General features: G+C 57.1%; 55 protein-coding genes (1 of these 55 only partly in view). 21 read left to right on the plus strand and 34 right to left on the minus strand.

What is annotated here, in order from left to right; all coding sequences use genetic code 11:
- The 19 genes from KYE_RS15430 to urtA all read right to left on the minus strand — a co-directional run.
- The coding region (locus KYE_RS15430) for a transposase (RefSeq protein WP_008175187.1) at positions 1-207 on the minus strand (207 nt) is incomplete at its 3' end.
- Positions 208-391: 184 nt separating this feature from the next.
- Positions 392-1,360: a hypothetical protein gene (locus KYE_RS15435; protein WP_139043677.1), complete on the minus strand. Its 969-nt coding sequence runs from the start codon at positions 1,358-1,360 to the stop codon at positions 392-394.
- A gap of 242 nt (positions 1,361-1,602) precedes the next feature.
- On the minus strand, positions 1,603-2,424 hold the full coding sequence (locus KYE_RS15440) for an ATP-binding protein (protein ID WP_039882086.1): 822 nt from the start codon (positions 2,422-2,424) through the stop codon (positions 1,603-1,605).
- On the minus strand, positions 2,411-2,863 hold the full coding sequence (locus KYE_RS15445; RefSeq protein ID WP_008175189.1) for a hypothetical protein: 453 nt from the start codon (positions 2,861-2,863) through the stop codon (positions 2,411-2,413). The genes KYE_RS15440 and KYE_RS15445 overlap by 14 nt, the downstream gene beginning before the upstream one ends.
- Positions 2,853-3,983, minus strand: coding sequence for a hypothetical protein (locus KYE_RS15450; protein WP_008175191.1), 1,131 nt, complete (start codon positions 3,981-3,983; stop codon positions 2,853-2,855). The genes KYE_RS15445 and KYE_RS15450 overlap by 11 nt, the downstream gene beginning before the upstream one ends.
- The gene (locus KYE_RS15455; protein WP_008175193.1) at positions 3,980-4,987 is read right to left on the minus strand and encodes a ComEC/Rec2 family competence protein; all 1,008 of its coding nucleotides are present in this window, start codon (positions 4,985-4,987) and stop codon (positions 3,980-3,982) included. Before KYE_RS15455 ends, KYE_RS15450 begins: the two co-directional genes overlap by 4 nt.
- Positions 4,988-5,548: 561 nt before the next feature.
- On the minus strand, positions 5,549-5,734 hold the full coding sequence (locus KYE_RS15465) for a hypothetical protein (RefSeq protein WP_008175197.1): 186 nt from the start codon (positions 5,732-5,734) through the stop codon (positions 5,549-5,551).
- 44 nt (positions 5,735-5,778) lie between these two features.
- The gene (ureG, locus tag KYE_RS15470) at positions 5,779-6,417 is read right to left on the minus strand and encodes an urease accessory protein UreG (RefSeq protein ID WP_008175199.1); all 639 of its coding nucleotides are present in this window, start codon (positions 6,415-6,417) and stop codon (positions 5,779-5,781) included.
- Between the two features lie 23 nt (positions 6,418-6,440).
- Positions 6,441-7,154, minus strand: a complete 714-nt coding sequence (locus tag KYE_RS15475) for an urease accessory protein UreF (protein WP_008175201.1) — start codon at positions 7,152-7,154, stop codon at positions 6,441-6,443.
- Positions 7,126-7,686: an urease accessory protein UreE gene (gene ureE / locus KYE_RS15480; RefSeq protein WP_008175202.1), complete on the minus strand. Its 561-nt coding sequence runs from the start codon at positions 7,684-7,686 to the stop codon at positions 7,126-7,128. Before ureE ends, KYE_RS15475 begins: the two co-directional genes overlap by 29 nt.
- 47 nt (positions 7,687-7,733) lie before the next feature.
- Positions 7,734-9,437, minus strand: a complete 1,704-nt coding sequence (gene ureC / locus KYE_RS15485; RefSeq protein ID WP_008175204.1) for an urease subunit alpha — start codon at positions 9,435-9,437, stop codon at positions 7,734-7,736.
- A complete protein-coding gene (locus KYE_RS15490) occupies positions 9,434-9,751 on the minus strand; it encodes an urease subunit beta (protein ID WP_008175206.1) in 318 nt (105 codons plus the stop codon). The genes ureC and KYE_RS15490 overlap by 4 nt, the downstream gene beginning before the upstream one ends.
- A 10-nt stretch (positions 9,752-9,761) precedes the next feature.
- Positions 9,762-10,064 (minus strand): urease subunit gamma, encoded by a 303-nt coding sequence (ureA, locus tag KYE_RS15495; protein WP_008175208.1) that lies wholly within the window; start codon positions 10,062-10,064, stop codon positions 9,762-9,764.
- 41 nt (positions 10,065-10,105) lie between these two features.
- Entirely contained in the window at positions 10,106-11,002 is an 897-nt protein-coding gene (locus KYE_RS15500) for an urease accessory protein UreD (RefSeq protein ID WP_008175210.1), read from the minus strand.
- Positions 10,999-11,697: an urea ABC transporter ATP-binding subunit UrtE gene (urtE, locus tag KYE_RS15505; RefSeq protein ID WP_008175218.1), complete on the minus strand. Its 699-nt coding sequence runs from the start codon at positions 11,695-11,697 to the stop codon at positions 10,999-11,001. The genes KYE_RS15500 and urtE overlap by 4 nt, the downstream gene beginning before the upstream one ends.
- Positions 11,697-12,521, minus strand: a complete 825-nt coding sequence (gene urtD / locus KYE_RS15510; RefSeq protein WP_008175220.1) for an urea ABC transporter ATP-binding protein UrtD — start codon at positions 12,519-12,521, stop codon at positions 11,697-11,699. The genes urtE and urtD overlap by 1 nt, the downstream gene beginning before the upstream one ends.
- Positions 12,518-13,642, minus strand: coding sequence for an urea ABC transporter permease subunit UrtC (gene urtC / locus KYE_RS15515; RefSeq protein ID WP_008175221.1), 1,125 nt, complete (start codon positions 13,640-13,642; stop codon positions 12,518-12,520). The genes urtD and urtC overlap by 4 nt, the downstream gene beginning before the upstream one ends.
- A gap of 3 nt (positions 13,643-13,645) precedes the next feature.
- Positions 13,646-15,244 carry an urea ABC transporter permease subunit UrtB gene (gene urtB / locus KYE_RS15520; protein ID WP_008175223.1) on the minus strand — a complete coding sequence of 533 codons (1,599 nt, stop codon included), beginning with the start codon at positions 15,242-15,244 and terminating at the stop codon, positions 13,646-13,648.
- Between the two features lie 91 nt (positions 15,245-15,335).
- A complete protein-coding gene (gene urtA / locus KYE_RS15525; protein ID WP_008175225.1) occupies positions 15,336-16,643 on the minus strand; it encodes an urea ABC transporter substrate-binding protein in 1,308 nt (435 codons plus the stop codon).
- A gap of 352 nt (positions 16,644-16,995) precedes the next feature.
- Between urtA and atzF the strand changes: the two genes are divergently transcribed.
- From atzF to KYE_RS15560, 7 genes are all read left to right on the plus strand, one after another.
- Positions 16,996-18,810 (plus strand): allophanate hydrolase, encoded by a 1,815-nt coding sequence (gene atzF / locus KYE_RS15530; protein WP_008175228.1) that lies wholly within the window; start codon positions 16,996-16,998, stop codon positions 18,808-18,810.
- Between the two features lie 44 nt (positions 18,811-18,854).
- Entirely contained in the window at positions 18,855-19,547 is a 693-nt protein-coding gene (locus KYE_RS15535) for a GntR family transcriptional regulator (RefSeq protein ID WP_008175230.1), read from the plus strand.
- 461 nt (positions 19,548-20,008) lie between these two features.
- A complete protein-coding gene (locus tag KYE_RS15540) occupies positions 20,009-20,278 on the plus strand; it encodes a ComEA family DNA-binding protein (RefSeq protein ID WP_008175232.1) in 270 nt (89 codons plus the stop codon).
- A gap of 151 nt (positions 20,279-20,429) precedes the next feature.
- Positions 20,430-21,212 (plus strand): (Fe-S)-binding protein, encoded by a 783-nt coding sequence (locus KYE_RS15545; protein ID WP_008175233.1) that lies wholly within the window; start codon positions 20,430-20,432, stop codon positions 21,210-21,212.
- Positions 21,205-22,644 carry a LutB/LldF family L-lactate oxidation iron-sulfur protein gene (locus tag KYE_RS15550; RefSeq protein ID WP_008175234.1) on the plus strand — a complete coding sequence of 480 codons (1,440 nt, stop codon included), beginning with the start codon at positions 21,205-21,207 and terminating at the stop codon, positions 22,642-22,644. Before KYE_RS15545 ends, KYE_RS15550 begins: the two co-directional genes overlap by 8 nt.
- Positions 22,641-23,294, plus strand: coding sequence for a LutC/YkgG family protein (locus tag KYE_RS15555; protein ID WP_008175252.1), 654 nt, complete (start codon positions 22,641-22,643; stop codon positions 23,292-23,294). Before KYE_RS15550 ends, KYE_RS15555 begins: the two co-directional genes overlap by 4 nt.
- Positions 23,291-24,244 (plus strand): DMT family transporter, encoded by a 954-nt coding sequence (locus KYE_RS15560; RefSeq protein ID WP_008175254.1) that lies wholly within the window; start codon positions 23,291-23,293, stop codon positions 24,242-24,244. The genes KYE_RS15555 and KYE_RS15560 overlap by 4 nt, the downstream gene beginning before the upstream one ends.
- Before the next feature lie 6 nt (positions 24,245-24,250).
- Here KYE_RS15560 and gloA read toward each other — a convergent pair whose 3' ends face one another.
- Both gloA and KYE_RS15570 read right to left on the minus strand, forming a co-directional pair.
- Positions 24,251-24,799, minus strand: a complete 549-nt coding sequence (gene gloA, locus KYE_RS15565; protein ID WP_008175256.1) for a lactoylglutathione lyase — start codon at positions 24,797-24,799, stop codon at positions 24,251-24,253.
- A gap of 291 nt (positions 24,800-25,090) precedes the next feature.
- Positions 25,091-26,227, minus strand: a complete 1,137-nt coding sequence (locus KYE_RS15570) for an alkane 1-monooxygenase (protein WP_008175258.1) — start codon at positions 26,225-26,227, stop codon at positions 25,091-25,093.
- Positions 26,228-26,478: 251 nt separating this feature from the next.
- On the opposite strand from KYE_RS15570, the gene KYE_RS15575 reads away from it, so the two are divergent.
- From KYE_RS15575 to KYE_RS15590, 4 genes are all read left to right on the plus strand, one after another.
- Complete coding sequence (locus KYE_RS15575; protein WP_008175260.1) at positions 26,479-27,138, plus strand: GntR family transcriptional regulator; 660 nt, start codon at positions 26,479-26,481, stop codon at positions 27,136-27,138.
- A gap of 97 nt (positions 27,139-27,235) precedes the next feature.
- Entirely contained in the window at positions 27,236-28,294 is a 1,059-nt protein-coding gene (locus tag KYE_RS15580) for a lysylphosphatidylglycerol synthase transmembrane domain-containing protein (protein WP_008175262.1), read from the plus strand.
- Entirely contained in the window at positions 28,291-30,534 is a 2,244-nt protein-coding gene (locus KYE_RS15585) for a glycosyltransferase (RefSeq protein ID WP_008175264.1), read from the plus strand. Before KYE_RS15580 ends, KYE_RS15585 begins: the two co-directional genes overlap by 4 nt.
- A gap of 103 nt (positions 30,535-30,637) precedes the next feature.
- Positions 30,638-31,585 (plus strand): YbgA family protein, encoded by a 948-nt coding sequence (locus tag KYE_RS15590; protein ID WP_008175265.1) that lies wholly within the window; start codon positions 30,638-30,640, stop codon positions 31,583-31,585.
- A gap of 51 nt (positions 31,586-31,636) precedes the next feature.
- Here the strand turns inward: KYE_RS15590 and KYE_RS15595 are convergent, their stop codons facing one another.
- From KYE_RS15595 to KYE_RS15605, 3 genes are all read right to left on the minus strand, one after another.
- Positions 31,637-32,368, minus strand: a complete 732-nt coding sequence (locus KYE_RS15595) for a YdiY family protein (protein WP_008175266.1) — start codon at positions 32,366-32,368, stop codon at positions 31,637-31,639.
- 21 nt (positions 32,369-32,389) lie between these two features.
- On the minus strand, positions 32,390-33,409 hold the full coding sequence (locus KYE_RS15600) for a rhodanese-related sulfurtransferase (protein WP_008175267.1): 1,020 nt from the start codon (positions 33,407-33,409) through the stop codon (positions 32,390-32,392).
- A 135-nt stretch (positions 33,410-33,544) separates the two neighbouring features.
- Positions 33,545-34,276, minus strand: a complete 732-nt coding sequence (locus tag KYE_RS15605) for a DsbA family protein (RefSeq protein ID WP_008175268.1) — start codon at positions 34,274-34,276, stop codon at positions 33,545-33,547.
- Positions 34,277-34,402: 126 nt separating this feature from the next.
- Between KYE_RS15605 and KYE_RS15610 the strand changes: the two genes are divergently transcribed.
- Entirely contained in the window at positions 34,403-35,377 is a 975-nt protein-coding gene (locus KYE_RS15610; protein WP_008175269.1) for an NAD(P)H-dependent flavin oxidoreductase, read from the plus strand.
- Here the strand turns inward: KYE_RS15610 and KYE_RS15615 are convergent.
- From KYE_RS15615 to KYE_RS15630, 4 genes are all read right to left on the minus strand, one after another.
- Positions 35,374-37,314: a methyl-accepting chemotaxis protein gene (locus KYE_RS15615; RefSeq protein WP_008175270.1), complete on the minus strand. Its 1,941-nt coding sequence runs from the start codon at positions 37,312-37,314 to the stop codon at positions 35,374-35,376. The two genes, KYE_RS15610 and KYE_RS15615, sit on opposite strands and share 4 nt — an antisense overlap.
- Before the next feature lie 127 nt (positions 37,315-37,441).
- The gene (locus KYE_RS15620) at positions 37,442-38,956 is read right to left on the minus strand and encodes a DUF5666 domain-containing protein (RefSeq protein WP_008175271.1); all 1,515 of its coding nucleotides are present in this window, start codon (positions 38,954-38,956) and stop codon (positions 37,442-37,444) included.
- Positions 38,957-39,032: 76 nt separating this feature from the next.
- Positions 39,033-39,884 (minus strand): DUF6502 family protein, encoded by an 852-nt coding sequence (locus tag KYE_RS15625; RefSeq protein ID WP_008175272.1) that lies wholly within the window; start codon positions 39,882-39,884, stop codon positions 39,033-39,035.
- Positions 39,885-39,966: 82 nt separating this feature from the next.
- On the minus strand, positions 39,967-41,427 hold the full coding sequence (locus KYE_RS15630; RefSeq protein ID WP_008175273.1) for a DUF5666 domain-containing protein: 1,461 nt from the start codon (positions 41,425-41,427) through the stop codon (positions 39,967-39,969).
- Positions 41,428-41,632: 205 nt separating this feature from the next.
- Between KYE_RS15630 and KYE_RS21460 the strand changes: the two genes are divergently transcribed.
- On the plus strand, positions 41,633-41,806 hold the full coding sequence (locus KYE_RS21460) for a DUF6435 family protein (protein WP_008175274.1): 174 nt from the start codon (positions 41,633-41,635) through the stop codon (positions 41,804-41,806).
- Positions 41,807-41,819: 13 nt separating this feature from the next.
- Here the strand turns inward: KYE_RS21460 and KYE_RS15635 are convergent, their stop codons facing one another.
- The 6 genes from KYE_RS15635 to tkt form a co-directional block, all read right to left on the minus strand.
- Entirely contained in the window at positions 41,820-42,164 is a 345-nt protein-coding gene (locus KYE_RS15635; protein WP_008175275.1) for a chaperone modulator CbpM, read from the minus strand.
- A gap of 13 nt (positions 42,165-42,177) precedes the next feature.
- Positions 42,178-43,149 carry a DnaJ C-terminal domain-containing protein gene (locus tag KYE_RS15640; RefSeq protein WP_008175276.1) on the minus strand — a complete coding sequence of 324 codons (972 nt, stop codon included), beginning with the start codon at positions 43,147-43,149 and terminating at the stop codon, positions 42,178-42,180.
- 154 nt (positions 43,150-43,303) lie between these two features.
- Positions 43,304-44,368, minus strand: a complete 1,065-nt coding sequence (gene fba / locus KYE_RS15645; RefSeq protein WP_008175283.1) for a class II fructose-bisphosphate aldolase — start codon at positions 44,366-44,368, stop codon at positions 43,304-43,306.
- Positions 44,369-44,422: 54 nt separating this feature from the next.
- Positions 44,423-45,583, minus strand: coding sequence for a phosphoglycerate kinase (locus KYE_RS15650; protein ID WP_008175289.1), 1,161 nt, complete (start codon positions 45,581-45,583; stop codon positions 44,423-44,425).
- 29 nt (positions 45,584-45,612) lie between these two features.
- Entirely contained in the window at positions 45,613-46,644 is a 1,032-nt protein-coding gene (gene gap, locus KYE_RS15655; RefSeq protein WP_008175297.1) for a type I glyceraldehyde-3-phosphate dehydrogenase, read from the minus strand.
- Positions 46,644-48,644, minus strand: coding sequence for a transketolase (gene tkt, locus KYE_RS15660; RefSeq protein ID WP_008175300.1), 2,001 nt, complete (start codon positions 48,642-48,644; stop codon positions 46,644-46,646). Before tkt ends, gap begins: the two co-directional genes overlap by 1 nt.
- A gap of 235 nt (positions 48,645-48,879) precedes the next feature.
- Here tkt and KYE_RS15665 point away from each other — a divergent pair, with 235 nt between their 5' ends.
- The 8 genes from KYE_RS15665 to KYE_RS15700 form a co-directional block, all read left to right on the plus strand.
- Entirely contained in the window at positions 48,880-49,881 is a 1,002-nt protein-coding gene (locus KYE_RS15665; protein ID WP_039882088.1) for an ArsR/SmtB family transcription factor, read from the plus strand.
- Between the two features lie 149 nt (positions 49,882-50,030).
- Complete coding sequence (gene metK / locus KYE_RS15670) at positions 50,031-51,221, plus strand: methionine adenosyltransferase (RefSeq protein WP_008175302.1); 1,191 nt, start codon at positions 50,031-50,033, stop codon at positions 51,219-51,221.
- 68 nt (positions 51,222-51,289) lie between these two features.
- Positions 51,290-52,684, plus strand: a complete 1,395-nt coding sequence (ahcY, locus tag KYE_RS15675; protein WP_008175303.1) for an adenosylhomocysteinase — start codon at positions 51,290-51,292, stop codon at positions 52,682-52,684.
- Positions 52,685-52,696: 12 nt separating this feature from the next.
- On the plus strand, positions 52,697-53,566 hold the full coding sequence (gene metF, locus KYE_RS15680; protein WP_008175304.1) for a methylenetetrahydrofolate reductase [NAD(P)H]: 870 nt from the start codon (positions 52,697-52,699) through the stop codon (positions 53,564-53,566).
- Between the two features lie 250 nt (positions 53,567-53,816).
- The gene (locus KYE_RS15685) at positions 53,817-54,575 is read left to right on the plus strand and encodes a transporter substrate-binding domain-containing protein (RefSeq protein WP_008175305.1); all 759 of its coding nucleotides are present in this window, start codon (positions 53,817-53,819) and stop codon (positions 54,573-54,575) included.
- A 91-nt stretch (positions 54,576-54,666) separates the two neighbouring features.
- Positions 54,667-55,338, plus strand: coding sequence for an amino acid ABC transporter permease (locus KYE_RS15690; protein ID WP_008175306.1), 672 nt, complete (start codon positions 54,667-54,669; stop codon positions 55,336-55,338).
- A 13-nt stretch (positions 55,339-55,351) separates the two neighbouring features.
- The gene (locus KYE_RS15695) at positions 55,352-56,098 is read left to right on the plus strand and encodes an amino acid ABC transporter ATP-binding protein (protein ID WP_008175309.1); all 747 of its coding nucleotides are present in this window, start codon (positions 55,352-55,354) and stop codon (positions 56,096-56,098) included.
- 166 nt (positions 56,099-56,264) lie between these two features.
- Positions 56,265-57,099, plus strand: partial view of an OprO/OprP family phosphate-selective porin gene (locus KYE_RS15700; RefSeq protein ID WP_008175311.1) — the 5' portion only. The gene runs 248 nt beyond the window's last position; the window shows 835 of its 1,083 coding nt (coding positions 1-835); it begins with the start codon at positions 56,265-56,267; its stop codon lies beyond the right edge, outside the window.

The raw sequence follows: 57,099 nt of genomic DNA on the forward strand, positions 1-57,099 counted from the left end.
GTCGTTCGCCTGAATGACCAAATGCACATGGTTTGTCATCAAGCAGTAACTGAACACCTCCAGCTCATAGACCTGCTTCCATTCCTGAAGATTCGCCAGGTAGTACTCAAAATCACGACGTTCGACAAACACGGGTTGTCGGTTATGACCGCGCTGGACAATATGGTGGGGAATACCGGGCACAATCACCTTGGCCCGTCTTGGCATCAGCTCCTCCTTGCTGTTTGAAACACAGAATCCTTTCTGCCCTGAACGCCGATATTAACCGAAGCACGTTGGAGGTTGGTAGTGACTTACTTTAGCGCTGGGCAATCAAAGAAGACGAAAAAAAAGATCTGTCCCGGTTTTCAGCATCCGATCCATCCAAAAGGAAATTGGACTTGGCTTTCTGTTAATTGTCGAGTCTGGCTATACAACCAGACCCATCATCGATATGCATCAGCTTAAAGGTTCCTTCCTCAAGCTCCGAAACCAAGTCATGGATATTTACATTTTCTTGGTCATATTTTCTATCTTGGGAAATAGCTATGATCGTCTGGCAACTTAGCGATGAACAAGTTTTCAACAGCGACTTCATGCTATCGACTCTCATTTGATGCTGGCCAGGCTCATCCATTACTAAAAACCCAGGGTGCCTCACGCCATTTAATAGCAAAGCTATATAGTAAGCCCATATAGACCTTACAAAATCACTAGCAGAAGAAACGTACCTGATATATTGAGGCTCTTGTCCCGAAATGTATACAGACGGAAAAAGCCTATGAGCATCTTTACCCTTTATATCCACATTATCTAAGCCATTACTTCGATAACCAAAGCTTTCCAACAATATCTTAAAGTCCGACTTAAAAACTCGGATCTTATCTTCATCCGACGAAACCAAATTTTTCAGGCGCTTCTCTTCTTCTACAAGCTCATAGAATTCATGACTTAAACTAATCAAATCTTCCTTAACACGTCGGAGATATAAATCAAACGTCTCCAGTTCGATCTTGCGTTGTTTACGCTCCGCCAACATTTGAAACTCACTACGATATGACATTGCTTTAGCGGACTCAAGATCCTTATGCAAGCTATCAATTTGGCCGCGTTTCAGAGCAATCGATTTATCATAGTAATCAAGCGTCGCTTGATATCTATTAAGCACCTTTTTAGAACCCTTAATATATTTTTGATACGTTGCTTTTTGTGAATTTAAAAAAGCCAAGCTCTTCTTTATAGAACTATCAGTCAATCTGGAGTCTTCAAGATTCGAAACCTCACTATCACATACCGGACAGTGGGCACTAGATATTCGATTCCATCCACGCCCAATAGAAACTTTATTGATATCCTTGAAATCCTGAAGATCGTTGATCACATGATTTAGTGCGTCTTGATAACGGGACAGTTTATGGCTCTCGTCCCAAAAAAGCTCTTCAATCTCCTTGCGCTCCGAAATATACCTATTAAGAGAGATCTTAAGGGAGTCGTTTTCAGAAATAAGGGCCGCCGACCTAAGCTGACTTGTCTCAAATTTCGATATAGAACTAGAAATCGAATCGATTTTTTCGTCGAGCCTAATAATTAGCGAGTCATAACCTAACTCTTTATCACCTTCCATTATTTGAAAAAATAAATTTTTTCAATCTGCCTTTTGGTTTTGGGTTTAAGTTTATCAATCGGGGACAAATACAAATTAAGGTTTTGCGCCCTAAGATCTAGCTCTTTAATTTGTTCTCGCCATTTTTCAACTATGCTATCCTTTCCTACCTTGATCGCATCAAGTTGCATATTCACGGCGAGTGAATTAAGCCCCAAACAATACTCAACAACTTTCTGTTTCGGATCCTTTATACCAAATGGAGGCATCATTGAAAAAAAATCTGACCAACCTTTGGTTTGCTCGATAAAACAAAGAGTAAAGACATTTTGCATATAGAGCGGCTTCGCTGACAAGCCCGATGTCGACTCCACATCAAAAATATCAAGTTCATTGACTTCAGCAAACCATTTAAAAAAACCGTTACGTGAGTGATCTCTTGGCGAATGAATAAACTTCGACATTTTTTCGCCATTGGCCTCTATTATTATTTCATTAGATCCAACAGTCTCACCATCCTTTACCACCCTGTTTAGGCTCCATTTCTTACCCGCCTTATCAGTGAACTCCAAAAAGCACTCAGACTCATATATATTACAGCTGTAGCCATCTGACATGAGAGCTTGATGCAGCGCAGGACTCAATGCATTAACGCCTTTACTACCAATTAACTGCTCTAATCCTAAACAGTAATATATGCATGAAAGGACTGTCGACTTACCTGAAGAATTGTCGCCAGTCAATACATTTAGGCCCTCCTGAAACTCAAATAAAAACCCGAAGTCCTTATTACCATCGGGTGTATGAGCTCTTACCGCGACCTTAACGCTATTTATGTACATCTGGAGACAACCTAATCGTTAGAAAATCAAATCGATTCTCAGGAATATTAGCGAGCTTAAGAAATCTGATATATTTTGAAAAAGCATCAGCTTTCTCTATCTCTGAGATGAATTCAAAGCCCAATCCTTTTAAATTGATACTCATCTCACCACTTGACTTCGAATTAATTTCGATAAACCCGTTCGCCTCAGCCATTATAAGCGAAGTCCTGTAGATGGAACTAATATTCCATGGAAGCAACGTAACTTTGGAACTAAAAGCGCCTTCGTCCAACAAGATCGTTTTATCGAAAATATAGGCAAGCTTAATAAAAGAAAGCCCCTTTGACCGCCCCAAGCAATATTTCAGAGCACCGCAAACGATAGTCAGATGAAGAAAACTGCTCTCCGCAGGAGTCTCTCCTAGAAAGCGTTCTGTAATTTCTCCGTTAATCGCCATGATCAGACCAGAAGTCCAAACTACAATTCGCTAACATCTTTGCGAGCTCCCCGGAAACTATAATTCTAGAATTCATTTTTAAAGGACTACCATCAAGCAATTCATTGAGATGCCCCATAAACTCTTCTTGAATCTTATGGAATTTAATATTTCCTTGATGCGGAGTCCCCACACTAAACTTTTTGTTACCTGAGGCAATATAAACCTTTGCATCTTCAACCAGGCTCCTATACTGCTCGTTAGTCCTAATGTATTTTCTATCCAGCCTTTCCCATAGCAAAATATCAACAATAAATTGGTCCAAATCCTCTGTAGTCCAACCGGGCAAAAAAGCCTCCATTTTTCTAACTAAATTCTCTACATCCCCATAACCTTTATTTTTCCGCTCTTCAATTAACTGTTCGGTTATACTAGCCCGAAGCTCCGAAACGCTTACCCTTGTATTCTTATTTCCTCCGTGATAATCATCCAACTCCATGCAGTCAAAAAAATAGCCCTCCAAAGCCGATACCGACCTGCAAACAAGACCATTAAAATTATTATTTTCAACTGATAAAACTATTCCTGCGAGCCAGAACTCCTCTGAATCCTTAAAAAAAACACCACTACCTGAATACCCTTGAAGGACTTCCGCGCCAGACTCACCTTGAGCAGTAGAGTAATCATCTGACGGTATTCTTAGATGAAACTTCTTTTCATTCTCAATAATAGTATCGATTTCGCATCTTGGTATAGAATGTGGCGAAAGAGTTTCTGATTTTGCAGTGCCTCTGACTATAAACTGGACATCAGGAAAGCTCACATCACTGCAGAACCTTGTGTTAGGAAAATCCGATATTTTTTCAGAGCCAACTTCAATGGCGACGATATCGTATTTTTCTTGAGCATCCGGCGAGCCAACAAGACCTACAAATTTCAGGTCTCCGTATACTTCTGACTCATAGATCAGTTCTAGTAACTTTGCCCCCGTTACTGAGCAGCCATCCTGATCCGCAACTACGTGCAAGGCCGTAATCACGTAAAATCTGCCGTCCACCGTCACCAACACACCCGAACCTAAAAACTTATCCGAGCGCCGTATTTTAACCGTGGTTTTTGGCAAAAGCTTAATGTAGCTCATTCCAGTTCCAGCGTTTTCTTGTAAATCATTTTAATCTTATACTCTGCGAGTTCCTCGGCACTGAAATACTTACCATTTCTGGCTTCATATTGCTCAACAGGATAATTAAAAATGAATGTTATGAACTCATCGAGACCGCGATCAACGTGGACCACCAGCTTGCACAGGGTTTCTCTACTTGGGTGCTTATTATTTGAGCGACCACCAATGGTACTCACAATAAATTTCGAGCACTGAATAATAGATATCAAGCCTAAGGAAATGCTATTTATACTTCCATGATGCGAAAGCTTTACGTAGTCAAATAAAGCTTTTTGACTTTCATTGTAACCCATACTCCTTAAATAATCCTCAACAACCGTCGGATGAGAATCACCCAGAAAAAGCACTTCATTTTCACGATAATATAGTATGAAGGCTATTGAGGAAGCATTTACAAAGTCAGATCTTTTTGATTTGAATGAATCCTTTCTTTTACTGAGATCATCAATACTATCCAAGTTCCCGGAAGGCACGCTGACCGGCGTATAATCGGGTTTCTTTTCTTTATACTCTCTAAAATGTAGCTCTAAGTGATTCAGCTCTATATTAGAGGGAGAAATCACGAAAATTTTGCAATCATTTGAAACGATCACTTCATCGCCCTGCACTAACGACAACTGATCTATACCTTTCTCTGCCAAAATCTCTTGTAGACTTACCGCTTGCAAGACAGAGATATTCCCTGACTTTTTATCAGCTGTGATTAGGTCTGGGGTATTCAGATAAACTTTCCCAACGGCAAACTTTTCTGGAATATCATCAACTAGTGGGATGGCACCTAGAATATGATCCTCATCTATATGAGTTAATATTATAAAGTTTACGCTCTTTGTAAGTTTTCTAATTTCATTAAAGTAGGTTCTTTTGTAACCACAATCGACAAGAAAGCTAAAACTTTCATCCTTACTTTGTATAAAAAATGAGTCCCCATAAAGCGCTGGCAAGATATGGATATGTATCATTAGACCATGCGTCTTTTTTGATTATTCAAGCCAAGGGGGGCGCGAAAGATGGTCGAATGCTTAAGGCCCTGGTTCAGGGGCTGCTGAGAGCTCTGCAAACGGATGGATACAGCCGGAGTCCAAAACCGTTGCTTGACACTACGAAGGCCCGCCCTGTCTTCCGAAGGGAAATCGATTCTCTTGATGAAAGGATGACATTTTTTTGCTAGTGACAAGCTGCCCGCGGCACTGATAACGAACTCTCCACGATCGACTTCGAACCTATGAGAACACATTACAATTACCGCCAGCGCACGCAGAATTACACACCAGCAGGATAAAAAAGGCCGTATTGGAACTGAGTTGATCATGGGACGTTATCCGTAACAAAGAGTTTTCCGTAGTGTTTAGCTACCTAAGGTAGACCATACCAGAGCTAGTTGTCTGTTCCACTTACAAAGATACGTAAATTTTATGCCACAAAAAAGCCGCGAGGCGTCGCCACGCAGCTTTCTGTTTTCCATCAGCTTTTTTGCCAGGCCAGCCCATAACTGCGCTGATTGAGGCTCTGCAATATAAGCGTCAGTCCTTCCCGTCCCGCTTGTGCCGCATCAGTGCATAGGTGCCAGCAGCCACAGCCGCGCCAGCCGCCAGGAAGTATTCAAGATGCACTCCATCACCAAGCGCTTCATGCCCGGCATGGCCAAAGGCAGCGCCTGAGATAAGCAGCAGGCCCACAGTCAGAGTCAGTCGGTTAGTCAGTTTCATGGTTGTCTCTCCGTTGTTCGTTTAAGTCTCAAAATCCGTTGTTATTAAGCAGTCTCAGCAAGCTTCTCAGGCCGGCGCTCCGGCAGCATGCCCCGCTCCAGAATGAAGCTGATGATCGTCTCCAGCCCTACCCCGTCGTACAGGTTGGTGAACACGAATGGGCGTTCGCCGCGCATTCTCTTGCTGTCCCGCTCCATCACATCCAGGGAGGCGTGCACCTGTTCGGCGATGTCGATCTTGTTGATGATCAGCAGGTCCGATTTGGTGATGCCGGGGCCGCCTTTGCGGGGGATCTTGTCGCCGGCGGAGACGTCGATCACGTACAGGGTGAGGTCGCTCAGTTCCGGGCTGAAGGTGGCGGAGAGGTTGTCGCCGCCGGATTCCACCAGCACCAGTTCCAGATCCGGATGGCGGCGCTGGAGGTCGTCGATGGCCGCCAGGTTCATGGAGGCGTCTTCACGGATGGCGGTGTGCGGGCAGCCGCCAGTTTCCACGCCGAGGATGCGGTCTGCGGCCAGGGCTTCGTGGCGCAGGAGGAAGTCGGCGTCTTCCCGGGTGTAGATGTCGTTGGTCACCACGGCGATGTCGTAGTGGTCGCGAAGGGCTTTGCACAACTGGCGCAGCAGAGCGGTCTTGCCGGAACCAACCGGCCCACCGACGCCAACTCTCAGGCAATGTGTCATGGCAGTTTCTCCTCGTTTGTTATTCAGCTTCTGAAAAGCCGTGAATACTGTGTTTCATGTAATGCACTTCCGAGCGCCAGTCCTGGCAGGATGGGCCCGAGTTCGTGATCGTTCCGTTCCAGGGCGGTGTCTACGGCCACAGCCAGCTGTGGCCGTAGCCGCTCGATAATGCGCTGGGCAGCCGTGTGGCCCAGAGGCAGTGCCTTGCAGGCCACGGCGAGCTGGTTTTCCAGCCAGGCCCAGACGAAGCCGAGCAGCGTCTGGCGCACGGGTACAAAGCGTTTGTGGGCGGCCCAGGCGAACATGGTGATGTAGCCAGGCTCTTCCGGAATCAGGTGTGGCTCGGGCAGCAGCTCCAGGTTGCGCAAAAGAGTAACGAGGGCGCCGCCGAGGCGGGTGTCTTCGTCGCTCAGTTCGGCGGTTTCCCGGGTGGCGTGCAGCCAGTCGTTCCACTTTGCCAGCGTAATGGCATCGCCTTCGGCCCACGCGGTCTGCAAACGCACCAGCAGGGGCAGTTCGCAGCGGCTCAGGCCGTCTTCCAGCACGCCCTCAACCCACTGGGCCAGTTCGGCTTCGTTATTCACCCAGCCCAGTTCAAAGGCGCTTTCCAGGCCCTGGGACCAGGCAAAGGCGCCGATGGGCAGTGCGGGGCTGACCAGTTGCATCAGGCCCAGCAATGCCAGGTCGTCCACCTGCGGGGTGGCGGCCTCAGTGGGTGTGTTTGTGACTGTGGCCATGGCTATGCCCGTGGTCGTGATCGTGTGAATGGCTGTGGCTTTGGCCGTGGCTGTGCCCGTGCCCATGGGAATACCCGGCCTGGGTGTAGGCTCCGGGTTCCGGATCGAATGGCGCGGTGTGGTGGATCAGTGTGGCGCCCAGGCGTTCCGCCAGCTCTTCCAGCACGTGGTCCGGGGTGATGCGCACGTAGGCGCCTTGGTCGTCCATGCCGATGGCCAGGGTCACGTGGCGGTTGCCCAGGTGGTAACACAGGCGCGCCAGGGGCTGGCCGTTTTCGATTCGGGCGGTGACCACCTGTTCCTCGGCCGCGCGGATGCGAATGATCTCTCCGGTTTTGGCCAGTAGCAGGTCGCCGTCCCGCAGCACGGGGCCGCGATCAAGAAACAGGCCCACGTCCACCCTGGTCTGGGTGGTGGCGCGCAGGCGGCCACGGATGCGCAGCTCGTACGGCAAAATCAGGTTATCGAGGATTTCGGAGCTGTCGATTTCGGCAGCTTCCTGTTCGCTCAGGCGTTTCGTCAGTTCCAACATAATCAGTTCTCCAGTACCCGGCTCAGAACAGCCTTGAGCTGTATTGATTAAAAGAGATGGTAGCGCTGGGCCAGAGGCAGCTCGGTGGCCGGCTCACAGGTGAGCAGTTCGCCATCGGCATGCACTTCGTAGGTTTGCGGGTCCACGGTGATGTGCGGGCACGCGTCGTTCAGTTTCATGTCGCCCTTGCGCACCTCACGCACGCCCTTGCAGGCGGATAGCGGGCTGTCCAGGCCAAGCTCTTTGCCAATGCCCGCATCAATCGCTGCCTGGCTCACAAAGCTCAGGCGGGTGGCACTGGCCGCCTTGCCGAAGGCGCCGAACATCGGGCGGTAATGCACCGGCTGGGGCGTGGGAATCGAGGCGTTCGGGTCGCCCATGGGCGCAGCGGCAATCATGCCGCCCTTGAGAATGGTGGCCGGCTTCACGCCGAAGAACGCCGGGCTCCAGAGCACCAGGTCCGCCAGCTTGCCCACTTCCACGGAACCCACTTCGTGGGCGATGCCATGGGTGATGGCCGGGTTAATGGTGTACTTGGCGATGTAGCGTCTGGCGCGCAGGTTGTCGGCGCCACGTTCTTCATCCTCCGGCAGCAGGCCGCGCTGCTGTTTCATCTTGTGGGCGGTCTGCCAGGTGCGGCAAACCACTTCACCCACCCGGCCCATGGCCTGGGAATCGGAAGCAATCATGGAGATCACGCCCATGTCCTGCAGGATGTCCTCGGCGGCGATGGTCTCGCGGCGGATGCGGGAGTCTGCAAAGGCGACGTCTTCCGGGATGTTCGGGTCCAGGTGGTGGCACACCATCAGCATGTCCAGGTGTTCGTCGATGGTGTTCACGGTGTAGGGTCGTGTCGGGTTGGTGGACGACGGCAGCACGTAATCCTTGGAGCAGGCGGTGATGATGTCCGGTGCGTGGCCGCCGCCGGCGCCTTCGGTGTGGTAGGTATGGATGCAGCGCCCCTTGAACGCGGCCAGGGTGTCTTCCACAAAGCCGGATTCGTTCAGGGTGTCGGTGTGGATCGCCACCTGCACGTCATATTTGTCCGCCACCGTGAGGCAGTTGTCGATGCTGGCCGGGGTGGTGCCCCAGTCTTCATGCAGTTTCAGGCCAATGGCGCCAGCCTGGATTTGGAGCTCCAGGGATTCCGGCAGGGAGGCGTTGCCCTTGCCCAGAAAGCCGATGTTCATGGGCAGGGAATCCACCGCCTGGAGCATCTTGCCAATGTGCCAGGGTCCCGGTGTGCAGGTAGTGGCGTTGGTGCCCGTAGCCGGGCCGGTGCCGCCGCCGAGCATGGTGGTGATACCACTCATCAGGGCTTCTTCGACCTGCTGGGGGCAGATGAAATGGATGTGGGCATCAATGCCGCCAGCGGTGAGGATCTTGCCCTCACCGGCGATGATTTCGGTTCCAGGGCCGATGACGATGGTCACGTCTGGCTGGGTATCCGGGTTGCCAGCCTTGCCAATGGCGGCGATGCGGCCTTTCTGGATGCCCACGTCGGCTTTGACGATGCCCCACCAGTCGAGAATCAGGGCGTTGGTGATCACGGTGTCCATCACCGCTGCATCGGCGCGCTGGCTCTGGCCCATGCCGTCGCGGATAACCTTGCCGCCGCCGAATTTTACTTCGTCGCCGTAGTGGGCGGCGTCGCTTTCCACTTCAATCCACAGGTCGGTGTCGCCGAGCCTTACCCGGTCGCCGGTGGTTGGGCCGTACATGTCGGCGTAGGCTTGTCTGGTGATTTTCATTTCTGGCCCTCCAGTTTGCCCATGACTTCCTGCCGGAAACCGTAGATTTCACGGCCGCCCGCAAACGGGATCAGCGTCACTTCGCGGCTCTGGCCGGGTTCGAAGCGGATGGCTGTGCCGGCCGCCACATCCAGGCGGTAGCCACGGGCCTTGGCGCGGTCGAAATCCAGCGCCGGGTTGGCTTCGGCAAAGTGGTAGTGAGAGCCGATCTGGATCGGGCGGTCGCCGGTATTGGCCACGTCTATCTGGATGCGCTCACGGCCTTCGCAGAGTTCGATGTCGCCGTCTTTGAGCTGGTATTCACCGGGGATCATGGCGCGCTCCTTACACGATGGGGTTGTGGACGGTGACGAGCTTGGTGCCATCGGGGAAGGTGGCTTCCACCTGCACTTCGTCGACCATTTCGGCGATGCCGTCCATCACGTCATCACGGGTGAGGACTTCGGTGCCGGCGGTCATCAGCTCGGCCACGGTACGGCCTTCGCGGGCGCCCTCCATGATTTCGGCGCTGATCAGGGCCACGGCTTCCGGGTAGTTGAGCTTCAGGCCTTTGGCTTTGCGGCGCTCGGCCAGCAGGGCTGCGGTGAACAGCAGCAGTTTGTCTTTGTCTCTTGGCGTTAATTCCATCGTTGTTTGCTCCGTTGATCGCGTCGCATTCTGCTTGTTATTCAGGTCAGCCAGATTCGGGGAACGCTGGCAGGCTGGCCCGTGAGTCGTGGTCTGATCAGTTCCCAGGCTTTCTGGCACAGCGCCCAGGCCTCGTTTCGTTCGTGCCCCAGGTAGCGCAGCAGCACCACACCCCTTCGGCGGGTCACCGCCCAGCGGTGGCTTTCCGGCAGGGCTTCCCTGAGTTCTTCAATGGCGCCGGCTTCGTCATCCAGGCCGACCACCCAGAGAGTGGCCTGCACGGTGGCGCCGCCCTGGCCCCAGTGGCCTTTGAACCTGGCGTGGTTCGGGTCCATCAACTGGCGTTCCAGCCACAGGGGGCGGCCGTCCATCAGCAGGCGGAATTTCTGCTCCAGGTGGCCCGAAACAAACGGCAGTTTGCTGGCCGGGCGCCCGAGGGCAAGGATTTCCCAGCCGATGCATCGGGCGCCGGCTTCCAGTTCAATGGTGGTGGTCTGTTCGCCCCGGGAACCATCAAACGCCAGGGTTTCCTGGGGCAGGTATTCGAGAATGCCGCCCTGCTCCACCTTCAGCAGGGTGTGCTGGGCCCAGGCCACCCCATGGCTGTCGGCCTTGTAGAGCTTGGCCGCCGCTGGCGTGGTCAGCAGGGTGTGTGAGTCTTTACCTACCCGAGCCTCGATACTCAGTGCATCGCCACTCACCAATCCGCCCGGCGGATGCAGTAGGTACACGTGGCAGCAGCCATGACGGCCTTCCGGGTAAAACGGACGTTGCACCCGCAACGGGCCTTTGTGGCGTACATGGGTCATCCGGGTGGCGGTGTTGCTGCCATCCGGCCGGGCGTCGAAGCCCAGGGCAATGGACGCGGCCCAGTGCCGCCCGGCGTCGAAACGATGGCCGGAGTTGTGGGCGGGTTCGATGCGTTCAAAAACCGTCATACCGTCAGGTGCTTCTTGATGAGTTCATCGGTGAGGCCGGCGATTTCGTCTTCCGCCACCCGGCGCCCCCGGTCGAGGATGGCAAACCGGTCGGCGTACTTGCGGGCGAACGGAAGCTTCTGTTCCACGAGCAGAACGGTAAGGCCGTCTTCCTCGATGAGCTTGCGAATCACCTCACCAATCTGGGCCACGATGTTGGGCTGGATACCCTCGCCCGGTTCGTCGAGGATCAGCAGGCGCGGCTCGATCACCAGGGCGCGGCCGATGGCGAGTTGTTGCTGCTGGCCGCCCGAAAGGTCACCGCCGCGGCGATGGCGCATTTCTTTCAGCACCGGAAACAGTTCATACACCCGCTCGGGGATTTTCTTGCTGCCGTCCTTGCGCACGGCAAGGCCGGTGCGCAGGTTTTCTTCCACGGTCAGTAGCGGGAAGATCTGCCGGCCCTGGGGCACGTAGCCAATGCCCAGCCGGGAGCGGTCTTCCACTTTCTTTTTGGTGAGTTCCACGTCGCCGGCGAATTCGATGCTGCCGCTTTTGGTGGTTTCCTCACCCATGATGCATTTCATCAGGGTGGTCTTGCCCACGCCGTTGCGGCCCATCACGCAGGTGCACTGGCCCTGGGGTACGTCCAGGTCCAGATCCCAAAGGGTGTGGCTCTCGCCATAGAACTGGTTGAGTTTTTCAATCTTCAGCATTACGCCTCCTCCCCGAGATACACCTTGATCACTTCCGGATCGTTGGAGACCTGGTCCATGGAGCCTTCGGCCAGCACGCTGCCCTGGTGCAGCACGGTCACCTTGCGTGCGATGGAGCGCACAAAGCCCATGTCGTGCTCCACCACAACCACCGACTGTTTGCCGGCGAGGCTGGTGAGCAGTTCGGCGGTGCGTTCCATTTCCTGTTCGGTCATGCCCGCTACCGGTTCGTCCACCAGCAGCAGCCGGGGTTTCTGCATCAGCAGCATGCCGATTTCCAGCCACTGTTTCTGGCCGTGGGAGAGGATGCCGGCGAGGCGGTCGCGCAGGGATTCCAGGCCGATCATTTCCAGCACTTCATCGATGCGGTCGCGGTATTCGGCTTTCATGATGGCGGTGAGCGTGGGGAACACCCGCTTGTCCGTCGCCATGGCCAGCTCCAGGTTTTCGAACACGGTGAGCGCTTCGAACACCGTGGGTTTCTGGAACTTACGGCCGATGCCCAGGCTGGCGATGTCCGGCTCGTTCATGGTGAGCAGGTTGTGGCGGCTGCCGAACCACACCGAGCCGGTATCCGGCCGGGTTTTACCGGTGATGATGTCCATCATGGTGGTTTTACCCGCGCCGTTGGGGCCGATGATGCAGCGCAGCTCGCCGTCGTCGATGGTGAGATTCAGGTTGTTGATGGCCTTGAAGCCGTCAAAGCTTACGTTCACGTCTTCCAGATACAGGATCGGCCCGTGGCGCACGTCCACCGGGGACTGCACCTGGGTCAGAAACTCGAACACATGCTCGCGGTCGGTCAGCTCCTGAAACAAGCTCATACAGTCGCCTCCTGCGCGGTGGGGGTATCGTCATCTTGGCTGGCTTTCCGGCGCTTCTGCAGCAGCCCGGCAATGCCCTTGGGCAGGAACACGGTCACCAGCACGAACAGGCCGCCGAGGGCGAACAGCCAGGCGTCCGGCATGATGCCGGTGAACACGGTTTTGGCGTAGTTCACCAGGATGGCCCCGATCACCGCGCCGTAGAGGGTTGCCCGGCCACCCAGGGCCACCCACACCACGATCTCGATGGAGAACAGAGGCGAGAATTCGCTGGGGTTGATGATGCCTACCTGAGGCACGTACAGCGCCCCGGCCACACCCGCCAGCATGGCGGAGACCACGAACACGAACAGCTGCACCCGCTCCACCCGGTAACCCAGGAAGCGGGTTCGAGCCTCGGCATCCCGGCAGGCCACACTCACCCGGCCCAGCTTGCTGGTCACAATGCCCCGGCAAATCACGTAGCCGATGGCCAGGGCGATACCGGTTGCGATGAACAGCCCGAGGCGCGTGGCGTCTGTGCGCAGGTTAAAGCCGAGAATGTCTTTGAAGTCGGTGAGGCCGTTGTTGCCGCCAAAGCCCATCTCGTTGCGGAAGAAAGCCAGCATCAGCGCGAAGGTGAGCGCCTGGGTGATGATGGAGAGGTACACCCCGGTTACCCGTGAGCGGAAGGCCAGGAAGCCGAACACCAGCGCCAGCAGGCCCGGGGCCAGCAGCACCATGATGAAGGCAAACCAGGCCATGTCGAACCCGTGCCAGAACCAGGGCAGCTCCTGCCAGTTCAGGAAAACCATGAAGTCCGGCAGGATCGGGTCGCCATACACGCCGCGATCACCAATCTGGCGCATCAGGTACATGCCCATGGCATAGCCGCCGAGAGCAAAGAAGGCGCCATGGCCCAGGCTGAGGATACCGAGGTAACCCCACACCAGGTCCACCGCCACTGCCAGCAGGGCGTAGCAGAGGTATTTGCCAAGAAGCGTGACGGTAAAGGCGCTCACGTGCAGGGCGCTGTCCTGGGGCATGAACAGGTGAAGGAAGGTCACCAGCACCACGGCCGCGAACAGCACGCCAAGAAATATCTGGGTTGAACGTTCCTGTAAGGGTCTTGTTAACCACATACCTTAACCCTCCGCTGCCCGGCCTTTCTGGGGGAAGAGCCCCTTCGGCCGTTTCTGGATGAACAGGATGATGAACACCAGCACGATGATCTTGGCGAGTACGGCACCGGCCCAGGGTTCAAGCAGCTGGTTGATGGTGCCCAGGGAAAGCCCGGCAATGAGCGTGCCCCAGAGGTTACCGACGCCGCCGAACACCACCACCATGAACGAATCGATGATGTAGTTCTGGCCCAGGTTCGGGCCCACGTTGGTGAGCTGGGAGAGCGCCACCCCGGCCAGGCCGGCGACGCCGGAGCCCAGGGCAAAGGTCATGATGTCTACCCGGGTGGCGCGGATGCCCATGGAGCGCGCCATGGCACGGTTCTGGGTAACAGCGCGCACTTCCAGGCCCAGGCGGGTCTTGCGCATGATCAACATCAGCCCGGCGAACACGATCAGCGCAAAGGCCAACACGTAGAGGCGGTTCAGGGTCAGCGAGAGCGCGTCGTTGATCACCAGGGAGCCGCTCATCCAGTCCGGCGTTACCACGGTGCGGTTTTGCGGAGAGATCACCGTGCGCACCAGCTGCTGCAGGATCAGGCTGATACCGAAGGTGGCCAGCAGGGTTTCCAGCGGCCGGCCTTTGAGGTACTGGATTACGCTGCGTTCAATGATGATGCCGGCGGTGGCCGCGACCATGAACCCGGCGGGAATCGACAGAATCAGCGCCAGGCCAGGTTGGCCGGGGAAGAGTTGCTGCATGCCCCAGGTGGTGTAGGCACCGAGCATGATCAGTTCGCCGTGGGCCATGTTGATCACGCCCATCACGCCAAAGGTGATGGCCAGGCCGATGGCGGCAAGGACCAGAACCGAACCGAGGGAAAGGCCGAAATACAGGGTCTCGGCGGCGCGGTTCAGTTGGAGTTTCTGTTCAATGCTTTCGAGGGCCTTGGCGGCACGTTGAGCCAGCGCCTCGTTGTCACCGCGAACGGCTTCGTTCAAAGCGGCGCGGGCCCGGGGATGCAGGCTGCCGGCGAGCACGTCCACGGCCTCCAGGTTGCCCTCGCCCACCCGGTAGATGGCCAGGGCTTCTTCAATGCGGTTGCGTACAGCCGCGTCTTCTTCTTTCGCCAGCTGAGCCTCAAGCGGCTCGACCAGAGAAGCATCCACTTTGCCCATCATGTCCTGCGCGGAGGCTTCGCGCACATCCGGGTCTTTGGCATTCAGGTCCAGCATGGCCAGTATGCCTTCAAGCTGGCCCCGTATGCGGTTATTGATGGCGACTCTGTCCAGCTCACGGCGGGACATTTCACCCATATTCTCTCCGGTCAGCGGATCGGCAATTTCCCAGTCCCTGCCCCGGTTGTTCAGTACCAGTACAACCTGCCCGGTGTCTTTTACCCGGCTCAGGCGGTTATTTCCGTAGGCTTCGAGCCAGCCCCTGGCTCTTTCATCACCACTGCTGACGATGGCGTTCACCGCCTCTTCCACTTTACTGGCCGGCGCCTCTGCGAGATTGATCAGCAGAGCCTTGCCAGGATCGTCTTCCTGCGCCGTTGCAGGCAGCGATAGCAGGGAAAACAGGGCGATAAGCAGCAATGTGAGCGATCGGCAAATGCTCATGAGAGTGTCCTGTCTGTTTCAAGCGTGTTGCGGGGCAACAACCGGAGGCTTAACTACCCCCGGCTGTCGATGGTGCTTTACCGTCTGAGCCTTACTCGGCTTCAGCGGCCATTTCGCCCGCAGACGCGCCACAGGTGCCGGTTGCGGTGTTGAACGTGCCGCAGAACAACGGCTTGCGCCAATCTGCAATCATGTCCCGCGAACCAGGCAGGTAGTCAGACCAGGCATCGCCCGCGACCAGACCAGAGGTTTCCCAAACCACAGAAAACTGGCCGTTGTCCTGGATCTCGCCGATCAGCACCGGCTTGGTGATGTGGTGGTTGGGCATCATGGCGGCGTAGCCACCGGTGAGGTTGGGCACGGTCACACCGATGATGGCGTCTTTTACCGCATCAACATCTGTGGTGCCGGCCTTCTTGACCGCTTCCACATACATGTTGAAGCCGATGTAGTGCGCTTCCATCGGGTCGTTGGTGACCGCTTCATCATTGCCGGTGTGCTCAATCCACTGGTCGATGAAGTCGTAGTTGGCGTCGTTGTCCACGCTCATGAAGTAGTTCCACGCAGCCAGGTGGCCAACCAGCGGGCCGGTGTCGATACCGGAGAGTTCCTGCTCACCCACGGAGAAGGCAACAACCGGGATGTCGGAGGCCGCGATGCCCTGGTTACCCAGTTCACGGTAGAAGGGCACGTTGGCGTCGCCATTGATGGTGGAGACCACGGCGGTCTTCTTGCCGGCGGAACCAAAACGCTTGATATCAGACACGATGTTCTGCCAGTCGGAGTGACCGAAAGGCGTGTAGTTGATCATGATGTCTTCCTTGGCCACACCCATGTCCATCAGGTAGGTCTCAAGGATCTTGTTGGTGGTGCGCGGGTAGACGTAGTCGGTACCTGCCAGAACCCAGCGCTCCACGCCGATTTCGTTCATCAGATAGTTAACCGCAGGAATCGCCTGCTGGTTGGGCGCAGCGCCGGTGTAGAAGACGTTTTCGGAGGATTCCTCACCCTCGTACTGAACCGGGTAAAACAGAAGGCCGTTCAGCTCTTCCACCACCGGCAGTACGGATTTACGGGAAACCGAGGTCCAGTTACCGAAAATCACGTCGACTTCTTCCTGGGCCAGAAGCTCGCGGGCTTTTTCAGCAAACAGCGGCCAGTTGGAGGCCGGGTCTACAACAACCGCTTCCATCTGACGACCGAGCACACCGCCCTTGGCGTTCTGTTGTTCGATCAGCATTTCAACGGTGTCTTTCAGAACGGTTTCACTGATGGCCATGGTGCCGGACAGTGAGTGCAGGATGCCCACCTTGATGGGATCTTCCGCTGCAACGGAGTTAAAAGAGATGGAGAGAGCGAGCGCAGAGAGGCCAAGTTTCACGTGTTTTTTGAGGTTCATTTCAGGCGTCCTTTTCTTAGTTGGGTATGCAGTTCGTCTTCAAACGCAGCAGGGCCTTTGCATCTGCTGTTCCATAACCCTTATATCTCCATTAAAAACAGATGCTTATCTAGTATACAAGGCAAACCAGAGGCATCCGCGCTCCTGAATACGCCTCCGGAGTGCAGCATTCTTGAGCGTTTTTGGTGCGGCCGCACCTGATATGGGCAGACCTGAACCGTCTTGTGCCTCAAAAATACTCATAACCTTATGTTTTCTGCTCACTATCAAGAAAAATTGGCAAATGGCACAAGCATTGCCATTCCACATGTATACAAGTTGATTACGCACATGAGGATGACCAATGCCTTCAATGCTCGGATGGACCATCAGAGATTGGCAGACTGCTTATAAAGAGGGCGCTACGCCCGAATCATTGCTAGGTGAGTTACTGACCCGCCTGGACAAAACAGACGTTGCCTGGATTTCGCTTCTGGATCAAAAAGGCCTGGATGAGGCACTTGCCGGGTTGAAACAGAAACTCCAGGACGCCGGCGAAGAGATCGACAAGCTGCCGCTCTACGGCATTCCCTTCGCCGCGAAAGACAATATTGATGCGGCAGGATTTGAGACAACGGCAGCCTGCCCGGCCTTTGCCTATACCCCGGAAGAAGACGCCACCACCGTGGCCAGACTCAAGGCCGCCGGCGCCATCGTCATCGGCAAAACCAACCTGGACCAGTTCGCAACCGGCCTGGTGGGCACCCGCTCTCCCTATGGCGCCGTGCCCAACAGCTTCAAACCGGACGTGGTGAGCGGCGGCTCCAGCTCCGGTTCGGCTTCTGTGGTTGCAAGAGGTCTGGTGCCTTTTGCCCTGGGTACCGACACCGCCGGTTCCGGCCGGGTGCCTGCCGGGCTGAATAATCTGGTGGGGCTGAAACCGACCAAAGGGCTCTTCAGCATTCGCGGCGTGGTACCGGCCTGTCGTTCACTGGATTGCGTGTCCATTTTTGCGCTGACCGTGAATGACGCCGGCCTGGTCTCGGATACCATGGCGGGCTTCGATGCCGCCGATGCATTTTCCCGCAAGCCTCCCTATGCGCTGCCTCTGGATGGGCCAGCCCTTCGGCGGCCCGGCCCCATCCAACGACTGGCGATTCCCGACCACCCGCAATGGTTTGGTGATCAGAAGGCAGAAGCGGCCTGGAATACCGCCGTCAGCCAGTGGCGACAACAGAATGTGGAACTGGTGCCGCTGGATTTCAGCCCCATGCTGGAACTGGCTGCACTGCTCTACGAAGGCCCCTGGGTGGCTGAACGCCACGCGGCGGTGGAATCGTTCATGGCCAGCCACGGCGATGACATGAACCCGGTGGTCAAAGGCATTATCAGCAAGGCCGGGAATTTCAGCGCCACGGATACCTTCAAGGCCCAGTACCGCAAGGAAGAGCTGCAGCGCCAGATCGATGAACTGTTAGCCGATGTGGATGCCCTGCTGGTGCCCACGGCTCCGACGGCTCCCACCATCGAAGCGGTAAATGCGGACCCGGTTGCACTCAACAGCCAACTCGGCACCTACACCAATTTCGTGAACCTGGCCGACATGAGTGCGCTCGCGATTCCTGCCGGTTTCCGGGACGACGGCCTGCCCTTTGGCGTTACCCTGATAACTGGTGCCTGGAAAGACACGGAGCTGCAACGCCTGGCGTGCCAGTGGCTGAATGCCCACCCGACCCCTTTGGGCGCTACAGGCAACGACCGCCCCGAAGAAGCCCCCGGGGCCGCCATTTCGACACCCACCATCAAGGTGGCCGTTGTTGGTGCCCACCTCAGTGGCATGCCCCTGAACACCCAGCTCAGTGAGCGCTACGCGGTTCTGCTTGAGCAAACCACAACGTCTGCCAACTACCGGCTGTTCGCCCTACCAAACACCACACCGCCGAAGCCCGGGCTGAAACGGGCGGCCCCTGGCGAAGGCAGGGAAATCATTGTGGAAGTCTGGGAAATGCCCGCCTCGGCCTTTGGCTCCTTTGTGGACCTGATTCCTGCGCCTCTGGGCATAGGCAACGTCGAGCTGGCTGATGGCCGGTGGGTAAACGGTTTTGTTTGTGAGGGCTACGGCTTCGAGGGCGCAGAGGATGTAACAGAGTTCGGTGGCTGGCGCGCCTATATCGCCTCCAGAGCCTGACCAAGCCGGGGCAATCTGGCGCTCCACGAGGGGAAACGGTGCCAATGGCAAACCCTAGACGAAAAGAGTCCGTAGCCGACAGGGTTTATGAGGCCCTGAAAGAGGACATCTTCGAGTTCCGCCTGATCCCCGGCGACCGATTCAGCGAGGGGGATGTCGGAACCCGCCTGAACGCAAGCCGGACACCGGTGCGGGAAGCACTGTACCGCTTGCAGCGGGAGGGCCATGTGGAGGTGCTGTTCCGCAGTGGCTGGCAGGTAAAGCCATTCGATTTCCAGCAGGTGGAGGAACTCTATGACCTGCGCATCACTCTCGAACGGGCGGCCGTGCACAAAATCTGCAACCTGCCTGAAGAGCCTGCAGCACTGCGAACCCTGGTAGCCCTCTGGAACCCGGACCATCCATCCGAGCGCGCGGTGGGCAGCACCGTCAGAATGCTGGACGAGAGCTTTCACTGCGATCTGGTGGCCGCTGCCGGAAACCGGGAGATGACACGAATTCATCGTGAGATCACCGACAGGCTGAGGATTGTGCGGCGCCTGGACTTCAGCCGGGACGAGCGTATTGATGCCACTTACGTGGAGCATGCCGCGATTCTGGAGGCACTGCGCAACGGGCAGGCAAGCGAGGCGGCGGATCGTCTCACCCGTCATATCCGTGCCAGCCAGAAGGCCGTGCGGGAAATCACCATGGAGCGAATCCGCGAGGCGGCTGCTGCCCACCGCAGTGAGCAATAAATTGCCTCTCAGGCCCCGGAAATACTGAACTCAGGTTCATAATTGAACCCGCCGAAACGCTTACAGATCCGTAAGATATATCGCACAAACCATGGAGCGATTCTCCGATAGGTAGGAATTCGATCCAAAGTAGAATGGTTAGTGTCAGGGATGACAAGCCAGCAAGGAACGTTGGCTCAAGGATGAGAACTCCAGGGAAGAGCCCTCCGCGGCTCGGGAGTTGCCCGAAGGATCAGGGCTTACAGGGATGATCACAGGAAAGACGCGCTCAGGATGAGTCGCACGCCTGAGGGAACAGGCAGGGGTCAGCCACGGAATCGGGGATCACAAGGAATGTGGTCCCGTCCGTGCACTCCCCGTACCCACAGACATTTCTGCTCTCTTCTTTACATTTCGCTTCTGCTGCTTTGCGCCCTGGCACAAAACCAAAAAACGCAACACAGCTTCAGGAGCTCGTATCTATGAAACGCACACCGCTTTTCGCAACACTCGTTCTGCTGTTCAGCCTGGTTACCGGTTTTGCCTACGCCCAGGACGCCGCTATCAATATCAACACGGCCGATGTGGCTACCCTCGCCAGCCTGAACGGCATTGGCCAGAGCAAGGCCGAAGCCATCGTTGCCTATCGCGAAGCGAATGGTCCTTTTGCAGTTACCGCAGACCTGGCAAATGTGAAGGGCATTGGCGAACGTACCATCGAGAAAAATGCCGCTCGCCTCACCGTGAAGTAATACCCCGGGCAGTGGCGCGCTGCCGCTGCCCTTCCTCTTTCTGAATCCCTTTCCTCCCTCTTTCCGGCTACCCATAAAGTCGTCTGGCAACACCGCGCTCGCCACCCTATTATTGCTGGATAACAATTCAAAAACCGTTGAGCATCCGCACATGGTTGATCCGATCAAGGTTTATCCTGCAAAACCCGCGAAAGTCTATTTCTACGGCACCTGCCTGGTGGACATGTTCTACCCCGATGCGGGCATTGCCGGCGTGGAACTTCTGGAGCGTGAAGGCATTGAGGTGCTGTTTCCCCAGAACCAGACCTGCTGTGGCCAGCCAGCCTACACTTCCGGTTATCACGACGAGGCCCGATCAGTAGCCAGGGCCCAGCTCGACCTGTTCCCCGGCGACTGGCCCATTGTGGTGCCATCCGGCTCCTGTGGCGGGATGATGCGCAAGCACTACCCTGACCTTTTCAAGGACACCACGGATGAGGTGAAAGCCGCTGAGGTTGCGGGCCGGGTCTGGGAGCTGACGGATTTTCTGCTCAATGTTTGCCACATCAAACTTGAAGATTTGGGCGAACCCACCACCGTGGCCATGCACACCTCCTGCTCCGCCCGCCGGGAAATGGGCGTGGCCGAGGTTGGACCCAAACTGCTGGGACAACTCAAAAACGTGAACCTGGTAGAGCAGATCCGGCCGGAGGAATGCTGCGGGTTTGGCGGCACCTTTGCGGTTCGCCACCCGGAGATTTCCAGCGCCATGGTGAGCGAGAAGGTGGATGCACTGGTGGATACCGGCACCAGGCAGTTTGTCACCACCGATTGCGGCTGCCTGATGAACATCGCCGGCTACGCCGAGAAAAACCAGAAGCCTGTTGAAGGCCAGCACATTCTCAGTTTCCTGTGGTCGCGCACCCAGGGCAAAGGGGGCAGCAGTCATGAGTGAGACAGCCGAGCACACTGGCCATCACATCGACGTGAAAGAGTTCCATCCGCGGGCTCAGGCGGCCATTCACGACCCCAAGATCCGCAAGAATTTCCGCAGCGCCATGGACGGGCTGATGTCCAAGCGCAAGACGGCGTTCGAGGGCTGGGATCTGGAAACCCTCCGGGATCTGGGTGCCAACGTTCGCCTCCGCGCCCTGGCCAACCTGCCAGATTTGCTGGAGCAGCTTGAGAAAAAGCTGATCGAAAACGGCATCAGGGTGCACTGGGCGGTGGATGGCGATGAGGCCTGCCGGATTGTGCGGGACATCTGCAAGGCCCGGGATGCCAAGACGGTGATCAAGGGCAAGTCCATGGTCTCCGAGGAAATGGAGCTGAACCATTACCTGGAGGAACAGGGGATCGAAGCCCTGGAATCGGACCTGGGCGAGTACATTGTGCAGTTGGCGGATGAAACGCCATCACACATTATCATGCCGGCGATTCACAAGAACACTGGAGAGATCTCCCAGTTGCTGCACGAGAAAACCGGCACGGATCTGTCCAACGATGTGGAATACCTCACCGCCAGTGCCCGCCTGCAATTGCGGGAAAAGTTCATGAATGCCGATGTGGGCGTTTCGGGGGTTAACTTTGCGGTGGCGGAGACCGGCACCCTATGCCTGGTGGAAAACGAAGGCAATGGCCGGATGACCACCACGGTGCCCAAGTGCCATATTGCCGTTACCGGCATAGAAAAGGTGGTGCCGAGCATGGAGGACGTCTCTGCCCTGCTCGCCCTGCTGACCCGGTCTGCTACCGGCCAGCACATCACCACCTACTTCAACATGATTTCCGGCCCGCGCAAGGCCGAGGAGCTGGACGGGCCCGAAGAAGTGCATCTGGTGCTGGTGGATAACGGCCGCTCGTCGATCTACCAGGACGACGAGCTGCTGGACACCCTGCGCTGCATCCGTTGCGGCGCCTGCATGAACCACTGCCCGGTGTACACACGGGTAGGCGGCCATGCCTATGGCACCACCTATCCGGGCCCGATCGGCAAGATCCTGATGCCGCACCTGATTGGCCTGGACGAAGGCCGGCACCTGCCCAGCGCCTCCAGTCTGTGTGGCGCCTGTGGCGAGGTCTGCCCGGTGAAAATCCCCATTCCCGATCTGTTGGTGCGACTGCGCCAGGAATCGGTGGATGGCGACAAGCTCCACCCGGCCAAGGTCCGTGGCCACGGGGCCAAGCGAAGCTCAATGGAAGCGATGATCTGGAAAGGCTGGGCCTGGATGCACGCCAGCCCCGGCATTTATCGCTTCGGCACCGGTGCCGCCAGCAAATTCAGGGCATTGCAGCCCTCGAAAGCGGGCGCCTGGACCGATTACCGCACGCCCCCCAAACTGGCGGCCAAAACCCTGCACCAGCGAATGAAGGAGCGTGGCCAATGAGTTCCCGGGAAACGATTCTTCAGCGTCTGCGCAACCGAACCGGCGGTGAACTGACGGTGCCGGAGTGCGACTTTTCAGTTCTGGTACGGGATGACTGGTCGACAAAGGAGCGTATCGAGCGGTTCGAGAAGATGATCGAGTCGGTCCACGGCGAGGTGCACCACTGCACCGAAGACATGTGGATGGAACGCCTGGCGGAGGTGCTGAACACCCGCGGGGCCAGGAATCTGCTGATTCCAAAACAACACGAAATCGGACAGTCACTTCGCACTGCCGGTCGTAACGATCTGCCGGAACTGTTGATCTACGACGAGCCTATCGAAAGCTGGCAGTCGCATTTGTTCAACGAGGTGGACGCCAGCATTACGTCCACCCGCGGCGGTATTGCCGAAACCGGCTCGCTGATCCTGTGGCCAAACGAGGACGAGCCACGGCTAATGAGCCTGGTGCCGCCGGTGCACATTGCCGTGCTCCGGGCCGCGGAGCTCTATACCACCTTCCACGAAGCCATGAAGGCCCAGAACTGGGCTGCTGGCATGCCGACCAATGCCCTGCTAATCTCTGGCCCTTCCAAAACCGCCGACATCGAGCAAACCCTTGCCTACGGTGTTCACGGTCCCAAAGAGCTTATTGTGTTGATTATTGAATGATCCAAGGCGCCCTGTTGATCGCCCTGGCTGCCCTGCTATGGGCGACCACGGGCATTGTTGCGAAATTTCTGTTTACCGGTACCGAACTGCAGGCCATTACGTTGGGCTTCCTGCGACTGGCGGTGGCCTTGCCGTTTTTCTGGCTACTGATGCGGCGGGAGCAGATACGCCTTGAGCGCGCCAACCCGGGCGCCAGAGTGCCCGGCAGTTCGCTACGGAGCCTCACCCGCAAGACCCTGATTCCGCTGGCAGCCCTTGGCCTGTTCCAGGCGTTCTACCAGGGCAGCTACCTTCTGGCCGTGGACCTCACCGGTGCCGGCATCGCCACCCTGATCGCGCTCTGCCTTCCGCCAGTACTGGTGGCAATTCTTGCTGCGCCTCTTCTGGGAGAGAAGCCCAGCCTTTTGACGGTTCTGTCGCTGTTTGCCGCCATCGCGGGCACGGGCATGCTGGTTCTCAGCGATATGGACACCACCGGTACACTTCGGCTAGCGGGCATTCTGGTGGCGTTACTGGCCGCCTGTGTGTACACCGGTTTTACGCTCACCAGCCGTTACAGCTCTGCTGGCACCCCGGTGTTTACGACGGCGTTTATCTGCTTCTTCACGGCGGCGCTGATTCTGTTGCCGGTGGCTGCCCTGTCTGGCGGTTTCGAGGGGCTGGAAACTCTCAGTATCGGGCACTGGCTGATGGTGGTGTATGTGGGGGTGGTGCCAACCTGTATTGGCTATGTGTGTTTTTTCTCTGGCATGAAAACGACACCGGCCACGCTCTCCAGCATCATCGTGACTCTGGAACCGCTGTTTGTGGCGCTGCTGGCCTGGGTGTTTCTGGAGGAGATTCTGGGGCCGATTGGTATTGCGGGGGCACTGATTCTGACCGCAGCGGTGGTGGTGGCCTCCCGCTACGGCCGTAAACCCGCAGCCGGCCAGGAGGCCGGTGCGGAGTAAGGAAGATCAGTCTTCCTTGCGCTGTTTCTCAAGCATGTCCGGCTGCAGGATTTCAATCCAGTAGCCGTCCGGGTCTTTGATAAAGGCCAGGCCTTTCATCTTGCCGTCGTCCGGCTTTTTCACAAACTCCACACCGAGCTTTTCAAAGCGGTCGCAGGCGGCGTAAACGTCTGGCACCGCTACGCCGATGTGGCCGAAGCCCTGAGGTTCGTCGTTGCCATTGTGGTAGCCGAAGTCGTTGTCGTCTTCGGTGCCCCAGTTGTGGGTGAGCTCAAGCATGGCTTCGCGGCCGAAGGTGTAGGTGGTGCGGTGGGCATCGTCCTGCGGCACGAGGCCGGCCTGGCGATCATCCAGGTAGCCAAGGAAATACAGGGTGAACTTCATTTCGGGGAAGTCCAGTTTGCGAACGAGGCGCATGCCCATCACTCGGGTGTAGAAGTCCATGGAGCGCTCGGGTTCCTTGATGCGCATCATGGTCTGGTTGAAGACGTAACCTTCGGTTTCGGGAACGGTTTCTTCGTATAGGCCAGGGGCCTGTTCGAAATGCTTGGGCATGTTGGTTTTCCCTTTTTTTCGCAGGATTCAAAGGTTATACCTGTGTGCGTTTCAGGGGGATTTCAAGGGCGTGAAAAAAGACCCCGGGGCCAGAGACGAACCGCCGGGGTCTTGAGGGCCGGTTTTTTAGGCCGGCGTTTCTTCAGAGACGCTCTGAAGATCGGTGGCTGGCAGGGCCATGAGGGGGTTCTTTCTTCCGGGAATCCGAACTCGCTTCGCTCAGACAGTCGTTTCCCTGCAGAAAGAACCCCCTCACACCCCTGCCGACCGAACCTTTGGAGTGGCCCGCTTTCAGGCCAACTGGTGTTCTTCTCCTTCGTAATAAGCCTCTACCCTTGGGTTCATTACCCGCCGCCAGAGTGGGGGGAACATTGCCAGGACGATCATTGCGGAGTAGCCGGCCGGTAGTTGGGGAGCCACGTCGTGGTGGCGGAGGATCTGGTATCTGCGTTTGGCCCAGGCGTGGTGGTCGCTGTGGCGTTGGAGGTGGAACAGGAAGACGTTGGTGAGGAAGTAGTTGCTGTTCCAGCTGTGTTCGGGGCCGGTGCGTTCGTAGCGGCCGTTTTCGAGTTTTCTCCGGTGCAGGCCGTAGTGTTCGAGGTAGTTGACGATTTCCAGGAGGGTGAAGGCGATAAAGCTCTGGCCCAGGAAGAAGACGGCGCCGAGCCAGCCGAAGGCGATGGTGAAACCAGCCAGTGCCAGGGCGCTGATGCTGTACCACCAGATCAGTTCGTTGCGCCAGCTGAGGGCTTTGTGGCCTTTGCGTTGCAGGCGTTCGGCTTCCAGTTTCCAGGCATTCAGGAAGTTGCGCATGTAGGCCTGGGGCAAGAAGTTATACAGGGACTGGTTGTAGCGTGACGAGGAGGCATCTTCCGGGGTGGAGACGTGTACGTGGTGGCCGCGCAGGTGTTCGACTTTGAAACCGGCGTAGCAGACCAGTGACAGCAGGAAGCCGCCGGCCCGAGTTTCGAGTTTTTCGTCTTTGTGGATGAGTTCGTGGGCGACGTTGATGCCGAGGCCTCCGACGATGCCGATGGAGACGATCCAGCCAATACTGCCCACCAGGCTGAAGGTGCCGGACGCCAGTTCCAGCATGCTCCAGACCAGTAAGGCTGCAAAGCCTGCCACCCAGCCCAGGGTAATGGCTTTATAGAACCGTTCGCCGACCATCCGCGGCACGTCGGTTTCTTCATCCGGGTTCAGGGAATCCTTGCCGAGCAGCATGTCCAGTACCGGGATGATCCCGAACACGACCACGGGGACGCCCCAGGAAAACAGGTTCACCAGATCAGTGGCCTGGCCGGCGGCCAGCAGCAGAGGCGGCAGCAACAGGGGCACCATGGCGATCAGGTAGCTGTACTTCTTGAGGGTCAGCAATATCCTTCGGCGGGTGGCCTCGCGATTGACCGATAACTGCGTTGTGCTCATTGGGTTCTCTCCATCAAATGCTTGTTGGTGAAACTCTGATCACCTGTTGTTTTCTGCATTATTGTCCTACAGTACATCAGTCGTCAACATTTCTGGCGAGGTTTTTTGACAATTGTCAGGAAGCCCCGCCGAATCAAGGCGTTGTCGCTATCGCACTCCGAGGCTGTGATAAACTCATGCGCATATACTCTTCCGCCGGTCGGCTTACTGCAGCAGCCGACCGGTTTTTACGACCTGTCCAGAGAGCCTTTATGGATTTTCAGGTGCCGAACACACTGGCCGAGCAGATTGCCAATTACCTTGCAGAACGGATCATGACCGGGCAGATTCGTCCGGGTGAGCGGATTCAGGAGGCCACGCTCGCCGGTAAACTGAAGGTGAGCCGGGCATCGGTGAAGGAAGCCCTGTACACCCTGGAGCGCTGGCATCTGGTGGAGATCACGCCCCGTAAGGGCGCTTCGGCAACCCGGCTGGATGCGGCCCATGCTTCGGAGCTCTACGATGTTTATATGCACTTGCTGATGATGATGGCGGTGCGTTTGTGCGAGCGCTGGCAGGAACGCGACAAGCCTCTGGTGCTTGGGGCGGTGAGCAAGGTTGTTGACAAGATAAACGACGGATCTGCCGACATCTCCGGGGTGGTTGAGGCGAGTTTTGATGTGATGGATGCCTGTTGTGAGGTGGTGGGGAATCCGTATCTCACGGAGGCACTGTCGAATTTCAAGCCGGCGGTCAGTCGGGCCTATTATCTGAGTGCCGATCGGTATCGTCGAGGTTTGACGCAGACCAGTGAGTTTTTTGCCAATCTGCCGCAGGCGGTGCTGGCGCGGGATTCGGTTAAGGCGCAGGCGTTGATTCGGGAGTTTGCGGAGCACCAGAAGTCTCTCATTCACCAGGCTCTGACTTCTTAACCTCGACCCTGGAATCCATGGGGTTCGCCGCCAGCGACACTGGACACCCACCACACCCTACGCTGTAAACTGCCCGTCTCACTCTGACGGGCAGCCCATGACTGACTCCACGGACATCAACCATTCGAAGCGTGCCTCGGGAAAAAGGCTGGCGGTTTTCAGTCTGTTGTTTGTGGCGCTCACCGCTGCCGGGCTGTATGCCGTTTACCATCTGTTCGCCGAACGCACCCTTACCTTCGATACCAGGCTGATCGCTCCGGGAACCCTGTTATCGGTGGCTGGCCTTCTGCTGGTTTATTTCATCTCGGATGGCCTTCGGCTCTATTTTACCCTGAGAGCCCTGGGGCACCGGCTTCCCCTGCCGGCCATGGTGCGGCTGGTGTTTATCAATCTGTTCTTTTCCAACATCACGCCGATGGCCACCGGGGGCGGTTTCGCCCAGATCTGGTTTCTGAGCCACCATGGCGTTCCGATTGGGCGTGCGACGGCTGCGACCACGATCCGGACGATCCTGGCGGTGCTGTTCATATTTTCGCTGACGCCGGTATTCCTGCTCACGCTCAAACCCCTGGACGGCAATTCCATCACTGGCGATATCGGCACCGCTCTGGCAGTTCTGATTGTGTTGTACCTCGGCTTTTTCCTGGTTCTGCTGCTCCGGACCCGCTGGCTGATCGGCCCCCTGGCCCGGCTGCTGAGGGCCGCGCGTCGGCTCCATCTGATCAGTGAACCCCGCCATCGGCGCTGGCAGTTCAAGGCACGCCGGGAAATGCTGCGGCTGTCACGGAGCTTTGGTGATTACCTGCGTGGTGCTCCGGTGTTCGTCTGGCTGTCCATCCTGTTCACCGCCGTGTTTCTGCTTAGCCTGTTCAGCTTCCCGGCGCTGCTGATGCACAGCCTGGACTACAGTGTTGATTATGTGATGTCCGTGGGCCTGCTGGTTGTGACCACCTTCGTGATGTACTTCTCGCCCACGCCGGGCGCCTCAGGCATCTCGGAGGGTGTTTTCGGGAGCTTCTTCCGGGATATCCTCTCGGGAAACCACCTGATTCTGGTCATCGTCTGCTGGCGTCTGCTGACCATCTATCTGGGCATGATTATCGGGCTGGTGGTGCTACAGAAGGAACTTGTTGCCAATCGCAGGAGAGCCGGATGATCTTCCGAAACCCACTCAAGCTGCTGTTTTACCTCTGTCTTCTGGTGGTGTTTCTGCTGGTTGGCTACAAAACCTACCTGAATCTGTTCACGGAGGATTTCGAGGGGGTTCATACCGAGCAGGTAGAACGGATTTATCAGGCACTTGAACCCGGCGAGCCCTTCAGTTTCGCGGTGGTGGGCAATATCAATAATTCGGTGGGCATCTTCGAGGACCGCATCATCCCGGAGCTGAATCGATCCGGGCTGGATTTTCTGGTTTCGGCGGGGAACGCTGTCAGTGGTGGCGGCGAAGACAAGTACCGGGCACTCTACGGCACTCTGAGCCACCTGGAGATCCCCTATCTGCTGACCTTCGGTGCCCACGAGTACGAGGACTTTGGCAGTTTCCGTTTCTACGATCACTTCGGCCCGCACTTCTTCAGTATCGAAGCGGGCAATAGCCGGCTGATTTTTCTGGACAGCACCGGTAAAACTCCCTGGCGCTGGCAGATCCGCTGGCTGAAGGATTTGCTGGCCCAGGACACGTCGAAGGCGAGGATCTTGTTCATCGGGCACCCTCCCCTTCATCCGGACGAGAATGCCCCGTTCGACCAGAAGGATGATTACCTGGCGCCGCCCGAGTTCCGGGACGCCCTTCTACAGGCCATCGAGGAGCATGACGTTGACCGGGTATTTTCAGCCAACCTCTCGCTCTATTCGGAAAAGACGGTAGAAGACACCACCTTCGTTACCACGGGTGGCGCCGGTGGCCTGGTTATGAACAACGACACCAGTTTCTATCACTACGTGCAGGTGAATGTAGACTCAGATGGCGAGGTAACACACCGTCTGCAGCGACTGGAAGTGGGCCAGCACCCGGTTCTGAAGCGGCTGGAAAGTCTCTGGTTCTTTATCTACTCCCTGTTCTACACCGGTTACCTCAACTTTATTCTGATCGTCGCCGTGTTTGCGGCCATTGCGATCAAGCTGTACGGCGCCATTTTCATCGGCAAGGATTATTACCCGGACTACGACCTGGACCCCTCGCCCTGGCTGGACAAACCGATGCGGGTGGCCATGTTTACCAACAACTACCTGCCCTTCATCGGCGGGGTACCCATTTCCATTGAACGCCTGCGCCGGGGCCTGGAAGCGCTTGGCGATAAACTGCTGGTCGTGGCGCCCCGCTACAAGGGGCAGCCGGAAACCGAATCCCACGTTTTGCGAGTGCCCTCGCTACTGGCCATGGGCGAGAAGCGGGAATTCCGGCTGGCCAATATTTTCCTCGGGCGGATTCGCAAACGGGTTCGGGCGTTCAAGCCGGATATCATCCATCTGCACCATCCGTTCTGGCTGGGGTCGCTGGGCCTGTTCGTGGCTCGCACCCTGAATATCCCGGCCATATACACCTACCATACCCGCCTGGAGCATTACGCCCACTTCGTGCCGCTACCCGGCATGCTGTTCCGGAACCTGATTTCGCACGCGCTGATCAAACGCTTTGCCAACAAGTGCGACGGTGTGATCGTGCCTACCTACTCCACGGAGGAATATCTGCGGATGATCGGGGTTAAAACACCGACCTTCGTGCAGCCTACCGGCATTGAATATCACAAGTTCCAGGAGGTTCAGGAAAAGGACGTCGAGCAACTCCGGGAGAAGCTGAAGCTCAGGAATGAGAAAGTGTTTGTCAGTGTTTCCCGGCTCTCGAACGAGAAAAACATCGACTTCATGATTGAGGCCATTGATGCCCTGCGGCGGGAAACCCATGTGCCCTTCCGGTTCCTGATGATCGGCGATGGCCACCAAAAGGACCGCTTGCAGAAGAAGATCGAAGACCTGGGACTTCAACAACACTTCACCCTTGTTGGTGCCGTGCCGCCGGACGAAATGGCCACCTGGTACCGACTGGGGGATGCCTTCCTGTTCGCCTCCATCTCCGAAACCCAGGGCATGGTAATTCTGGAGGCGATGGCTGCCGGTTTGCCGGTCGTAGCGGTTCGCTCCAGTGGCATTGAAGACGTTGTCCGACACGGGTTCAACGGCTTCAAGACGCCGGAAAAACAGGACCAGTGGCGGGCGCAAGTCAAAAAGCTACTGGAAGACGACGATCTGCGTGAAAAACTCTCCGAACAGGCCCTGGAATTTGCCAGGGACTACTCAGTGGAGCAGTTCGCCCAAGACGTCCGCACCATCTACGCCACCACACTCGCCATGGCCGCGAAGAAACGAAAAGGCTCGATAATCCATCCTGAATAGGTGGGGTTACAGTTTTCCGCAGCGGCCTGATCGGGCTAGACTGAATTCACGTATTACAAAGACAGTTTTAGCTATCAGACCTGGTTAATTATCGGAGACTAACGTGAGCGGCATCCCCGTCGGAATCAGCACCTGCCTGCTGGGCAAGGAAGTTCGCCATGATGGCGGCCATAAACATTCCCGCTACTGCACCCAGGTGCTCTCGAAACACTTTGATTTCCGCTCCATCTGCCCGGAGCTGGAAGCGGGCCTGGGCGTTCCGCGCCCGGCGATCCACCTGCGCGAATACAGTGATGGCCTGCGCCTGATCGAGACCAAGGGCGCGGCGGACCATACCGACGCCATGCAGGGCTTTATCGAACAGGTGATGCCGACCCTGGCAGACCTTCGTGGTTACATCCTGATGGCCAAGTCCCCGAGCTGTGGCATGGAGCGGATCAAGGTACATAACGAGGATGGCAATGTAACCCGCCGGGATGGCCGGGGCATGTTTGCCGAGGCGCTGCTGAAGGCCTACCCTCTGATGCCGGTGGAAGAGGAAGGCCGACTGAACGACAACATGATCCGGGAGAATTTCGTTGAAAGAGTTTTCGCCTACGACGACTGGATGCAGAACGTGGCCGGAGACAAGCTCTCGGCCAGGGCGCTGATTGAATTCCATACCCGCCACAAATTCCAGCTTCTGGCTCACTCCGAAAAGATCTACCGCCAGCTTGGTCCGATGCTTGGAGACCTGAAGTCCGAGCCGTTGGAAGACATTGCCGAACGCTATATCCACCAGTTCATGGAGGCCATGAGCAAGAAGGTAAGCCGGGGTTCACACATGAACGCCATGCAGCATCTGATGGGCTACCTCAGGGATTCCATGGGCGATGAAGACCGCAAGGTGTTGATGGAGCAGATGGAGGCCTACCATCGTGGCGAGGTACCGCTGGTGGTTCCCATGACGCTGCTGCGTATGGCCCAAAGAAGGGAGCCGGTGGATTACCTGCATGCCCAGCAGTATTTGACGCCCTACCCAGATGAGCTGGGGCTGCGTAACAACGTCTGAAGATAAAGTTGGGGTCAGATGAAATTTTCATCTGACCCCGAATTCACGCAGTTAGAAACCGTAGAGCAGCGAGAGTGACGTTTCGGTGTCGGTGTTTTCGGAGCCGGCCGGAGCGTCAGACACGTGCTTGACCCGGAAAGCAGCCTTCATGGAGAGATTCCCCACCACGTTCGCCTGCAGCGATGTTTCCGATTCGGTCACCGTGTTGTTTTCGTCCAGGCCAACTTCGGTACTGAGCTTCTGACGGAACAGGGAATTTTCCGAAAGGGCGTAATCAAACTGGCCAGCAAGGCGGGCGATGGCCTCTTCCTCGGTATCCTCGCCTTCCGCATTCACCATATCCAGCTTGTTGTAGCGGTAACCGGCGCCTACTGAGAGGTCCAGAAACGAGCGATCTCCGGAGTTCCAGACCCGGTTGCCGTAACCCGTGGTTACGGTTGATTCGAAGTCGTAGCCGGAGAAGCGATCGTCTTCATAGGAGCCACGGAGAAACCAGTACCGGTTCTCGGCGAACTTGTAGTCGGTCTCCAGGGCGGCCTGATATTTCTCGGCAGTGGTTTCGTCTTCAGTCTCGGAATAGTTGGTGCGGAATTCGCCGGTGTTACGCCAGGTTTCGACTTCATGGACCAACCCCAGGCGACCCTTGATGTTGGTCTCTTCGGTAGTGCCCGAGGTGATCAACACACCCAGCTCGGTTTCGCCCTTCCAGTTGTCTGCCTCCTGCGCACTGGCAAAGGGCGCGATTGCAACTGCGGTAATGGCTACAGCCTGTCGTAAATCCATGAAGTCTCCTTTGGGGGTTGGTCAGGCGCCCTCGGTGCTCCTCGCCCTCTCGCCATCGAGGCTTTTCCGGGCCTGACGTTCTCTTTCAGCCTTTTTCCGGGCCTTGCGCTCGGCAATGATGCGCGCGGCTTCACCACCAACGTGGGCTTCGCCCCGCTCCTCTGCCAGACGCATCTGGCGTTCACGCTCGGCAAACCGGGCTTTCTGCTCTTCGGTCAGCGATTCGATGCACTGATGGCAGCTCACACCCTGTTCATATTCGGGGCGCTGCTTGTCTTCTTCGGTAATCGGCCTGCGGCAGGCATGGCACTGGTCGTAATCGCCACGCTCCAGCCGGTGGTTAACCGTTACCCGGTCATCAAAAACAAAGCACTCTCCGTGCCACAGGCTCTGCTCTTCCGGTACCTCTTCCAGGTATTTCAGGATGCCACCCTTGAGGTGATAGACCTCCTCGAAACCCTGCTCCTTCAGATACGCGGTGGATTTCTCGCAGCGGATTCCACCGGTACAGAACATCGCCACCTTCTTGTGCTTCGAAGGATCCAGGTTCTGTTTCACGTATTCCGGGAACTCCCGGAAGGTATCCGTGGCCGGATTGACGGCATTTTCAAAGGTGCCGATTTCCACTTCGTACTGGTTGCGGGTATCCACCAGCACCACATCCGGATCGGAAATCAGTTTGTTCCATTCTTTCGGATCCACATACGTGCCGACAATCCGCTTCGGATCAATACCGTCCACACCCATGGTGACGATCTCTTTCTTGAGCTTCACTTTGGTGCGTTTGAACGGCTGGATGTCCACAAAGGACTCTTTGTAATCAATGCCGTCGAACCGCTCGTCGCTGGCGATCCAGGCTTTCACGGCATCAATGCCTTCGCGGCTGCCGGCAATGGTACCGTTGATGCCTTCGCGCGCCAGCAGCAAAGTGCCATGCACGTCTTTATCAAGCATCAGATCCAGCAGCGGCTGGCGGAGGGATTTGTAATCGTTCAGGACTGCGAACTTGTACAGTGCGCAGACAACAACATTGTTGCTCATCATGTTCTCCTGCGGGCCGGACCGTAAATCCGGAGCATGGTTTAGAGGTTCATCTGAGGCGGGAGCCTGAGAGGGCGCAAATTTTAACCAACTCAGGCTCACGATCAAGTGCGGGGTTACCCGGGGTTCAACAGGTCACTCCGCCCCGTTGGCCAGTTCGCGCTCAACGACGGCGGAAAGTTGGCCCCAGCCGGGACGGGTCAGGCGGATGTTATCCACCAGAACCGTCGGCGTACTGGTTACCCGAAGCTGCATGGCCACTTGGCGGCTCTGCTCGACAGCTTCCCGGTGCAACTCGGTGGTCATGCACCGGCGGAAGCGCCGCTCTTCAAGGCCCAGAGCACCGGCGTAGCGGGTAAAGGTGGCAACCGGATCGTTCGAGCCGCTCCACTCGGTCTGGGAATCGTACAGGCGTTCGTGCATGGCCCAGTAGGCGTCCTGATCCCCGGCACAGCGTGCTGCCTGGGCGGCTGGCATGGCGTTCTGATGCTGCTGTAATGGCAGATCAAAGTAGACAAAGCGAACCTTGCCCTCAGCCACATACTCTTCCTTCAACTGCTTGCTGGCAGAGGCAAAGTTGCCGCAGGCGGGGCATTGATAGTCGGCAAACTCACGCACCACGACCGGTGCGTCGTCGGGACCCACGGAGACACCGAACTGGTCCAACTGGGCGGGGAAGTCCTCGGCATTCGGAGCGGCCACAGGCAGCCCGTCAGACGTTGGTTTTGGTGGAGCGGTCAGGAAAAATACGCCAAGAAGCACTGCCGCAAGCGCAAGCAGTCCGATACCCGCATACAAAAGCTTGTTTGATTTTCCTTTTTGGGGCGGCGGCGCACCGGTTTCCTTGCGACGTTTTGCTTCACCCATGGAGGGACTCCTTATTGTGTTTATGGTTTCCGGAATTAATTAGCTCGCGACCGTTTTCAGATCGAGCGTGGCACGCTAAGATCCTTTATATTCTACAAAAGTTCCAACAAAAATTAAGGAATCCTCATGCCATTGCCCGCTTCCCTGACAGACTCTCTCTCACTGCCCCTGGTGGCCGCACCCATGTTTCTGATCTCTGGGCCCGAACTGGCGCTCGCCTGCTGCAAGCAGGGCATCGTTGGCAGTTTCCCGGCTTTGAACCAACGCACCAGCGAGGGCTTTGAGGAGTGGCTCATCCAGATGAACGAAGAGCTGGCCGCTTACCGAAGCGCCAATCCGGAAGCAAAAACGGCGCCCTACGCCGTGAACCTGATCGTGCACCGGACCAATCCGCGCTGGCAGGCAGACCTGGAACTGTGTGTTAAACACAAGGTGCCCATTATCATCACCTCCCTGGGCGCCGCCAGCCAGGTGGTGGAGGCGGTGCACAGCTACGGCGGGGTGGTGTTCCATGACGTGACCAACCAGAAGCATGCCCGCAAGGCGGCCGAAGCCGGTGTGGACGGCATTATTGCCGTGGCAGCGGGTGCCGGTGGCCATGCGGGCACGATCAACCCGTTCGTTCTGGTGCATGAAATCCGGGAAGTCTTTGACGGCACGATTTTGCTGGCCGGGGGGCTATCCCATGGTGAGGATCTGCTGGCGGCCCAGGCCCTCGGTGCGGACCTGGCCTACCTGGGTACCCGTTTTATAAACACGTTCGAGTCCCAGGCCGATGAGGCCTACCGGAACATGATCATTGAGGCAGTGTCTGGCGACATTATTCATACGCCGGCGGTATCCGGTGTGCCCGCCAGTTTTATGCGCCAGAGCCTGGAAGCGGCCGGCTTCCCCATGGACGAACTGAACCAGGCCGGCGAGATCAACTACGGCGAAAAACTGAAGCCTATTGATGATGAAGCAAAGGCCTGGAAAACCGTGTGGTCCGCCGGCCAGGGGGTCAGCCAGATCCACGACGTGCTGTCCGTCTCGGAACTGGTGAGCCGTCTGACCGAGGAGTACAGAAACGCCCGGGAGCGCCTGTTATCGACAGGTTCCTAAACCTGGAACTGTGAGGCTTTATCCTTCAACGAGGTCAGTGTCCGGGCAATCTGGCCGCTGGCCTCGTCGGAGCGCTCAATGGCTTCCACCGTCTCTCGGGAGGAGCCTGCAATATCGCTCACGCTCACGCTGACCTCACTGGCATGCCGGCCCTGCTCTTCCGCCACGGATGAAATAGCCATGGCCCGATCCTGAAGGCTGCTGAGCAGCTGGTTGATCCGGTCGAAATGCTCGTCAGCCCGACGGAATTCCGACGACGACTCTGCAACCTGGCCTGACACTTCACCGATAGCGCTGACCGCCTGTTGGCTGCCCTTCTGCAAACGCTCAATGATGGACTGGATCTCCGTGGTGGACTCCTGGGTCCGGCTTGCCAGGGTGCGGACCTCATCGGCCACCACGGCGAAGCCCCGGCCGGATTCTCCTGCGCGGGCCGCCTCAATAGCGGCGTTGAGAGCCAGCAGGTTGGTTTGCTCTGCGATGGCACCGATCACCGACAGCACCGAACCGATTTCCTTGCTCTGGTGGTCCAGCTGATTAACCGCATCTACTGCCTGCTCAACGTTACGGACCACCTGATCCAGCCGGTTTCGCACATCCCGGGAAATACCGGCGGTGGCCTCGCTCTCGGAACTGACATTACTCACCGATCCGGCGATGTCCTGTATGTTCTCAGCCACCTCAGAGATGCTGCGGGACATGGCTTCCATGGTGCCGGACACCTCGGCGACGTCCTGCTCCTGACGATTCACCGCGGCCACGGCACTACGGCTTATGTCGCCCTGAGCCTGGGCCTGGCCGGCTGCCGATTCAGCGGACTCTTTCACGTCGGAGACCAGCTCCTGGATTCGTCCAATAAAGCGGTTCACGCCTTGCGCCATTTCCGTGAGCTCATCCTTGCCTTTCATGGAAACCCGGCGGGTGAGATCGGCCTCGCCATCGGCGATACCCCAGATCGCCGAGCTCAAACGGAAAACTCTGGGCAGCAAGCCTCCACCGAGCACCAGGGCCACCAGCAGGATCAGAACCACCACGGAACCGATTGCCAACATGCTCAAATTGGCGGAGAGGCTCGAGGCTTCGGTATTCAACGCCTCCACAGTGTTCTGGATTCTGGAGCGAGTGTCAGCGTCCATACTCGCCAACTGCTGCTGAAGGCGCTGGTTAACCTGCTCGGTTTCTGATTCGAGGGTGTCATGCAGCGCGTCGATGCTGCCGGTGATGGTAGTGCTGAATTCCTGCTCCAGAGCCGCCAGGTCCTGATTGATGCCTTCGAGCGACAGTCCCAGCTTCAGCTGACCAATGGCGGAACCCTGGGGAGCGATATCGGCAGTAATGATGACCACGTTGGGGTCGCGACTTGCCGCATCCAGGACCCGATTTGCCGCACCGCGACCTTCCCCCTGCTCCATTAAGGTGCGCACCCGGTCATCGGTGCGGTCCACATAACGGGTCAGGCGTTCACCGTACTGGTCGTAATACACGGCAAACAGAACCGATTCACGTGCGTCGGCCAGTTCGACAAGATCGGTGAGGCGCGGGACATCCCGATCCCAGATCAGCGGGGCCGCAACAGCGGCGAGGACGTCAGCCAGACCCTGGGCTTCCGCCATTACAGCGGTGCGAACGTTGCCGGCAACGCGTTCCTGCTGCGCCGTCTGCTGGCGGGTGAGTTCGGCGGAGAGTTCCTCGGTGGTCTTCTGCCGCATGGTCTCCAGGCGGGATCGGACATCCTCACGGGTATCACCGAAGGAGGCACTGACCTGCTGGCTGCTGGCCTCAAGGGCGGACCCTGCGGTGTCTACCAGGCGCTCTACCTGGCTGGAAATCAGCCACTGGCTGACCAGGACCTGAACCAGACCGGCAACGACCAGAACAACAAAAACCGGTCGGAGAAGGCGGCTAGAGATCAGCCGCCGGATAAAACTGAGTGACATACGGACTCCGCTAGCATGTGTGCTTCATGCATCCTGCACAGTCGGCAACAGCGTCCCTGCCTGGCGTGTCCGTATGTATAGCAAAACCCGGGCCGGAGTGGGCCGCATTTATGTACGGGTTTTGTAGTTAATCGTCATCGCTTTCTTCCAGATCGATTTCGTCGGCGATGAAGTTGTTCCCGTTCCTCGAATATTCAACTTCGAGAATCAAAAGCTCGCCATCATCAAAACGATCAATAATTTCACTTTGAGTATTACTGTCGTAAACCGCTGGTCCGGCATCGATCGATACACCGAGAACCGTGATGGTGCTCGGAGTGATGCTCGTAAGCTTTCCTTCAAGCTCGTAAAGATCTCGATCATCGAAATCTGCAATTTCGTCATCAACCTCCACCTTCAAAGCTTCGATAAATACATCTGCACCCTGCTCTTTCTCAATGCCCTCGACCTCCACTGTGGTCGAACCAATGGGGAGGGTCTGGAATGAGATACCAGAGCCGTCTTCGACAGTGAAGGCAGTCGTCGACGAAATCCGAACTTCAACACCGCCGACTAGGAAAGAGTTGTCAGCAGAGGAAGAAACTACTCCCTTCACTTTCGCATTGCCGTCCCGGATCTCAATTTCCTCCGCTTCAACAACCGTATCCGAGACGAACTGCCCTTCCACCTGTATCAGGAGCCCTTCGGTAAGCTCGTCGAGAGTAATGCTGTCATCCAGTTCGGTTGCATCTGTCACCCGAACGGTCAGACCTCCCATCGTAAACTCTCCCGGGCGTGAGCTGATACCGGAAGCGGTATAGGGCGCATCAATTATCGCGGTGAACTCGATATCGTCAGCACTGCTGCGACTGAAGCGTCGGGCGTCGTCCCGGTCAATGGTAGCGGCAGTCAACACGCTTCCTGACAGGGTTCCCTCTACCTCCAGGACAGCGCCGTTGATCAGGTTCGCCTCGGTCAGGTCTGATCCGAAACTGACGCTGTTCTCATCATATTCAACGGTGATCGTGCCAATCGTGAATTGATTCTGGGATATATCCACCGCTGACAATGTGCCTTCCAACTCGATACTAGTCAGATCCGGATTGATGACCGCGATGTAGCCGGCCCGATAGGAGCCATCGGCCTGACGCCAGGCGCTGACACGGACATGATCTGTGATAGAGGGTTCGCCAAGCAGTGTGGCGTAAGTTGTGCCGCGAACCACCGTCTGGCGATCAACCCGCACGGATTGCCCCATCACTGAAAGGGTCACGAATTCACCGGCACCACTTGGATCGGCGGTCACTAGGTCTACCGGACCCCGCAATGTATCGTCGTAACTGAGCTTCTCGGCCGTGCCTTCGCCATCATCAAACCACTCGCCTTCAACCCTGAGAATCATTCCTTCACTCAGAAGGCCTTCAGCAGTGATGCCGTCATTGCTTTCCACTTCCCGATTCGGAATGTCATCGGTGCTGAATTCAACGCCATTAACAAAAACACTTCCGAATCCGGAAACCGGACCAACGCTGGACCCGGTGCCCCGGATACCACCATCGGCAACATCAAGGCCTCCGCCAGCGCCACCGCAGGCGGAGATCGCCCCGAAGACCACTGTGCCGGCTGCCAGCCCAATAACACGATTGCAGAAGTGCCGTTTCATAACCTTTATCTCCGTAACCGGCGTTCCTGGCCGGCATCTGTCATATCGCTTGTTTAAAGCGCCTGCGGAAACTTTTTTATTCCCCACCCCGGCCGCCTTTCCCGGCAGGCTCTTCAAAAAAGAAGATGCTCACGCCGGTTCGGACGGGCTCACCGGATACACTTTCAGGCTCTTGACCGGATATATCCCGATCATGGGGACCAAGCCACTTGTCCAGTTCTTCCAGAAGAGACTGGGAACGTTCGGCTGCATGCCTGCGCCAGCGCTCCATCACTTCCGGAGGGATATTGTTGTAGGTCAGGGTTCTCTGGAACAGAGGTGGCTGCCCGGACTCGTCACTGACCAGATTGTGATCAATGGTTGCGATGAGATCCGATACGTCTTCACCGAAAATCTGCAGCATTTCCTCGCTGTCTCCTGCCGGGACAAAGGCCCTTTGCTGCAGGACCAGGCGGCCAGATTCCCCCTCCACGGAAACCACCCCCACCCGAAGCAGTTCATCCAGCACGGAACGGGGCGGCATGTCGCCGCTGTAGCGTTTGACCAGCTCGCTGAAGCTTGCAGGCCCGTCGAAAGCCAGCATTGCAGGCTCTCCGTCCTTGGCCTGAAACACCGCATCGTGGACCCAGCCCGATACCACCCGGGACGCCCGGTTGGTATGAAGCACATCACGGCTTCCAGTATCTTCCCCTGCCAGGATCTCCCGCTGGCGTTTGACTTCCTTTCGGGTCAGCCCGGTCATGACCGCAGCCCGTGAGTCCGTGGGCTTTCTCCGGTCGTCGGTGAAGTCCTCCAGGGCGGCTTCCACGTAGGCACGTTTAACCAGCTCGGAAAACTCACCGAAAGGAATACCATTGCGCAACAGCAACCTCGCCAGAGGGCGCAGAATGCGAAACAGCGCTTGATGCAGGGGGTTGGGCTTTTTCATGTTTGGGATTGTATTCCCATAGCGACTTCGAAAGCCAGAATGCGGGCCGACAACACCCCGGCCCGCTCCGGTGTTTCACTGATCAATCATCGCTGTCACTGTCGTCATTGCTGTCGTCGACCTCGACGTTCTCGGTCAGCTCATACAGGCCACCGATGGTCTGGCGGTACCCGATTTCCACTTCATCACCAACCTGTGCGCCGGACAGGCTGTAGCCATTGCGAAGCACCTCAAGATTCATGATGGTGATGGAATCGGCTCCGATGGCACTCACCCGTGCCTCGAGCTCAAAATCGTCATCGTCGTCGTCATCCTCGCGTTCAATGCTGATGGCCTCGAGGAATCCGCCATCACTGCTCTGCTGGCGACCTTCAATTTCGAGATAGTCTCCCACCTGCAGGCTCTGGATATCCTGAACGCGACTGCGACGGTCATCTTCGTCATCGTCGTCGTCATCAATCAGGGTATTGCCGGTCAGCTGGACCCGGACGCCACTGACGACCATGGTTTCATTGGTCAGATCAAGAGACTCGATGCGACCATCCAGCTCGGCATCGGAATCCCGGCCTTCGATCTCTTCAGCCACCAGGACGCCATTGCGGAAACCCCCTTCCACTTTCACAAACAGGCCATCGGCAAGGCTGCTTTCGCGGAGATCGTCGAACTCGGTGCCACCATCAATCTGGACGCGCACCCCATTCACCGAGAACTGTCCGCTGGCAGCGTCATAGTCATAAATGCTGCCGGAGATTTCGACATCGTCATCATCGTCGAAGAGGTCGTCCTCATCATCGATCTCCTCGGCCATGATGGTGTTGCCGTCCAGGTAGCCTTCCACTTCCACCACGATTCCATTTGCCAGATCGTCCAGAGAGAAGCCGTCATCGCCGACAGCGCTGGTGTAATCAACCAGGAAACCGTTGATGGTGAAGGTCTGGGCGCTTGTGTCCAGATCGGCAACAACGCCTTCAATTTCTACTTCGTTGTTGTCATCGAATTCCAGGCCAATGGCCCGGGCACCAACAAAGCTTGCCCGGAAGCTGCCATCCTCAAGGCGCCAGGCGCTGACCCTTACACGATAGCCCTGGGGATTGTCGGCAAGGGCCGTTGGTGTTGCGCCGCGGAAGACGGTTTTGCCATCCAGGGCAATGCTCTGGCCAAGCATGGTCAGAGTTCCGGTGCGGGTAACCTCATCCCAACTCATGCCAGAAATCGGCCCGCGCAGGGTATCGTCATAACTGACTTTGTCCGCCCGCCCCTGACCCCTGTCATCCCAATCGCCCTCAACTTTGAGGATCATGCCCTTTTCGAGCTGATCCTCGCGTTCCAGGCCATCGTCGCTGCTAACGCTGCCGTTGGTCTCAAATCGGGTACCGTTCACGTAAACACTGCCGAAGCCCGATACCGCCCCGACACTGGTCCCCGATGAAGCATCACTTGTTGAGGCGTCTCCAGAGCCACCGCCTCCGCAAGCGGCGAGCGCGCCAGCAAGAGCGCCGGTCATGGCCAATTTCACTGCAATTGCTAAAGGTTTGCGATTCATCGTTCTTCTCCAGGCTTGTTGTTACGTCCCCGGGCGACCACGTCTTAGCGCCCGACAATAAATTGGGAATTTTTTCCCATATATCTATTTGGGAATTTAATCCCATTATTTTTGGCTGTCCAGTTTTTGATCATGAAAATTTTGTGAACTTTATGGAGCAAAAAACGTAAATCTTTGAACGTTCAGCCAAAACAGGTTCATTACGATGTTGGGATTTTTGAAAGGCGATCCGAAGAAAAAACTGCAGAAACAATACGAGGCGAAGCTCGCCAAGGCACTGGATGCCCAGCGCAATGGCGATCTGAGAACTCATGGAACCCTCATGGAGGAGGCAGAAAAGATCTACGCCGAGATCCAGGCGCTGGACGAAAAGAAATAAGCGGGGGGAGCGTTTACTCCCCCATCAATTGCCGGATGCGGTGATTGAGACGGGCCACTTCCCGACGCATTTCCTCCACCTCATCGAGCAGTTCCAGAGACATGGCCAGGCCGGGCAGATTCATTTTCAGGTCCCTCTGTAATCTCTGCGCTTTGCGCAATCGGCTCAGGGCAGCGACATCGAACTCCCATTGCCGTGCCTCCGGGTAATCTTCCAGCGGGGCAATGATCCCGTAGTCCACCAGTTTTATGACAAACTCGGCATGGCACTCGCCACGCTCGCAGATTTCACGCAGGGTGAAGGTGCTGCCACTCTGGTCAAGTACCTCTACCGTCAGCACATGATCTTTATTGCTCATACCTTACTCCCGCTCACACGTGAAGCTTGCTGCGTGGATTGAATTGCTTCTCGGCCTCGGCCAGCTGCTCGTAGAGCTTTTCGGCCTCAGGGCTGTGTTTCTCGGGCATGGCAATCTGCAGGATGACAATCTGATCGCCCGGGTGCTTGCCCGGGAAACCCTTACCCTTGAGGCGCAGCTTCCGTCCACTGGTGGAGCCCTTCGGCACCTTCACATTCACCTTTGAGCCAATCGTTGGCACGGTCACCGTTGCCCCCAGAGCGGCCTCCCAGGGGGCGATCGGAACCGTGACCAATACGTCCCGGCCCTCCACCGTGAAATGCGGGTGGGGTGCCAGCTCCACTTCAATGAACAGATCGCCTGGTTCTCCGCCACCAAAGCCCGGCGCCCCCTGGCCTTTGAGGCGAATATGCTGGCCCTCGCGCATGCCTGCGGGAATCTTCACTTTCAGGGTCTTTTGCCGCGGCATCACCCGGCCATGCTCATCGGCCTCATGTACCGCAAAAGAAACCTGCTTTTCACAGCCGTGAAACGCTTCTTCGAGGAACAGGGCGAGCCTCGCATGCACATCCTCACCGCGCATTCTCATGTTCTGGCGGAAACCGCCACCACCGTGGCCCCCGGAGAAACCGCCCTGGCGACCACCTCCGAATATCTCCTCGAAGAAGTCGCTGAACTGGCGCGCGTCGGCATCGGTATAACCTCCGCCACCGAAACCGGCACCGCTTTGCCAGCCCGGAGGCGGCTCGAACGAACCATCCGCCCTGGCGCCGTACTTACGCAGCTGGTCGTACTCCGCGCGCTTCTCGGGATCTTTCAGTACTTCGTAGGCTTCACCCACTTCCTTGAATTTGGTGTCGGCGTCCTCTTCCTTACTGACATCCGGATGGTATTTCCGTGCCAGCTTTCGGTAGGCTTTTTTTATCTCCTCGGCGGAGGCAGACTCACTCACACCGAGTACGGCGTAATAGTCTTTGAAGTCCATCAGGATCCTCACCACTGGTTATTCTGCTGGGCGTATGCCCGCTTACTAACCACTATATTTGATGAGATTGGGAAAATTACAAGGGGAAGGTCGTTCGTACTTGAGGTGGGTCAGGCATTTGGGGCGGAGATCCGCCCCAAATGAATAACAGAACTTACTTAACTTTCGGGTCCAGCTCGCCAGAGGCGTAACGCTCGAACATGCGCTCAAGGTTCACCGGCTTGATCTTGCTGGCGTTGCCGGCACAACCGAAGGCTTCGTAGCGTGCGATGCACACGTCGGTCATGGCCTTCATGGTTTCCTTGAGGAATTTGCGCGGGTCGAACTCGGCCGGGTTCTCAGCCAGGAAGCGACGGACAGCACCAGTGCTGGCGAGACGCAGGTCGGTATCAATGTTGACCTTGCGCACGCCGTGCTTGATGCCCTCTACGATTTCTTCGACCGGTACACCGTAGGTTTCCGGAATCTCGCCACCGTATTCGTTGATGATCTTCAGCCACTCCTGGGGTACGGAGCTGGAGCCGTGCATAACCAGGTGGGTGTCCGGGATGCGGGCGTGGATGGCTTTGATCTGGTCGATGGCCAAGATGTCGCCTGTGGGCGGACGGGTAAACTTGTAGGCGCCGTGGCTGGTGCCGATGGCGATGGCCAGGGCATCAACGTGGGTTTTCTTGACGAAGTCCGCCGCTTCTTCCGGGTCGGTCAGCATCTGGCTGTGATCCAGGGTACCTTCCGCACCGATGCCGTCTTCTTCACCGGCCTGGCCGGTTTCGAGAGAACCCAGGCAACCAAGCTCGCCTTCTACGGAGACACCGCAGGCGTGGGCCATTTCAACGGTGCGACGGGTAACATCAACGTTGTATTCGTAGTCGGTGGGGGTTTTACCGTCTTCACCAAGGGAGCCGTCCATCATCACGGAGCTGAAGCCCAGCTGGATGGAGCGCTGGCACACGGAGGGGCTGGTGCCGTGGTCCTGGTGCATGACCACCGGGATGTGCGGGAATTCCTCGATGGCCGCCAGGATCAGATGGCGCAGAAATGGCGCACCGGCGTACTTACGGGCACCGGCGGAGGCCTGGACAATCACCGGGGAATCGGTTTTGTCGGCGGCTTCCATGATGGCGCGCATCTGTTCCAGGTTGTTGACGTTAAAGGCTGGCACACCGTAACCATGCTCGGCGGCGTGATCCAGCATTTGCCGCATCGAAATCAGGGCCATGGGTCGTCTCCTTCATTTGGACTTTGGGGATAGTTGGATTCTTTCAGTAACTCGTTACGCGCCGCGTTCTTCCAGCACCGCTACTGCCGGGAGCGTCTTTCCTTCTACGAATTCCAGGAACGCGCCACCACCGGTGGAGATATACGAGATTTTGTCAGCAACGCCGTACTTGTCAACGGCGGCGACGGTGTCACCACCGCCAGCGAGGGAGAAGGCGTCGCTTTCGGCGATGGCATTAGCAAGCGCTTTGGTGCCGTTGCCGAACTGGTCGAATTCAAAAACGCCAACCGGGCCGTTCCAGAGGATGGTTTTGGCGTTTTTCAGCAGTTCAGCGAATTCGCCCGCGGTCTCAGGGCCCACATCGAGAATCATGTCGTCGTCGGTGACGTCGGAGATGTTCTTGACGGTAGCGGTGGCGGTTTCGGCGAACTCGCTGGCAACCACCACGTCTACCGGCAGCGGGATTTCGACGCGGCTGGCGATGTCTTTGGCGGTGTCGATCAGGTCGTGTTCGCATAGCGATTTGCCGACCGGGTGACCGGCCGCTGCCAGGAAGGTGTTGGCGATGCCGCCGCCCACGATGATGGAGTCACACACTTTCTCAAGGGCGTTGAGCACGTCCAGTTTGGTAGAAACCTTGGAGCCGCCAACGATGGCAACCACCGGTTTGGCCGGGTTGTCCAGGGCTTTGCCCAGGGCTTCGAGTTCGGCCGCCAGCAGCGGGCCAGCACAGGCCTCGGGGGCGAATCTGGCCACACCATGGGTGGAAGCCTGGGCGCGGTGCGCCGTGCCGAAGGCGTCCATGACGTAGACATCGCACAGGGCCGCGTACTTCTTCGCGAGGTCTTCGTTGTCTTTCTTTTCGCCCTTGTTGAAGCGAACGTTCTCGAACAGGACAACTTCGCCATCGGCGACTTCAACGCCGTCCAGATAGTCCTTGATCAGGCGAACTTCCTGGCCCAGCACCTTGGTCAGGTGGTCGGCGACCGGCTTCATGGAGGAGGCTTCGTCGTAAACGCCTTCCTCCGGGCGGCCCAGATGGGACATCAGCATGACTTTGGCGCCCGCGTCTTTAGCCGCCTTGATGGTGGGCAGTGACGCGCGAATGCGGGCGTCACTGGAGACTTTGCCGTCCTTGACCGGCACGTTCAAATCTTCGCGGATCAGCACTCGCTTACCGGCGAGGTTAAGGTCGGTCATTCTCTTGATGGCCATAACGTTCGTCCCTTCAACAAAATTTCAGATTAAGAATGTTTGGTTAACCAGCTTTTGCTGACATCGAGCATCCGGTTCGCGAACCCCCACTCATTATCGAACCAACACAGCACTTTCACCATGGTGCCCCCGGTGACCCGGGTCTGGCCGCCATCCACCACGCCGGAGTGGGCATCGTGGTTGAAGTCGGAGCTGGCCAGCAGTTCGTCGGTATAGCCGAGTATGCTCTTTAACGGGCCGTTGGCGGCCTCTTCTAACAGGTTGTTCACCGCTGCCACGTTGGTGGCTTTGCCCACGTTCACCACCATGTCGATGGCGGAGACATTCATGGTCGGCACCCGCATGGCGACCGAACTGAACTTGCCTTCCATGCTCGGCAGCAACCGCTCAATACCTTTCGCAAGACCGGTTTCCACCGGAACGATGTTGTGCAGGGCGCTGCGGGTTCGTCGCAAATCCTGGTGGTGGTAGGCATCGATAACCGGCTGGTCATTCATGGCCGCGTGAATCGTGGTGGTACTGCCCTGCTGCACGCCAAAGGCGTCGTCCAGCACCTTGATCACAGGCACCAGGCAGTTGGTGGTGCAGGAGGCGGCTGCAACGATCACGTCTTCCGGTGTGAGATCAGCGTGGTTGACCCCGTAGACAACGGTGCGGTCCACATCGGACTCGGCCGGCTGCGAGAAGAGCAGGCGTCTGGCCCCGGAATCGATGTGCTTCTCGGCCGTAGCACGATCCGAGAAGGCGCCGGAACATTCCAGTACCAGATCGACATCAAGCAGGCGCCAGGGCAGCTCTGCCGGGTCAGCGTGACTCAACACGCGGATGGCATCGCCATTGACCATCAGGTCCTGACCCGATACCGAAATGTCACCCTGGAAACGCCCGTGGGTGGAATCGTATCGGGTCAGGTGGGCAATGGTGTCGATATCCGACAACTCGTTGATCGCGACCACCTGAAGGTGATCGCGGAAGCCGTTTTCATAAAGCGCACGCAACACGCACTGGCCGATTCGGCCGTACCCGTTGATGGCGACACGAAAAGGCGCAGAGTCCGTCATCAGGCGTCCAGAAGCTCAGCAGCCACTTCCAGGACATTGTCGACGGTAAAGCCGAATTCCTTGAACAGCTCACCGGCCGGGGCGGACTCACCAAAGGTGGTCATGCCGATGATGCGACCGTCCAGGCCAACGTACTTGTACCAGTAATCGGCAATGCCGGCTTCAATGGCGATGCGGTTGGTGACATCCAGCGGCAGGACCTGCTGCTTGTACTCGGCGCTCTGGGCATCGAACACGTCCGTGGACGGCATGGAAACCACGCGCACGTTCTTGCCCTGATCACGAAGCTGGGCAGCCGCATCCTGCGCCAGGCCGACTTCGGAGCCGGTGGCAATCAGGATCAGGTCCGGCGTGCCTTCGCTGTCTGACAGGATATAGGCGCCCTTGGCTACGTCCGCCAGCTGTTGGGCATCGCGCGGCTGTGCCGGCAGCCCCTGACGGGAGAAGACCATGGCGGTCGGGCCATCGGTGCGCTCAAGAGCTGCTTTCCAGGCCACTGCGGATTCAACAGTATCCGCCGGACGCCACATGCTCATGTTGGGCGTGGTGCGCAGACTGGCCATCTGCTCGATAGGCTGGTGAGTCGGGCCATCTTCACCCAGGCCGATGGAGTCGTGGGTGAACACGAAGATGGAACGCTGCTTCATCAGCGCAGCCATGCGCACGGCGTTGCGGCAATATTCCATGAAGATCAGGAAGGTCGCGCCGTAGGGCACGAAACCGCAGTGCAGGGCGATGCCGTTCATGATCGCAGCCATGCCGAATTCACGGACACCGTAATAGATGTAGTTACCGCTGGCATCTTCCTTGGTCAGACCCTTGGTGTCGGACCAGATAGTCAGGTTGGAACCGGCCAGGTCGGCAGAGCCGCCCATCAGTTCCGGCAGCAGCGGGCCGTAAGCGTTCAGAGTGTTCTGGGACGCCTTGCGGGAAGCCACAGTCTCGGCCTTGTCCTGGCATTCCTGGATGTAAGCCTGGGCCTTCTCGGCAAAGTCGGCGGGCAGGTCGCCAGCCATGCGGCGCTTGAACTCAGCCGCCAGTTCCGGCTCCGCTTTTTCGTAGGCGGCAAACTTCTGTTCCCACTCGGACTGGGCAGCGGCACCTTTTTCACGGGCGTTCCAGGCACTGGCGATGTCGGCCGGAATTTCGAACGGACCGTACTGCCAGCCCAACTGCTCGCGGGTCAGGGTGATTTCGTCGTCACCCAGGGGGGCACCGTGACAGCTTTCCTTGCCCTGTTTGTTCGGGGAACCAAAGCCGATGATGGTCTTGCAGCAGATCAGCGTGGGCTGTTCGGTGTTGGCACGGGCGGCTTCGATCGCGGCGCGAATGGCGTCAGCATCATGGCCGTCGACTGCGGGAATCACCTGCCAGCCGTAAGACTCGAAACGCTGCGGGGTGTTATCAGTAAACCAGCCATCCACTTCGCCATCGATGGAGATGCCGTTGTCGTCATAGAAGAACACAAGCTTGCCGAGGCCGAGGGTGCCTGCCAGGGAGGCAACTTCGTGAGAGATGCCTTCCATCAGGCAGCCGTCGCCGAGGAACGCGTAGGTGTAGTGGTCAACGATCTCGTGGCCCGGACGGTTGAACTGCGCTGCCAGGGACTTCTCGGCAATGGCGAAACCAACGGCGTTGGCAATACCCTGGCCCAGGGGGCCGGTGGTGGTTTCGATACCCGGGGTGTAGCCGTACTCGGGGTGGCCCGGCGTCTTGGAGTGCAACTGACGGAAGTTCTTGATGTCTTCGATGGAAACGTCGTAACCGCTCAGGTGCAGCAGGGAGTACTGCAGCATGGAGCCGTGACCGTTGGACAGCACGAAGCGGTCCCGGTTGGCCCACTGAGGGTTGGCCGGGTTGTGGCTCAGGTAATCGTTCCACAGAACCTCGGCGATATCCGCCATACCCATGGGCGCACCCGGGTGGCCGGACTTGGCTTTCTGAACCGCATCCATGCTCAGCGCGCGAATGGCGTTGGCGAGATCTTTACGAGACGGCATTGACGTTTCTCCAGTGTTTTGCAGGAAAAGAATTCGTAGTGATTAAAGGGCGATCAAAATGAGGCGCGTATTTTCGCCGATTAGTGTGTGCCGGGGCAAATCGGCATGCGCCTGTTTCACGATTGTTTGCCTGTGGATTTCCGAAAGGTCTGATTTCAAAGAACGATAAATCTATATCAAAATTTTTTGATATGCCTATTGATTGACCACCCGAAGCCCCCTACACTTCGTTTCCATGACATCCATGAACACATACGCCGACAACCTGTCCTCCGTGGACGCACTGGCCCCGATCTTCAAAGCGGGCGGGGATCCGTTGCGGCTGGAGATTCTGCGTGTGTTGAGACGGGATACGTTCGGAGTTCTGGAGCTCAGCCAGTTGTTTGATATGCGCCAGTCCGGTATGAGCCACCACCTGAAGGTAATGAACAAGGCTGGTCTGCTTGAGCCCCAGCGTGAAGGCAATGCGATTTTCTATCGCCGCCCGCTGCACCTGGACAGCGACAAGCCAACCGACCAGACCATCCGACAGATATTTGAAGCGGTAGACCGGGTGCCACTGCCACCACATCTGCAGGAGCGCATTGAGGCCATTCGCACTCAGCGCGCAGACCAGTCCCAGGCTTTCTTCGCCCGGCATGCAGAGCAGTTCCGCGAGCAGCAGGAACTGATCGCCGCTTTTGATCTTTACGCAGAGCCGGTCGCGGAAATGATCCGCAAACGGTCCCGCAAACATCAATGGCAGGCCGCACTGGAAATCGGCCCCGGCGAAGGTGCCTTCCTACCGGTTCTGGCAGAGCTTTGTGGGCATGTGGTTGCCCTGGATAACAGCCGGGACATGCTGGCCAAGGCCACCCGCACCTGCATTGACGAACGGCTGAACAACATCGACCTGATAGAAGGTGTTACCGACACCCTGCTGGCCAGGGGCGACGCCTTCGACCTGGTCGTTGCGAATATGGTTCTGCATCACGTGCCCAGCCCCGCTGACATCTTCCTTGATGCCGCGGCGTTGATGAACAACGGCGGCTGCTTCGTAATCAGCGACCTGTGCAGCCATGACCAGGACTGGGCAAAAGCAAACTGCGGTGATCTCTGGCTCGGGTTTGAGCCGGAAGAGCTTACCACCTGGGCCGCGGACGCCGGCCTGGTTGCCGGAGAACAGCTGTTTATCGGCTTGCGGAACGGGTTCCAGATCCAGGTTCGGGAATTCTGGAAACACAGCGGTCAGATTTGACGACCTGGATCGCAATATCAACAAATTTTGATATACGGATACGTAGTTTTACGTATCCTCACACAGACCAACAAACCGGATACCGGAAAGCGCTTTAAGAAAACCGCTTACCGGCCTGAATTTGAATCGCTCACAGAGGAGCATGCGCTATGGCTGACTACAACATCTTCACTTCCGAATCGGTCTCTGAAGGCCATCCGGACAAACTGGCAGACCAGATCTCTGATGCCGTGCTGGATGCCATCCTGACCGACGATCCCCATGCCCGCGTTGCCTGCGAGACCATGGTAAAAACCGGTGTGGCCATCGTTGGCGGTGAGATCACCACCAGCGCCTGGGTGGATCTGGAAGACCTGGTGCGCGGTGTCATCAAGGACATCGGCTACACCTCCTCGAAAGTGGGCTACGACGGCGACACCTGCGGCATCATCAACATTATCGGCAAGCAGTCCGTCGATATCGCCCAGGGCGTTGATCGCAAGAAGCCTGAAGACCAGGGTGCCGGCGATCAGGGCCTGATGTTCGGCTATGCCAGCAACGAAACCGACGTACTCATGCCGGCGCCGATCACTTTCTCTCACCGTCTGGTGCAGCGCCAGGCCGAGGCCCGCAAGAGCGGCCTGCTGCCGTGGCTGCGCCCGGACGCCAAGAGCCAGGTGACCTGCCGCTACGAAAACGGCCGGGTTGCCGGTATCGACGCCGTGGTTCTGTCCACCCAGCACGATGAAGACGTGACCCAGGAAGACCTGAAAGAAGCGGTGATGGAACTGATCGTCAAGCACGCCTTGCCGCCCGAGCTGCTGCACAAGGACACTCAATTCCACATCAACCCGACCGGCAAGTTCGTGATTGGTGGCCCCGTTGGTGACTGTGGCCTGACCGGCCGCAAGATCATCGTCGACACCTACGGCGGTATGGCGCGCCACGGTGGTGGTGCGTTCTCCGGTAAGGATCCGTCCAAGGTTGACCGCTCTGCCGCTTACGCCGGCCGTTACGTAGCCAAGAACATCGTCGCCGCCGGCCTGGCCGACAAGTGCGAGATCCAGGTGTCCTACGCCATCGGCGTAGCCCAACCGACGTCGATCTCCCTGAACACCTTCGGAACCGGCAAGATCAGCGACGACAAGATCATTGAACTGGTGCGCCAGAACTTCGATCTGCGCCCGTATGCGATTACCAACATGCTTGACCTGCTGCATCCGATGTATCGGGCAACAGCCGCCTACGGCCACTTCGGTCGCGACCCCTATGAAATGACGGTTGGCGGCAAAACCTTTACCGCCTTCCCGTGGGAGAAGACCGATCGCGCCGCGGCCCTGAAAGATGCGGCTGGTATCTAAACCGATTTCGGGCGTATGTCATCAGGCATACGCCCAAGCCAAACTGATTGAACTGACAGGAGAACACCATGAGCACTCCCGCAGAAAAGCTGAACAGCTTTGACGACTACAAAGTTCGCGATATTTCCCTGGCCGGCTGGGGCCGCAAGGAAATCAACATCGCTGAAGGCGAAATGCCGGCCCTGATGAAGCTCCGCGAGAAATACAAAGCCGAGCAGCCGCTGAAAGGCGCCAATGTGATGGGCTGTATCCACATGACCATCCAGACCGCCGTGTTGATCGAGACGCTGATTGAACTGGGTGCGAACGTGCGCTGGTCCTCGTGCAACATCTTCTCCACCCAGGACCAGGCCGCGGCCGCCATCGCCGCGCAGGGCATTCCCGTGTTTGCCTGGAAGGGCGAAACCGACGAAGAGTACGACTGGTGCCTGGAGCGTACAGTCGGAGCCGATGTAGACGGCTGGGAACCGAACATGATTCTGGACGACGGCGGCGATCTGACCGCCCTGCTCCATGAGAAGTACCCGGAAATCCTGGCTAACTGCCACGGCGTGACCGAAGAAACCACCACCGGTGTGCATCGTCTGCAGGAAATGCTGCGCGAGGGCACTTTGAAGGTGCCGGCCATCAACGTGAACGACGCGGTCACCAAGGCCAAGAACGACAACAAATACGGTTGTCGCCACAGCCTGAATGACGCCATCAAGCGCGCTACCGACCACCTGATGGCAGGCAAGAAAGCCCTGGTGATTGGCTATGGTGATGTAGGCAAGGGCTCTGCTGCTTCCCTGCGCCAGGAAGGCATGATTGTAAAAGTGACCGAGGCCGACCCCATCTGTGCCATGCAAGCCTGCATGGACGGATTCGAAGTTGTGTCTCCGTACATTGACGGCGTGAACACCGGTACCGAGTCTGCCGTGAACCGCGACCTGCTGCAGAACACCGATCTGCTGGTCACCACCACCGGCAACATGAACGTGTGCGACGCGCACATGCTCAAAGCCCTGAAAAGCGGTGCCGTGGTGTGCAACATCGGTCACTTCGACAACGAGATCGATACCGCCTACATGCGCAAGAACTGGGAATGGGACGAGGTGAAGCCGCAGGTGCACGTTGTGTACCGTGACAAGGCCACCAACGACCACCTGATCCTGCTGTCCGAAGGCCGCCTGGTGAACCTGGGCAACGCCACCGGTCACCCGTCACGGATCATGGATGGCTCCTTTGCCAACCAGGTTCTGGCCCAGATGTACCTGTTCGAGCGCAAGTTCGCCGATCTGCCGGAAGATGCCCGCGAGAAAGGCGTATACGTTCAGGTTCTGCCCAAGCACCTGGACGAGGAAGTGGCCCGGGCCATGGTGGAAGGCTTTGGTGGCGTGATCACCAAGATGACTCCGGAGCAGGCGAAATACATCGGTGTACCGGTCGAAGGCCCGTACAAGCCAGAAAGCTACAAGTACTGATCGGGTAAACAGATGCAATCCCAGAAACAGTTCAAGCGTCGTTTCAGCTTTGAGTTTTTCCCGCCCAAGACCGACCAGGGCAAGGAAAAGCTGCAGAACGTGCGCAACCAGCTGGCCGAGGTGAATCCGGACTTTTTCTCCGTCACCTTCGGCGCCGGTGGTTCCACCCGGGACCGCACCATCGAGACCGTGCTCAACCTGCATAGCCAGGGCATTTCCACGGCACCTCATCTTTCCTGCGTCGGGGGCACCCGCCAGGAAATCGGGGAGCTTCTGGATCTGTACCGGGAGCACGGAATCAACCGGATTGTCGCCCTACGGGGCGACATGCCCTCCGGTATGGGTGCCGCCGGTGAGCTGCGCTACGCCAACGAGCTGGTGGAGTTTATCCGTGAGCACAGCGGCGATACGTTTAACCTGGAAGTAGCCGCGTACCCTGAGTTTCATCCTCAGGCCCGCAACGCCGAAGAAGATCTGAAGAACTTTGCCCGCAAGGTTCAGGCCGGTGCCAACAGCGCCATCACCCAGTACTTCTTTAATGCAGACAGCTACTTCTACTTCATCGACCGGCTGGAGAAAATGGGCGTTACCATTCCGGTGGTACCGGGCATCATGCCCATCGTCAATTTCTCCAACCTGGTTCGTTTCTCCGACATGTGCGGCGCGGAAATTCCTCGCTGGATTCGCAAGCAGCTCGAAGCCTACGGCGACGACAGAGAATCTATTCGCAAATTCGGTGAGGAAGTGGTCACCGAAATGTGCGAGAAGCTCCTGGCAGCAGGCGCGCCGGGCTTGCATTTCTACACCCTGAATCAGGTAGAGCCCAGCATCAGCATCTGGAAGAATCTGGGCATCAGTGAGCGGGAGAAGATTGCGTTTTAAGGCTTCGCGCTATCCGCTCTCCACGAAATAAAAGGGGCAGATGAACACTTTCATCTGCCCCTTTTTTATTCCCCGTCCGGCGGGACCTCCCCGCCAAGCATTTGATTTCCTGTATACATCTGCGTAATAGTCTAGAGTGTATGTGATGCAGTTCCATCAACGCTCCCCGGAGATCGCAGTCAACAGCAGTGATTGGTCCGGCTTGCCTTACCGGGCAAATGGAGCCTCATAAGAAAGAAAAGGAGATTGTATGAGCACGAAGTGGCTGAAGACCGTAAGCGCCAGCCTGGCACTGACCGTTGCCGCAGGAACCGTGAGCGCAGAAACCCTGCGCGTCGTCACTGACCCGAGTTTCGTTCCGTTTGAAATGATGGACCAGGAAACCGGTGAGATGATCGGTTTCGATATGGAGATCATCCGCGAGGTAGCCGACCGTGCAGGTTTCGAAATTGACCTCAACACCATGGACTTCAACGGCATCATCCCCGCCCTGCAAACCGGCAACGTCGACATTGCCATTGCCGGCATCACGATTACTGAAGAGCGTGAAGAGATCGTCGATTTCTCCGACCCGTACTACGACTCGGGTCTGCGAATCCTCGTTCGCGAGGGTAATGACGACGTTAGCGAATTCGACGACCTCGAAGGCAAGAAAATCGGCACCAAGATTGGTAGCACCAGTTATGACTACCTGGTCAAGAACCTTGACGCCGATGACGGTGTAACCCCCTACCCGGGCAGCTCTGATATGTACATGGCGCTGATGTCCCGTGCCATTGATGCAGTGTTCTACGATGCGCCAAACGTAGGCTACTTTGCCCGCACCAAAGGTGAAGGCAAGGTGACAACCGTCGGCCCGCTTTACGAAGGCCAGCAGTATGGTATCGCCCTCAAGAGTGGCAGTGAGTGGGTTGATGATGTAAACGAAGCCCTTGCCGCAATGAAGGAAGATGGTACTTACAAAACCATCTACGAAAAATGGTTTGGCCCGATGCCCGAGGGCATGTAAGGGCTCCCGGGCCCCAGAGGTCTGATTCCCTTTGCCGGGGCTTCACTGCCCCGGCACTTCGTGACTCCAAAACTCTGCGGAGACTCTCACTGTGGAATTCCAGTTTCAGTTCGACTGGCAGGCAGCCATCGACTCCATCCCTTTTCTGATAAAAGGGATCCCCTACACCCTGCTGATTTCCTTCGGCGGTCTTCTGATCGGTTTTGCTCTGGGCATTTTCTTTGGCCTGCTGAGCATCAACAAGAAGTGGTTCCTGCGGTGGCCGGCCACCGCCTACATCGAAATCTTTCGTGGCACTCCGATCCTGGTTCAGGTCCTCTTTATTTTCTACGGCCTGCCGGACCTGATTGGCGGTCCAATTGATCCCTTGACGGCCGGCATCGCGGCCATCGCTTTGAACTCCGGCGCCTACATTTCCGAGGTGGTTCGCGGTGGCGTACAGTCCATCGACAAGGGCCAGACCGAAGCCGGGCTTTCCCTGGGGCTGTCCCGTAACCAGACATTCTGGTCTGTCGTCTGGCCCCAGGCCTTCCGCCGGATGATTCCGCCGCTGGGTAACCAGGCCATTGTCAGCATCAAGGACACATCTCTATTCTCGGTGATTGGCGTTGGTGAACTGGTCCGTCAGGGTCAGATTTACATCGCCAACACCTTTACCGCCTTCGAGGTGTATTTTGTGGTCGCGATCCTCTACCTGGCCATCACCCTGTCCCTGTCCATCATTCTCCGCTTCGTTGAGCGCCGCGGACTGGCTTCTGTCTGAAGGAACGTTACCCATGACTCAGATTGTAAAAATGAAGGGCATGAACAAGTACTTCGGGAAACTGCATGTCCTCAAAGATATTGACCTTACCGTTGAACAGGGCGAAGTGGTGGTTATTATCGGCGCCAGCGGCTCCGGCAAATCCACCCTGATTCGCTGTGTGAACGGCCTTGAAGAATATGAATCCGGAACACTGGAAGTGGACGGCCAACAGCTCGCGCCCAAGAGCGGCAATCCGAAAGCTCTGGCTGAAATCCGCAAGGAAGTCGGCATGGTATTCCAACAGTTCAACCTCTTCCCTCACCTCACGGTGAAAAAGAACATCATGCTGGCGCCCAAGAAGGTCAAGGATGCTCCGGAAACTGTTGCCAATGCCACCGCCGAGCGGTTGCTCAACCGTGTGGGCATCGGCAACCAGGCCGACAAGTACCCCAGCCAGCTGTCCGGCGGCCAGCAACAGCGGGTCGCAATCGCCCGAGCGCTGGCGATGGAACCGCGCCTCATGCTGTTCGACGAGCCAACCTCAGCCCTGGACCCGGAAATGATCGGTGAAGTGCTGGACGTCATGCGCGAGCTGGCCAAAGAAGGGATGACCATGATGGTCGTCACCCACGAAATGGGCTTTGCCCGCGAAGTGGCCGACCGGGTGATCTACATCCACGAGGGCCAGATTGTCGAGCAAGGCAAACCCGAAGACGTCTTCGACAACCCCCAGAACGAACGCACCCAGTCATTCCTGTCACGGGTACTCGCGCACTGAGCTAAGCCGCCCAGGCAAAGCCCCTGCTTCCGGGGGCTTTTCTTCAGGTTTTTCTTTTTTCAGGGTCGACTAATTGGTTTTCTGTAACTTTTTCGCAATGTTAGCCAAATTTACTTACCCCGGTGTTCCAAAATACACAAGCAAACCGACAAGGTAAGAGAAAACCATGGCTAAGAAATATTTGAGCTTGATGCTGGCGGTTTCCGCTGTTTCCGCACAGGCCGGTACTGTTACGACTGACGGTGAGGACCTGGTGATCAATACCGAGAGTGGTATTGAGGTCAAAACGTCTGATGATTTGGCATCCTTTCAGCTTGGTGGCCGTATCCAGTGGGATTACGACGCAACGCAGTCGGATGACAACGGCGTTGATACCAAGGATTTTGATGTGCGGCGTGCACGCTTATACGTCAAGGGCCATTATGGCGACTGGGCCTACAAGACTCAGTTTAACGTCGCGGAAAGTGAGGGTGCCGACGGCGGTGACGTCGAAGACCTTTACATTCGGTACCTGGGGTTTGGCTCAGTTGCAAGCGTCACCATCGGTAAGCAGAAAGAGCCTTTCGGCCTGGAAGAACTGACAAGCTCGAAAGACATTTCCGCGCTAGAGCGCTCCGCCATGACCGAGCGTTATGCTCCCGGACGCAGTGGCGGTATTCAGCTGAGCGGAAAGGGAAGTAACTGGACCTACGGTATCGGTTATTTTGAAGCGGATGGTGACGGCAGCAACGACTTCAATAATACGGCGATAACGGCACGGGGTACGTTTGCGCCGATTCAAACGAATGATGCCGTTGTTCATCTTGGCGCGGGTTATACCACGCGTGAGGCCGATGTTCAGGCTGATGAAATCGATACCTACAATCTGGAACTGGCTGGCCGTATGGGGCCTTTCCACGCTCAGGCCGAATACTTCGATTCCGAGGAAGGGCAGTTGGATGTCGATGGCTACTACGTGCAGCTCGGCTGGGTCATTACCGGAGAGAGTCGCCCCTACAAAG

Origin of the sequence: Marinobacter manganoxydans MnI7-9, from assembly GCF_000235625.1 — a bacterium.
GTDB lineage: Bacteria > Pseudomonadota > Gammaproteobacteria > Pseudomonadales > Oleiphilaceae > Marinobacter > Marinobacter manganoxydans.

What these genes read in the sequence shown, in the direction of transcription:
- KYE_RS15440 (WP_039882086.1), bottom strand. Translation starts at nt 2,424, where the DNA reads ATGTACATAAATAGCGTTAAGGTCGCGGTAAGAGCTCATACACCCGAT.
- KYE_RS15445 (WP_008175189.1), bottom strand. Translation starts at nt 2,863, where the DNA reads ATGGCGATTAACGGAGAAATTACAGAACGCTTTCTAGGAGAGACTCCT.
- KYE_RS15450 (WP_008175191.1), bottom strand. Translation starts at nt 3,983, where the DNA reads ATGAGCTACATTAAGCTTTTGCCAAAAACCACGGTTAAAATACGGCGC.
- KYE_RS15455 (WP_008175193.1), bottom strand. Translation starts at nt 4,987, where the DNA reads ATGATACATATCCATATCTTGCCAGCGCTTTATGGGGACTCATTTTTT.
- KYE_RS15465 (WP_008175197.1), bottom strand. Translation starts at nt 5,734, where the DNA reads ATGAAACTGACTAACCGACTGACTCTGACTGTGGGCCTGCTGCTTATC.
- ureG (WP_008175199.1), bottom strand. Translation starts at nt 6,417, where the DNA reads ATGACACATTGCCTGAGAGTTGGCGTCGGTGGGCCGGTTGGTTCCGGC.
- KYE_RS15475 (WP_008175201.1), bottom strand. Translation starts at nt 7,154, where the DNA reads ATGGCCACAGTCACAAACACACCCACTGAGGCCGCCACCCCGCAGGTG.
- ureE (WP_008175202.1), bottom strand. Translation starts at nt 7,686, where the DNA reads ATGTTGGAACTGACGAAACGCCTGAGCGAACAGGAAGCTGCCGAAATC.
- ureC (WP_008175204.1), bottom strand. Translation starts at nt 9,437, where the DNA reads ATGAAAATCACCAGACAAGCCTACGCCGACATGTACGGCCCAACCACC.
- KYE_RS15490 (WP_008175206.1), bottom strand. Translation starts at nt 9,751, where the DNA reads ATGATCCCCGGTGAATACCAGCTCAAAGACGGCGACATCGAACTCTGC.
- ureA (WP_008175208.1), bottom strand. Translation starts at nt 10,064, where the DNA reads ATGGAATTAACGCCAAGAGACAAAGACAAACTGCTGCTGTTCACCGCA.
- KYE_RS15500 (WP_008175210.1), bottom strand. Translation starts at nt 11,002, where the DNA reads ATGACGGTTTTTGAACGCATCGAACCCGCCCACAACTCCGGCCATCGT.
- urtE (WP_008175218.1), bottom strand. Translation starts at nt 11,697, where the DNA reads ATGCTGAAGATTGAAAAACTCAACCAGTTCTATGGCGAGAGCCACACC.
- urtD (WP_008175220.1), bottom strand. Translation starts at nt 12,521, where the DNA reads ATGAGCTTGTTTCAGGAGCTGACCGACCGCGAGCATGTGTTCGAGTTT.
- urtC (WP_008175221.1), bottom strand. Translation starts at nt 13,642, where the DNA reads ATGTGGTTAACAAGACCCTTACAGGAACGTTCAACCCAGATATTTCTT.
- urtB (WP_008175223.1), bottom strand. Translation starts at nt 15,244, where the DNA reads ATGAGCATTTGCCGATCGCTCACATTGCTGCTTATCGCCCTGTTTTCC.
- urtA (WP_008175225.1), bottom strand. Translation starts at nt 16,643, where the DNA reads ATGAACCTCAAAAAACACGTGAAACTTGGCCTCTCTGCGCTCGCTCTC.
- atzF (WP_008175228.1), top strand. Translation starts at nt 16,996, where the DNA reads ATGCTCGGATGGACCATCAGAGATTGGCAGACTGCTTATAAAGAGGGC.
- KYE_RS15535 (WP_008175230.1), top strand. Translation starts at nt 18,855, where the DNA reads ATGGCAAACCCTAGACGAAAAGAGTCCGTAGCCGACAGGGTTTATGAG.
- KYE_RS15540 (WP_008175232.1), top strand. Translation starts at nt 20,009, where the DNA reads ATGAAACGCACACCGCTTTTCGCAACACTCGTTCTGCTGTTCAGCCTG.
- KYE_RS15545 (WP_008175233.1), top strand. Translation starts at nt 20,430, where the DNA reads ATGGTTGATCCGATCAAGGTTTATCCTGCAAAACCCGCGAAAGTCTAT.
- KYE_RS15550 (WP_008175234.1), top strand. Translation starts at nt 21,205, where the DNA reads ATGAGTGAGACAGCCGAGCACACTGGCCATCACATCGACGTGAAAGAG.
- KYE_RS15555 (WP_008175252.1), top strand. Translation starts at nt 22,641, where the DNA reads ATGAGTTCCCGGGAAACGATTCTTCAGCGTCTGCGCAACCGAACCGGC.
- KYE_RS15560 (WP_008175254.1), top strand. Translation starts at nt 23,291, where the DNA reads ATGATCCAAGGCGCCCTGTTGATCGCCCTGGCTGCCCTGCTATGGGCG.
- gloA (WP_008175256.1), bottom strand. Translation starts at nt 24,799, where the DNA reads ATGCCCAAGCATTTCGAACAGGCCCCTGGCCTATACGAAGAAACCGTT.
- KYE_RS15570 (WP_008175258.1), bottom strand. Translation starts at nt 26,227, where the DNA reads ATGAGCACAACGCAGTTATCGGTCAATCGCGAGGCCACCCGCCGAAGG.
- KYE_RS15575 (WP_008175260.1), top strand. Translation starts at nt 26,479, where the DNA reads ATGGATTTTCAGGTGCCGAACACACTGGCCGAGCAGATTGCCAATTAC.
- KYE_RS15580 (WP_008175262.1), top strand. Translation starts at nt 27,236, where the DNA reads ATGACTGACTCCACGGACATCAACCATTCGAAGCGTGCCTCGGGAAAA.
- KYE_RS15585 (WP_008175264.1), top strand. Translation starts at nt 28,291, where the DNA reads ATGATCTTCCGAAACCCACTCAAGCTGCTGTTTTACCTCTGTCTTCTG.
- KYE_RS15595 (WP_008175266.1), bottom strand. Translation starts at nt 32,368, where the DNA reads ATGGATTTACGACAGGCTGTAGCCATTACCGCAGTTGCAATCGCGCCC.
- KYE_RS15600 (WP_008175267.1), bottom strand. Translation starts at nt 33,409, where the DNA reads ATGAGCAACAATGTTGTTGTCTGCGCACTGTACAAGTTCGCAGTCCTG.
- KYE_RS15605 (WP_008175268.1), bottom strand. Translation starts at nt 34,276, where the DNA reads ATGGGTGAAGCAAAACGTCGCAAGGAAACCGGTGCGCCGCCGCCCCAA.
- KYE_RS15610 (WP_008175269.1), top strand. Translation starts at nt 34,403, where the DNA reads ATGCCATTGCCCGCTTCCCTGACAGACTCTCTCTCACTGCCCCTGGTG.
- KYE_RS15615 (WP_008175270.1), bottom strand. Translation starts at nt 37,314, where the DNA reads ATGTCACTCAGTTTTATCCGGCGGCTGATCTCTAGCCGCCTTCTCCGA.
- KYE_RS15620 (WP_008175271.1), bottom strand. Translation starts at nt 38,956, where the DNA reads ATGAAACGGCACTTCTGCAATCGTGTTATTGGGCTGGCAGCCGGCACA.
- KYE_RS15625 (WP_008175272.1), bottom strand. Translation starts at nt 39,884, where the DNA reads ATGAAAAAGCCCAACCCCCTGCATCAAGCGCTGTTTCGCATTCTGCGC.
- KYE_RS15630 (WP_008175273.1), bottom strand. Translation starts at nt 41,427, where the DNA reads ATGAATCGCAAACCTTTAGCAATTGCAGTGAAATTGGCCATGACCGGC.
- KYE_RS21460 (WP_008175274.1), top strand. Translation starts at nt 41,633, where the DNA reads ATGTTGGGATTTTTGAAAGGCGATCCGAAGAAAAAACTGCAGAAACAA.
- KYE_RS15635 (WP_008175275.1), bottom strand. Translation starts at nt 42,164, where the DNA reads ATGAGCAATAAAGATCATGTGCTGACGGTAGAGGTACTTGACCAGAGT.
- KYE_RS15640 (WP_008175276.1), bottom strand. Translation starts at nt 43,149, where the DNA reads ATGGACTTCAAAGACTATTACGCCGTACTCGGTGTGAGTGAGTCTGCC.
- fba (WP_008175283.1), bottom strand. Translation starts at nt 44,368, where the DNA reads ATGGCCCTGATTTCGATGCGGCAAATGCTGGATCACGCCGCCGAGCAT.
- KYE_RS15650 (WP_008175289.1), bottom strand. Translation starts at nt 45,583, where the DNA reads ATGGCCATCAAGAGAATGACCGACCTTAACCTCGCCGGTAAGCGAGTG.
- gap (WP_008175297.1), bottom strand. Translation starts at nt 46,644, where the DNA reads ATGACGGACTCTGCGCCTTTTCGTGTCGCCATCAACGGGTACGGCCGA.
- tkt (WP_008175300.1), bottom strand. Translation starts at nt 48,644, where the DNA reads ATGCCGTCTCGTAAAGATCTCGCCAACGCCATTCGCGCGCTGAGCATG.
- KYE_RS15665 (WP_039882088.1), top strand. Translation starts at nt 48,880, where the DNA reads ATGACATCCATGAACACATACGCCGACAACCTGTCCTCCGTGGACGCA.
- metK (WP_008175302.1), top strand. Translation starts at nt 50,031, where the DNA reads ATGGCTGACTACAACATCTTCACTTCCGAATCGGTCTCTGAAGGCCAT.
- ahcY (WP_008175303.1), top strand. Translation starts at nt 51,290, where the DNA reads ATGAGCACTCCCGCAGAAAAGCTGAACAGCTTTGACGACTACAAAGTT.
- metF (WP_008175304.1), top strand. Translation starts at nt 52,697, where the DNA reads ATGCAATCCCAGAAACAGTTCAAGCGTCGTTTCAGCTTTGAGTTTTTC.
- KYE_RS15685 (WP_008175305.1), top strand. Translation starts at nt 53,817, where the DNA reads ATGAGCACGAAGTGGCTGAAGACCGTAAGCGCCAGCCTGGCACTGACC.
- KYE_RS15695 (WP_008175309.1), top strand. Translation starts at nt 55,352, where the DNA reads ATGACTCAGATTGTAAAAATGAAGGGCATGAACAAGTACTTCGGGAAA.